General features: G+C 69.4%; 45 protein-coding genes, 1 tRNA gene and 3 pseudogenes. 34 read left to right on the top strand and 15 right to left on the bottom strand.

All coding sequences use genetic code 11. The annotated features are described in order from the left end of the window. Window positions 1-81: 81 nt before the first annotated feature. Genes ACIPAE_RS36065 through ACIPAE_RS36045 form a run of 5 tightly spaced genes read right to left on the bottom strand, consistent with a single transcriptional unit; the run spans window position 82 to window position 4,284 of the window. A complete protein-coding gene (locus ACIPAE_RS36065) occupies window positions 82-792 on the bottom strand; it encodes an AAA family ATPase (protein ID WP_402451156.1) in 711 nt (236 codons plus the stop codon). Window positions 793-804: 12 nt separating this feature from the next. Beyond that, window positions 805-1,848 (bottom strand): AvrD family protein, encoded by a 1,044-nt coding sequence (locus ACIPAE_RS36060; protein WP_402451154.1) that lies wholly within the window; start codon window positions 1,846-1,848, stop codon window positions 805-807. Continuing rightward, the gene (locus tag ACIPAE_RS36055) at window positions 1,845-2,177 is read right to left on the bottom strand and encodes a phosphopantetheine-binding protein (protein ID WP_402451152.1); all 333 of its coding nucleotides are present in this window, start codon (window positions 2,175-2,177) and stop codon (window positions 1,845-1,847) included. The genes ACIPAE_RS36060 and ACIPAE_RS36055 overlap by 4 nt, the downstream gene beginning before the upstream one ends. Continuing rightward, complete coding sequence (locus ACIPAE_RS36050; protein WP_402451149.1) at window positions 2,171-2,914, bottom strand: SDR family NAD(P)-dependent oxidoreductase; 744 nt, start codon at window positions 2,912-2,914, stop codon at window positions 2,171-2,173. The genes ACIPAE_RS36055 and ACIPAE_RS36050 overlap by 7 nt, the downstream gene beginning before the upstream one ends. After that, the gene (locus ACIPAE_RS36045) at window positions 2,911-4,284 is read right to left on the bottom strand and encodes a class I adenylate-forming enzyme family protein (RefSeq protein WP_402451147.1); all 1,374 of its coding nucleotides are present in this window, start codon (window positions 4,282-4,284) and stop codon (window positions 2,911-2,913) included. Before ACIPAE_RS36045 ends, ACIPAE_RS36050 begins: the two co-directional genes overlap by 4 nt. 203 nt (window positions 4,285-4,487) lie before the next feature. On the opposite strand from ACIPAE_RS36045, the gene ACIPAE_RS36040 reads away from it, so the two are divergent. The 3 genes and pseudogenes from ACIPAE_RS36040 to ACIPAE_RS36030 form a co-directional block, all read left to right on the top strand. Further along, window positions 4,488-4,937 (top strand): ester cyclase, encoded by a 450-nt coding sequence (locus tag ACIPAE_RS36040; protein ID WP_402451145.1) that lies wholly within the window; start codon window positions 4,488-4,490, stop codon window positions 4,935-4,937. A gap of 190 nt (window positions 4,938-5,127) precedes the next feature. After that, a complete protein-coding gene (locus ACIPAE_RS36035; RefSeq protein WP_402451144.1) occupies window positions 5,128-6,075 on the top strand; it encodes an NADP-dependent oxidoreductase in 948 nt (315 codons plus the stop codon). A 335-nt stretch (window positions 6,076-6,410) separates the two neighbouring features. Next, window positions 6,411-6,497: pseudogene (locus tag ACIPAE_RS36030) on the top strand (MarR family transcriptional regulator); the annotation flags it as partial. Between the two features lie 353 nt (window positions 6,498-6,850). On the opposite strand, the gene ACIPAE_RS36025 reads toward ACIPAE_RS36030, so the two are convergent. The 3 genes from ACIPAE_RS36025 to ACIPAE_RS36015 all read right to left on the bottom strand — a co-directional run bounded on the left by ACIPAE_RS36025 (window position 6,851) and on the right by ACIPAE_RS36015 (window position 10,783). Then, window positions 6,851-7,660, bottom strand: coding sequence for a class I SAM-dependent methyltransferase (locus ACIPAE_RS36025; protein WP_402451141.1), 810 nt, complete (start codon window positions 7,658-7,660; stop codon window positions 6,851-6,853). A gap of 153 nt (window positions 7,661-7,813) precedes the next feature. Continuing rightward, a complete protein-coding gene (locus ACIPAE_RS36020; protein ID WP_402451140.1) occupies window positions 7,814-9,271 on the bottom strand; it encodes a carboxylesterase/lipase family protein in 1,458 nt (485 codons plus the stop codon). 93 nt (window positions 9,272-9,364) lie between these two features. Further along, window positions 9,365-10,783 (bottom strand): MFS transporter, encoded by a 1,419-nt coding sequence (locus tag ACIPAE_RS36015; protein ID WP_402451139.1) that lies wholly within the window; start codon window positions 10,781-10,783, stop codon window positions 9,365-9,367. A gap of 190 nt (window positions 10,784-10,973) precedes the next feature. Here ACIPAE_RS36015 and ACIPAE_RS36010 point away from each other — a divergent pair, with 190 nt between their 5' ends. Continuing rightward, window positions 10,974-11,549, top strand: a complete 576-nt coding sequence (locus ACIPAE_RS36010) for a helix-turn-helix domain-containing protein (protein WP_366411662.1) — start codon at window positions 10,974-10,976, stop codon at window positions 11,547-11,549. Between the two features lie 266 nt (window positions 11,550-11,815). Here ACIPAE_RS36010 and ACIPAE_RS36005 read toward each other — a convergent pair whose 3' ends face one another. The 3 genes from ACIPAE_RS36005 to ACIPAE_RS35995 form a co-directional block, all read right to left on the bottom strand. After that, complete coding sequence (locus ACIPAE_RS36005; protein WP_402451136.1) at window positions 11,816-12,646, bottom strand: dioxygenase; 831 nt, start codon at window positions 12,644-12,646, stop codon at window positions 11,816-11,818. A gap of 183 nt (window positions 12,647-12,829) precedes the next feature. Beyond that, a complete protein-coding gene (locus ACIPAE_RS36000; protein WP_402451134.1) occupies window positions 12,830-13,534 on the bottom strand; it encodes a hypothetical protein in 705 nt (234 codons plus the stop codon). Window positions 13,535-13,540: 6 nt separating this feature from the next. Beyond that, on the bottom strand, window positions 13,541-14,104 hold the full coding sequence (locus ACIPAE_RS35995) for an NAD(P)H-dependent oxidoreductase (RefSeq protein ID WP_329364576.1): 564 nt from the start codon (window positions 14,102-14,104) through the stop codon (window positions 13,541-13,543). A 99-nt stretch (window positions 14,105-14,203) separates the two neighbouring features. On the opposite strand from ACIPAE_RS35995, the gene ACIPAE_RS35990 reads away from it, so the two are divergent. Then, window positions 14,204-14,689 carry a MarR family transcriptional regulator gene (locus ACIPAE_RS35990; protein ID WP_329364574.1) on the top strand — a complete coding sequence of 162 codons (486 nt, stop codon included), beginning with the start codon at window positions 14,204-14,206 and terminating at the stop codon, window positions 14,687-14,689. A 364-nt stretch (window positions 14,690-15,053) separates the two neighbouring features. Here the strand turns inward: ACIPAE_RS35990 and ACIPAE_RS35985 are convergent, their stop codons facing one another. Together ACIPAE_RS35985 and ACIPAE_RS35980 are read right to left on the bottom strand one after the other, a co-directional pair. Further along, window positions 15,054-15,749, bottom strand: a complete 696-nt coding sequence (locus tag ACIPAE_RS35985) for a hypothetical protein (RefSeq protein ID WP_402451132.1) — start codon at window positions 15,747-15,749, stop codon at window positions 15,054-15,056. 32 nt (window positions 15,750-15,781) lie between these two features. After that, window positions 15,782-16,288: a sigma-70 family RNA polymerase sigma factor gene (locus ACIPAE_RS35980; protein ID WP_329364571.1), complete on the bottom strand. Its 507-nt coding sequence runs from the start codon at window positions 16,286-16,288 to the stop codon at window positions 15,782-15,784. 784 nt (window positions 16,289-17,072) lie between these two features. Here ACIPAE_RS35980 and ACIPAE_RS35975 point away from each other — a divergent pair. From ACIPAE_RS35975 to ACIPAE_RS35955, 5 genes and pseudogenes are all read left to right on the top strand, one after another. Continuing rightward, window positions 17,073-17,207: a hypothetical protein gene (locus ACIPAE_RS35975; protein ID WP_402451129.1), complete on the top strand. Its 135-nt coding sequence runs from the start codon at window positions 17,073-17,075 to the stop codon at window positions 17,205-17,207. 153 nt (window positions 17,208-17,360) lie between these two features. Further along, on the top strand, window positions 17,361-21,017 hold the full coding sequence (locus ACIPAE_RS35970) for a LamG-like jellyroll fold domain-containing protein (protein WP_402451127.1): 3,657 nt from the start codon (window positions 17,361-17,363) through the stop codon (window positions 21,015-21,017). Between the two features lie 107 nt (window positions 21,018-21,124). Continuing rightward, on the top strand, window positions 21,125-27,838 hold the full coding sequence (locus ACIPAE_RS35965) for an RHS repeat domain-containing protein (RefSeq protein ID WP_402451125.1): 6,714 nt from the start codon (window positions 21,125-21,127) through the stop codon (window positions 27,836-27,838). Beyond that, window positions 27,835-28,497 (top strand): DUF4304 domain-containing protein, encoded by a 663-nt coding sequence (locus ACIPAE_RS35960; protein WP_402451124.1) that lies wholly within the window; start codon window positions 27,835-27,837, stop codon window positions 28,495-28,497. The genes ACIPAE_RS35965 and ACIPAE_RS35960 overlap by 4 nt, the downstream gene beginning before the upstream one ends. A gap of 131 nt (window positions 28,498-28,628) precedes the next feature. Beyond that, window positions 28,629-28,829: pseudogene (locus tag ACIPAE_RS35955) on the top strand (ISL3 family transposase); the annotation flags it as partial. Between the two features lie 124 nt (window positions 28,830-28,953). On the opposite strand, the pseudogene ACIPAE_RS35950 reads toward ACIPAE_RS35955, so the two are convergent. Then, window positions 28,954-30,227, bottom strand: a pseudogene (locus tag ACIPAE_RS35950) (IS256 family transposase). 74 nt (window positions 30,228-30,301) lie between these two features. Between ACIPAE_RS35950 and ACIPAE_RS35945 the strand changes: the two are divergent. Next, entirely contained in the window at window positions 30,302-30,841 is a 540-nt protein-coding gene (locus ACIPAE_RS35945) for a hypothetical protein (RefSeq protein ID WP_402451121.1), read from the top strand. An 835-nt stretch (window positions 30,842-31,676) separates the two neighbouring features. Here the strand turns inward: ACIPAE_RS35945 and ACIPAE_RS35940 are convergent. Further along, window positions 31,677-31,748, bottom strand: a tRNA-Arg gene (locus tag ACIPAE_RS35940). Between the two features lie 157 nt (window positions 31,749-31,905). On the opposite strand from ACIPAE_RS35940, the gene ACIPAE_RS35935 reads away from it, so the two are divergent. From ACIPAE_RS35935 to ACIPAE_RS35825, 23 genes are all read left to right on the top strand, one after another. Beyond that, entirely contained in the window at window positions 31,906-32,409 is a 504-nt protein-coding gene (locus ACIPAE_RS35935; protein ID WP_402451119.1) for a response regulator, read from the top strand. An 85-nt stretch (window positions 32,410-32,494) separates the two neighbouring features. Further along, window positions 32,495-33,658 carry an ArgS-related anticodon-binding protein NrtL gene (gene nrtL, locus ACIPAE_RS35930; RefSeq protein WP_402451118.1) on the top strand — a complete coding sequence of 388 codons (1,164 nt, stop codon included), beginning with the start codon at window positions 32,495-32,497 and terminating at the stop codon, window positions 33,656-33,658. Window positions 33,659-33,795: 137 nt separating this feature from the next. After that, on the top strand, window positions 33,796-35,187 hold the full coding sequence (lysA, locus tag ACIPAE_RS35925) for a diaminopimelate decarboxylase (RefSeq protein ID WP_402451116.1): 1,392 nt from the start codon (window positions 33,796-33,798) through the stop codon (window positions 35,185-35,187). A gap of 543 nt (window positions 35,188-35,730) precedes the next feature. After that, window positions 35,731-37,080, top strand: a complete 1,350-nt coding sequence (locus tag ACIPAE_RS35920; protein WP_328469595.1) for a homoserine dehydrogenase — start codon at window positions 35,731-35,733, stop codon at window positions 37,078-37,080. A gap of 34 nt (window positions 37,081-37,114) precedes the next feature. Beyond that, complete coding sequence (gene thrC / locus ACIPAE_RS35915; RefSeq protein ID WP_329373893.1) at window positions 37,115-38,179, top strand: threonine synthase; 1,065 nt, start codon at window positions 37,115-37,117, stop codon at window positions 38,177-38,179. A 626-nt stretch (window positions 38,180-38,805) separates the two neighbouring features. Then, window positions 38,806-39,729, top strand: a complete 924-nt coding sequence (gene thrB / locus ACIPAE_RS35910; protein ID WP_329364541.1) for a homoserine kinase — start codon at window positions 38,806-38,808, stop codon at window positions 39,727-39,729. A gap of 383 nt (window positions 39,730-40,112) precedes the next feature. Further along, the gene (gene rho, locus ACIPAE_RS35905) at window positions 40,113-42,140 is read left to right on the top strand and encodes a transcription termination factor Rho (protein ID WP_402451232.1); all 2,028 of its coding nucleotides are present in this window, start codon (window positions 40,113-40,115) and stop codon (window positions 42,138-42,140) included. Between the two features lie 266 nt (window positions 42,141-42,406). Then, a complete protein-coding gene (locus tag ACIPAE_RS35900; RefSeq protein WP_329364537.1) occupies window positions 42,407-43,579 on the top strand; it encodes an LCP family protein in 1,173 nt (390 codons plus the stop codon). A 211-nt stretch (window positions 43,580-43,790) separates the two neighbouring features. After that, entirely contained in the window at window positions 43,791-44,015 is a 225-nt protein-coding gene (gene rpmE / locus ACIPAE_RS35895; RefSeq protein ID WP_202236258.1) for a 50S ribosomal protein L31, read from the top strand. Window positions 44,016-44,154: 139 nt separating this feature from the next. Continuing rightward, complete coding sequence (gene prfA, locus ACIPAE_RS35890; protein ID WP_329373891.1) at window positions 44,155-45,234, top strand: peptide chain release factor 1; 1,080 nt, start codon at window positions 44,155-44,157, stop codon at window positions 45,232-45,234. A gap of 13 nt (window positions 45,235-45,247) precedes the next feature. Next, window positions 45,248-46,093 (top strand): peptide chain release factor N(5)-glutamine methyltransferase, encoded by an 846-nt coding sequence (gene prmC, locus ACIPAE_RS35885; RefSeq protein WP_329364534.1) that lies wholly within the window; start codon window positions 45,248-45,250, stop codon window positions 46,091-46,093. Window positions 46,094-46,177: 84 nt separating this feature from the next. Next, window positions 46,178-46,825, top strand: coding sequence for an L-threonylcarbamoyladenylate synthase (locus ACIPAE_RS35880; protein ID WP_328469610.1), 648 nt, complete (start codon window positions 46,178-46,180; stop codon window positions 46,823-46,825). After that, window positions 46,822-47,502 (top strand): protein-tyrosine-phosphatase, encoded by a 681-nt coding sequence (locus ACIPAE_RS35875; protein WP_402451109.1) that lies wholly within the window; start codon window positions 46,822-46,824, stop codon window positions 47,500-47,502. The genes ACIPAE_RS35880 and ACIPAE_RS35875 overlap by 4 nt, the downstream gene beginning before the upstream one ends. Window positions 47,503-48,031: 529 nt before the next feature. Continuing rightward, complete coding sequence (locus ACIPAE_RS35870) at window positions 48,032-49,363, top strand: MraY family glycosyltransferase (RefSeq protein ID WP_366411622.1); 1,332 nt, start codon at window positions 48,032-48,034, stop codon at window positions 49,361-49,363. A gap of 289 nt (window positions 49,364-49,652) precedes the next feature. Then, entirely contained in the window at window positions 49,653-50,114 is a 462-nt protein-coding gene (locus ACIPAE_RS35865; RefSeq protein ID WP_366411621.1) for a hypothetical protein, read from the top strand. A gap of 285 nt (window positions 50,115-50,399) precedes the next feature. Then, on the top strand, window positions 50,400-51,206 hold the full coding sequence (gene atpB, locus ACIPAE_RS35860) for a F0F1 ATP synthase subunit A (protein WP_402451106.1): 807 nt from the start codon (window positions 50,400-50,402) through the stop codon (window positions 51,204-51,206). Between the two features lie 75 nt (window positions 51,207-51,281). Further along, a complete protein-coding gene (atpE, locus tag ACIPAE_RS35855; RefSeq protein ID WP_402451104.1) occupies window positions 51,282-51,533 on the top strand; it encodes an ATP synthase F0 subunit C in 252 nt (83 codons plus the stop codon). Window positions 51,534-51,573: 40 nt separating this feature from the next. Further along, entirely contained in the window at window positions 51,574-52,125 is a 552-nt protein-coding gene (locus ACIPAE_RS35850) for a F0F1 ATP synthase subunit B (protein ID WP_402451101.1), read from the top strand. Continuing rightward, window positions 52,122-52,937: a F0F1 ATP synthase subunit delta gene (locus ACIPAE_RS35845; RefSeq protein WP_402451098.1), complete on the top strand. Its 816-nt coding sequence runs from the start codon at window positions 52,122-52,124 to the stop codon at window positions 52,935-52,937. The genes ACIPAE_RS35850 and ACIPAE_RS35845 overlap by 4 nt, the downstream gene beginning before the upstream one ends. A gap of 84 nt (window positions 52,938-53,021) precedes the next feature. After that, window positions 53,022-54,593 (top strand): F0F1 ATP synthase subunit alpha, encoded by a 1,572-nt coding sequence (atpA, locus tag ACIPAE_RS35840; RefSeq protein WP_329364524.1) that lies wholly within the window; start codon window positions 53,022-53,024, stop codon window positions 54,591-54,593. Window positions 54,594-54,597: 4 nt separating this feature from the next. Then, window positions 54,598-55,530, top strand: coding sequence for a F0F1 ATP synthase subunit gamma (locus tag ACIPAE_RS35835; protein ID WP_402451094.1), 933 nt, complete (start codon window positions 54,598-54,600; stop codon window positions 55,528-55,530). Window positions 55,531-55,535: 5 nt separating this feature from the next. Further along, the gene (atpD, locus tag ACIPAE_RS35830; protein ID WP_329364521.1) at window positions 55,536-56,990 is read left to right on the top strand and encodes a F0F1 ATP synthase subunit beta; all 1,455 of its coding nucleotides are present in this window, start codon (window positions 55,536-55,538) and stop codon (window positions 56,988-56,990) included. Window positions 56,991-57,143: 153 nt separating this feature from the next. Next, window positions 57,144-57,518 carry a F0F1 ATP synthase subunit epsilon gene (locus tag ACIPAE_RS35825; RefSeq protein WP_328469630.1) on the top strand — a complete coding sequence of 125 codons (375 nt, stop codon included), beginning with the start codon at window positions 57,144-57,146 and terminating at the stop codon, window positions 57,516-57,518. Window positions 57,519-57,671 lie beyond the last annotated feature (153 nt).

The following is a 57,671-nucleotide window of genomic DNA, read 5'->3' as shown; positions in this document are numbered from 1 at the left end:
CTTCTGGTGGTCATGTGCGGGTTGTCATGGGTTGATCGTGTTCCGGACGCGGGGTCGGTGGGCCGCGGGCGGCAGGTCGGGTCAGGCGGCGGCCGCGGCGCGGTCGGCCTCCATCCGCTTGTCGATCCGTGCGTACTCCCGCCGGCCGAGAGCGATGGCCTCGTCGACCGGCATGACCACCGGAAAGCCGAACAAGTCGACGATCCTGCCCAGCCGTTCGGAGAAGGAACCGCTGATCACGTGGTACGGGATACGCAACTCGTCGAGCGTGCCGAGCAGCATCGCGTCGCACTCGTCCCGGAAGGCGGAGTTCATCGGCCGGTGACCGTCGGCGCTCAGCGGGAGTTCGTTGGCGAGGTGGACGAAGGAGTCGAACGTCGCCTTCACGTGCTGCTTGAACGCGTGTCCGTACTGGGCGACCACCGCTTCGAAGAAGCGCATCTCCGGGGTCAGTTCCTCCCTCGGTATCCGCTCCAGGTGGCTGGTGGAGGAGGGGTCCATCCCGTACGCGAGACGGGTGGCCGCGTAGATCCACTCCTGCAGCGACGAGCCGTCGGAGAGGAACCCGTCGGGGAATTGGGACTCCGCCACCGCGCGCCCGACGTGCCGGCGCATCGCGAGCTGCAGGTATTCCGCCGGGGTGACCTGGGAGAGCGTCTTCCCGGGAACGGCGAGGGGCATGATCTCCCGGATCGTGGCGGCGAGCGTGCGCGGGATGCCGGTGTAGTGCGCCAGGGTCATGACGGTCAGGGTCTTGCCGGACGAGTAGGTACCGGAAACTGCCAGCTTCAAGGTCTCGGCTCCTTACGGCGTTCTGGCGGGGGCGTCGGTCGTTTCGGTCTTCTCGGGCAGAGCGTGGGCGAGCGAGCAGCGCAGACGGATGCCGGCCAGCTCGCCGGAGATCTCGGTGTTCCGCCAGGACCTGCCGCGCAGCGGCAGGAGATGGGACGCGGTCACCTCGGTCCGCACCGGATACCGCGATCCGGACTCCACCGGGACCCGCGGACGGGTGGTGTCCAGCGAAGTCCGCAGCATCCAGAGGGTGTTGCTGTCGCTGCGCCGGATGCCGTCCATCTCGTACATCAGCACCTGCGCGAGTTGCAGGCAGGAGACGAAGCAGTCGACCGGGGAGAACACCGGAGTCGTCGCGCCCTCGACGCCGTCCGGCATCGCCCCCGGCTGCTCCATGAGCACCGAGGCCCGCGCGGACAACTGCGCGGTGTCCACCGTGACATCGGCCAACCGCTGCCCACGCAGGGCGAACCCGGCGCCGTAGTACCGCGTCCCGGCCGGACCCAGCGCGTCCTCGAGCCGCGGGAACCCGGTCGGCCGGCCGGAGCCGGCCGGGGCCGCGTGGGCGATCTCGTACCGTGCCCGCATCACACCGATGCGGCACTCGTACACCGAGACGCGGGCGCCCGGCGCCTCCGGCAGCGGCCTGGTGCCGCGGAGCCGCGCGCTCGCCGGCAGGTCGGCGAGCTCCTCCTGCGGCGTCCCGCCGGCGATGAGCGTGATCCGGCGCAGCCGGGCGGCGCGCCGCTGCTCCGGGCCGAGCCGGTAGCCGTGCGCCAGGTGGGCCTCGGCCAGTTGGAGGCCCAGGACGAGAGTGTCGATGCTGCTGACGTGCGGCGGCACATCGATCTCGTCCTTCTTTCTGGACCAGTCGCCGGGATACCCGATGGTGACCCGCGCGGTGACGACCTGGTCCGCCCCGCCGTCCGGGAGGACGCGCACCTCACTGACGTGATGAGACGCGCGGCGGTAGCCGGTCCCGAAGAAGCGCCGCTCCGCCGGGCCGAGGTACTCGTCGATCGAGTCGAGACGCAGATGGGGGGCGGTCACCGTCATGCCGGCTGCTCCGAGCCGCTGCGCAGGGCGCGTTCGTAGACGGTGACCAGCTCGTCCACCGTGCGCGCGTCCGCCAGGGTGGCGCTCCCGTCGGAGAAGGGATCGCCGCCGAACTCCGCGGCGAGCTGGATGACCAGCCGCGCCAGCATCAGGGAGTTCAGGCCGATGTCGACGAGGTTGTCGGTGCCGAGGTAGGCAGCGGCGCCCGTGCCCGGGGCGCCGTCGAGGTCGTCGTGCTGGTCGAACTCGCCGAGGTCGTCGAGGTCGTCCAGGAGGATCATGCCGATCCTCTCGCGTATCACGCTCGTCAGCTCTTCACGGGTCAACATGAGATGCCTCCGTCGATGACAAGGGACTGTCCGGTGATGAACGCGGCGGCCGGAGAGGCCAGGAAGAGGACCGCGTCCACCACTTCCTCGGCCGTGCCGAGCCGGCCCAGCGGAGTCCGCCGCTGTATCCGCTCGCGGTTGCGGTCGGTGACGCCGGCGGTCATGTCCGAGTCGAAGTAGCCCGGAGTGACCGTGCAGACCCGGATGCCCATCGGGCCGAGCTCCCGGGCCAGGCTCCGGCTGAACCCCTCCATGCCCGCCTTGGCGGCGGCGTAGGCGGCGACCCCGCGGTAGCCGCGGACCGCGTTGATGGACGAGACGTTCACGACCACGCCCTCGCCGGTCCGGCTCATCGACCGCACGCAGGCCTGCGTGAGCTCGACCGGGGCCAGCAGGTTCGCCGTCAGCGACTCCCTGACCTGGGCCGGCGGCATGGTCAGCAGGAGTCCCTGGTGCAACACCCCCGCGTTGTTGACCAGCAGGCCGATCCGGCCGAACCGCGCGTCGACGGCGTCGGTGAACTCGCGCGTCGCACCGGGTTCCAGCACGTCGGTGGACTGCCAGAAGAACGTGTCGGGGTGCGCCGCCCGCTGCTCCTCGATGAAACCGTTCGCCTTCCGGCTGAAGGTCGCGACGCGCCAACCGTCGGCCAGCAGCCTCTCCACCAGCTTCTTGCCGAGCCCGCGGCTGCCGCCGCTCACCACCGCCGTGCGCGGTTGCGCGGCCGCGGCGCTCACGACAGCCCGCGCATCTTCTTGAAGCGGTCATTGTGCTGCGGGTCTCCCGACACCTCCACGACCGCCGGAACCTTGAAGGGTTCGAGCCGCTGCCGGCACGCCTTCCTCAGCCTGCGTTCCACGCTTTCACCCGACTCGTCGGCTATCAGCCGCACGACCGCTTTCACCGCCATTCCGGTCACCGGGCTGGGAATTCCGGACACCGTGGCATCCGCCACGTTTTCGAGATCCAGCAACACGCTTTCCACTTCGGCGGGGTAGACCTTCTCGCCGCCCACATTGATCATCTCGGAACGGCGGCCGAGTATCCGGATGTAGTCGCCTTCCACCTCGACGACATCCTGCGTGTCGAAATATCCCTCGTCGTCGAACCGTGTCGGCGCGTTGAGATAGCCGAGCATCGCCATCTCGGAACGCACCCAGAGGATATCGTTGATGATCTTGTATTCGAATCCCTCGCCGCCGAGCTTGAGCCAGACCGTGTCGTTGCTCTTGGAGCGAGTGGGCAGGATGCCCAGTTCGGACAGGCCGTACGTCTGCTTGAACCGGACCGTGGGCAATGCGTCCCCGAGGTGCCGCAGCGTCCGCTGGGGCATCGGCTCGGTGCCGTACGTGACGAGTTCCAGGGACGACGTGTCGTGGCGGGCCGCCGCGCCGGAGAGCAGCGCCATGCTGAGGAACGTCGGGGTGGTCGGCAGCACTTGGACGCGGTGCCCGGCGATCGCGGCGAAGACCGTGTCCGGCGTGCGCTCCGACACGGTGACCACCGTGCCGCCCTGGCTGAGCGTGTGCAGCAGGGTGTTGATCCCGCCGATGTGGTCGAGGCTGAGGAAGGAAAGGATGCGCAGGGGTTTGCGCAGGGTCCGGTAGCGCCCCAGCACCTTGTCGAAGTCCAGCACGGACGCCTTGCTGCGCCCGGTGGTGCCCGAGCTGAACAGCACCAGCCCGGGCAGGCCGGCCAGCCGTAGCCGGTCGTACAACTCGTGGTCGGCCGTACGCCCCGTGGACGCGCCGCGCCGTCCGCCGTCGGCGCCCACGTCGAGGGTGACCTCCACCTGGGCGGCGTCGAGGAACTCCGCGCGTCTGGCTTCCGGCAGCCTCCCCAGCGGGACGACGATCGCGCCGCGCCCGATCAGGGCGAGCAACGCGGCGCAGCTGCCGGGGGAGTAGCCGCCCTCCAGGCTGACCACGGACCCCGGACCCACCGCCTGCGAATCCAGGTACCGCTGCCAGTCCCGGACGGCCTCCAGCAATTCACCGTAACGGAAACGGCGATTGTCGGAGATCAGGGCTTCGTTCGCTTCGAAGGACCGCAGTCTCTCCAAGAACCGGTCAACATTCCCGACGTTGTTCAGGTGACCACCGGTCATTCGACGTCTCCCTGTTTCCTGTTTCCCGGGTGCGGCCTGGCTCCAGTGTCACTGTTGCACCGTGCGGTCGCAACGCCTCTTCGACATGTGCCGGCGAGTTGTCGGACTTGCCCAACTCGTATCTTCCGCATTGGCTGCTCTTGGCCGTGCGGGGTGGATTGTTCTATGACTGGGTACCACCGGCGACCGAGAGGAGTCACGTCATGGCGGTCCCTTCCGGGACATCCGCGGAAGCCCGAAAGCAGCGCATCGCGATGCTTTTCGAGAACATCATCACGCGCGGCGAACTACACCTTGCGGACGAACTGTTCGACGAGGATTTCCACTGGCCGCAGTTCGACCTGCGCGGCCCCGAGGGCGTCCGGATCTGGGTCCGCGCCTTCCGTACGGCGTTCCCGGACATCAAGGACCTGGTGCAGGAGCAGATCTCGGAAGGCGATGTCGTGGTGACCCGGGTCGTCTGCGAGGGCACCCAACTCGGCCCCTTCCGCGGGCTGCCGCCGAGCGGCCGCACGGCCACCTTCGCCGCCGTCGGGATCGACCGGTTCCGCGGCGAGAAGGTGATCGAGCGCTCGGCGTGGTTCGACATGGCCGACCTGATGCGCCAACTGGGCCACAGGACGTTGGAGATCGGGCCGGCGGCGAAGCCCTGACGGGTGGCCCGGGGGCGGTGCCGGTGGCGGGGCACCCGGGGTCGCCCGGGATCGGCGGGGGTGCCGGCGTCGCCCGGGGTCGCCGGGGGAGCGGCGGGGCCGCTCGACGCACGGCACGTGGCTGGAAACTCTCAATTGGTGACCGCCGGGCGGCTGTCGGGCCGGGCGGACGGAGCGGAAGGGTGGGCGTATGACGGAGGCGACGATGCGGGCGATCAGCCAGGACGAACTGGGCGGCCCCGACCTGCTGAGGGAAGTCCGGATCGACCGGCCCGTCCCCGGACCGTCCGAGGTCCTGGTGAGGGTCCATGCGGCGGGCATGAACTCAAGTGACTGGAAGCACCGGCAGTTTCCCGGTTTCATCGGACGGCTTCCCCTGGTCCTGGGCTGGGACGTGTCCGGTGTCGTCGAGGCCGTCGGTGCCGGCGTCTCCCTGCACAAGGCCGGTGACGAGGTCTTCGGCATGCTGCCCTACCCCCACGGCCACGGAGCCTTCGCCGAGTACGTCACCGCTCCCGCCCGCGCTCTGGTGCGGAAGCCCGCCGAACTCGACCACGTCCAGGCCGCCGCGCTCCCGCTCGCCGCGCTGACCGCCCGCCAGGCCCTGGTGGACACGGCCGATGTCCGGGCCGGCCAGCGCGTCCTGATCCACGCGGCTGCCGGCGGCGTGGGCCACATCGCGGTCCAGATCGCCAAGTCCCTGGGCGCCCACGTGGTCGGCACCGCCAGCGCGGCCAAGCACGACCTGCTCCGCGAGCTCGGCGCCGACGAGATCGTGGACTACCGCACCGAGGACTTCGAGAACGCCACCGAAAAGGTCGACGTGGTCATGGACCTCATCGGCAGCGACTACGCGGCCCGTTCCCTGCGGACGCTCCGCAAGGGCGGCGTCCTCGTCTCCCTGGTGCTCTCGAACACCCGCACCTTGACGGAGGAAGCCGCCGCACTCGGCGTACGTCACCAACTGATGCTGGTCGAGGCGGATCAGGCGGGGATGCTCGCGGTGGCGGAGCTGGTCAGGACCGGCGCCCTGCGTCCGGTCATCGAGGCGTCCTTCCCCCTGGAGCAGGCCGCGAAGGCCCATGCGCTCGGTGACACCGGCCGGATCACCGGCAAAGTGGTCATCACCGTTCGCTGATCCGACCCGACCCGTCTCCCGCATTACCTTCAGCAGCCCCGGTGCCGTGTCCGCAACGATGCTCCCGAGCTGATGAGTTGAGACGTCGAACACCTCACTCAGCGGCACGGGAGCTTCGTGCGTTGCGGGCACCGGCCTCGCCACCCCAGCAAGGGCTGGACTCAGCTCACCCACAACCCCTCACGGTTCCTCGGGGGGCGGTCGCGGAGCTCCTTCCGGGTGGCCAGCCGCCGGTGGACTTGGTCTGGGACTCCAGGACCGTGCCGTCAGCGGCGCGGACGGTGACGGTGAGGGCCCACGGCGGAGGCGGGAACGAGCACGGCGGCGGCCAGTGCCAGGGCATCAGCGACGAAGAGTACGTAGCCGCGCTCAAGGTGCTGCGCAGGATGGTCGCCAACGTCGAGGGCAGCAAAGCCCCCTGACGGGCTTCTTCCTCCGGTGGAGCCCGGTTGGAGCCTGACCGGCCACTCACGCCTCCCGCGGACCCGCGCGCTGCGGTGGGGCGAACCCGGGAAGTTCCCTGTCGCCGCCCCGCCGCCCCGCCGTGTCGGTCACGGGAGAGATCGGGGTGGTGCGGGTGCGGCCCTGGAGCCCGCCGCCGCATCGACCTGGTCCGCTACCGCTTCTTCGGCGCTGACCTGCCCGAAGGCGCAGTTGGCCGAGGGCGGGCATCCGGCCCCGGTCGGCAGTCGCCGGTCAGCGGTTGGACGTGCTGTCACGCGGTGCCCGCGGGTGCTGTGCCCGCGTCGAACGTGACAGGTCACGTACCGGCCCCTCAGACTCGCCCGCTCAGAAGTTGGCAGCCCATCGGGAACGCGTACGAGCCGTCCCGACGGCGGCAGGGGGCGGCGAGTTCGGCCATGGTGCGGCGTGCCCGGCTCAGAGCGTCCTGGTCAAGACGGCGGAAGGCGTCCTGCATGGGGCCGGGGATGCTGAGGACGAAGGACCACCAGCTCTCGAAATCGGCGCGTTCGAAGGTCCAGCGCAGGGTGTGCGACTCGACCGCGGTCAGACCTGCCTCGCGGAGGACACCGTCACGTACGCCGGCAGCGGCCAGCCGGTCGAAGGCGCTGAAGTCGGGTACCTCTTCCGCGGGCAGCACGGATTCCAGGCAGCGGAGGCCGAGCCGCATGGCGGCGTGCATGTCGAGCGTTCCCCATACTGCGACGGCGAGCCTGCCGCCGGGGGTGAGTACGCGCGCGGCCTCCCGGGCGGTGCGTGCGGGATCGCCCATCATCAGGGCCCCCATGCGGGACATGACCGCGTCGACCGAACCGGTGTCCAGCTCCAGGGCGTCCATGGACATGACCTCGAATCGCACACCGTCGATTCCGAGCTGCGTGGCGCGTGCTCGCGCGGCTGCTATCTGGGTCTCGGAGATGTCGATGCCTGTCAACCGCAGGTCGGGACGCTGCCGTGCCAGTGTCACTGCCGGCTCCCCCACTCCGCATGCGAGGTCGAGCACCCTGCCCGACTCGGGGACGGCCTTGAGCGCGGCGAGCAGGCCGTCGTCGGCCCCCTGGAGAAGGGGGAGGAACCGGTCGTAGTCGGTGTCGAGATCATCGAAATCGGGCTGGTCGGACATGCTGATGGACCTCATCGGATTCGGGGTGACGGTTGGTCGCCATGTCGTTCCTGCTGAGCGCGGCAGTGGAACGTCACCAAGTCGTCCGACCTGACAGTGCGCCAGGCGGGAACACTTCAAGAACAGGGATCTGACCAGCGTGAACGAGGAAGATCAGGTGAACTTCCTGAAGTTGTTGGGGGTCTTGGCGAGGCCGTCGGAGCATTCGTAGGAATCGTGGTCGAAGACCATGGTGCGGCGCTCGTCGACGGTGTAGGCGCTCCAGCCCGGATTGTCGCCGTGCGCGAAGCGGATGAGGGCTGTGTGCATGCGCTCGGCCATGTGCTGGGGAGCGTCTGGTCCCAGTAGCTCGGGGGCCTGGGGTGCGTCCAGGTGGTCGAAGACGAAGGGAAGGTCGGCGCAGTGGGCGGCGCCGAAGAGGGGAACGGGCCGGGCGGACTGGTAGGTGTAGGTGGGGATGCCGGCTTTGGCGGCGGTGTCGGCAATGCGGCGAGCGGGGCGCCGGAAAGTGCGGTCGCTCAACGCCTGGGCGAGTGCGTGGCCGGGATTCTTGCTGCCGAGCCGGTCGAGGTAGGTGTCGAGGTCGTCGGCGGTGAGGCCGAGGTTGGCCATGCCCTTCAGGCTGGCGTCGGTGCTGGGAGCGGTGGTGAGGTCGCCGAGGATGAAGTTCCATTCCTGTGTGGTGGTGCCGATCAGCAGGGCCTCAACCGCGCCGGGGTCGGAGAGTGCTTGTTCGGGTGTGGTGGTGACGACATCGCCGTCCAGGGTGGGCTGCCAGCGCAGTGCGTCCCGGCCGGCCTGGCGGGCGCGGTCGTCGACGCTCTCGGCAAGCGCCCGCACTTCTCCGGGCAGCCAGGCTTGTTCGAGTTCCATGCGGCGCGGGGTCGGCGTGGCGGAGATGGCCTGTCGGGTCTGCGGTATGCCGAGCTGGTCCGCGAAGTCGGCGGAGAGCTGCCGCATACGCTCCAGCGGCGTGAGCAGAGGAGTCCCGGCGCTCATGACGACCAGGCGACGGAACAGGCCGCGAGCCGCTGGGGCGCCGGTCAGGGCGAGGGCGGCCGTTGCGCCGGCGGACTGTCCAGCCAGGGTGACGTTGGCGGGGTCGCCGCCGAAGGCGGCGATGTTGTCGCGTACCCAGGCCAGGGCGGCGGTGATGTCGAGCAGTGCGCGGTTGGCGACCAGGTCGTCGAGGATCATGAACCCTTCAGCGGCGACACGGTAGTTGGGGACGACGAAGACGACGCCGTCGCGGGCGAAGGAGGCTCCGTCGTACCAGGGGCTGGCGTTGCTGCCGGTGAAGAAGCCGCCCCCGTAGAGCCACACGATCACCGGGAAGGGCCCGTCGCCGTGGGACGGGGCGTAGACGTTGAGGTTGAGGGCTTCATCGCCCGCGACGACGGGGTCGGGAAAGAGTTCCTGGCCGACGTGGGGGTGAGCGGGGCTGGGTCCGGGACGTGTCGCCTCGAAGCAGGTGGTGAACTTCTCGCGCGGCTGGGGGGTGTCGAAGGCGCGGCTGGGGTAGGGGGCGCGGGCGTAGGGGACACCGAGGTAGGCGGTGTGGGCCTCGCGCGTGATTCCCACGATGGGTCCGCAGGGGGCGTTGACAGGCACGGGTTGCTTCCTTCTGACTGGTGCGGGGATTGAGGCGGGGCCACGGGGTGGGGGCCGGGGTGAACGGGGTCTCCACCGTGGTGGCGGTATGGCTCAGTCGGCGGCCGCCGGGTTCGTCGCGGCCGCGGTGCCCGGGGCGGGCTTGAGCCGCAGGGCCAGGGCGGCGGTGGCGAGGCTGAGGGCGGCGAGCGCGTAGAAGGCGACGTGGTAGCCGTCCACGACGGCCGAGTTGCCGCTGCTGGTGCTGTGGCTGGTGACGGTGGCGGCGATGGTGACGAGGACAGCCAGGCCGAGGGCCGCGCCGAGTTGACGGCACATGTTGATCAGCCCGGAGGCGACGCCGGCGTTGCGGGGGTCGATGCCGCTGGTCGATGCGACGATCGCGGGCATCATCGTCAGGCTGGTGCCCGCACCGACGACCACGGTGGGCAGCAGAACGTGGGCGACGTAGTCGGAGTGGGCGGGAAGCTGCCCCACCCACACCAGGCCCGCAGCGGCGATGGTCCCGCCTGTCACCACCAGGCGGCGGGCTCCGACGAGGGGGATCAGCTTCTGGGACAGCAGTACTCCGACGCTGATGACCGCGACCATGGGGAGCAGGGACAGTCCGGCGCGCGCGGCGCCCTGTCCCAGAACCTGTTGCAGATACAGCGAGAGGAAAAACAGCGGTGCGGTGAGGACGGCGCCCATGCACAGCGTGAGGACGTTGCCCATGCGCACGTTGGCGATGGAGAAGATCCCCAACGGGACCAGCGGCTCACTGGTGCGTCGCTCGATGGACACGAACGCCGCGAGCAGGAGCGCACCGGCCACGAGCGCGACGATCACGCGGGCCGCTCCCCAGCCCGCGTCAGGTGCGGCCGAGACACCGTAGACGAGTGCCGCGGCCGACAGCGTCACGGTGATCGCGCCGGGAAGGTCGATCGGGGAGCGCCGTTGTCCGGTCGCGGTCGGTGCCAGGCACGTCAGGCTCGCGATCAGCAGGCCGACGCCGATGGGCACGTTGACCAGCATCACCCACCGCCAGCTCACCGACGCCAGCAGTCCGCCGACCACGATGCCGGCCGCCCCGGCGCTGGAGGCGGCAACGCCCCACCACGTCATGGCGCGGGTGCGCTGAGCGAGCTCGCTGTGGCTGGCGGTGATCAGGCTCAGGCTTGACGGTGCGAGCGCCGCCGCTCCCGAGCCCTGCACCACCCGGGCCGCCAGCAGCATCCAGCCGTCCTGCGCCAGGCCGCCGGCGAGGGACGCCACCGAGAAGACGACCAGACCGATCTGGAAGACACGGCGGCGTCCGAACAGGTCACTGGCCCGCGCGGCGAAGAGCAGCAGACCGCCGAAAGCGACCAGGTAGCCGTTGACCACCCACTGCTGGGCGGAGGGCGACAGGCCCAGGCCCGACTTCATGGCCGGCAGGGCCACGTTCACGATGGACGAGTCCAGCACCACCATGAACTGCGCCACGCACGCCACGGCCGCGACGGCCGCGAGCGCCACACCGCGCTTGGCCACCCCGTGTGAGGGACCCGCCTCTGACGGCGCGGATGCGCCGGCGTCTGGGAAGGGGTGTGATCGGCTGGGCATGGCTCTGCTCCTCGAAGTTTCCGGATAGCCTGTCCGCTAAGCGTAGGGCGATACCGGATAGGCTGTCCACTTGGGAGGTGCGGGCCCTGGCGGGCGTACCCGAACACGAAGAGCACGCGTGGAGGAGTTCATGGAGGCGGGCAACACGGCGTTCCCCAGGCGGCGGGCAGCCGCGGAACGCAATCGCGACAAGATCCTCGACGCGGCCCGGGAGGCGTTCGCCGATCCTGTCCCCGACATCTCCATGGCGGAGATCGCCCGTCGCGCCGGGGTGGGTATGGCCACCCTGTACCGCAACTTTCCCGGCCGGCAGGAACTCCTGGAAGCGCTCTACGCGGACGAGGTCGATCAGATCTGCGCCGCGGCAACGATCGAGCCTGGCCAGACGCCCGCGTCAGCTCTCATCGCCTGGCTTCGTCTGCAGATCGCGTTCATTCCGCACAAACGGCTGATCATTTCTGAACTGCTGGAGCACACCGACCGGGACGGCATCACCAGCCACCGTGGCCGAGCCATCGAAGTGGGTCGTCCCCTGCTGGCCGCGGCCCAGGAATCAGGACAGATCCGTGACGACCTCACGCTGGAGCAGGTCTTCGACCTGATCGTCGCCATCGCCAAGGTCAACGAATCGCCCGACTACCTGCAACCCCTCTTCGAGACCGCCCTCGACGGCTTGCACCGAACGACGGCATGACGAAGCCGTCCGGCGGAGCCCCCTTCGAAGGCTGCTGGTGAGGTGAGACGTGGCGCACCGTCGGATTCGGACCCGGGGGAGACGGCCGCGACCGTGCACGTGCGGACGAGTCGCGGTGCCCGTTCGCGCAGTGAAGTGAGCTCCCGCGCGTCTTCCCGGAGGGAGATGGCCTCGTCGGGGCCGAACCGAGTCGAGGGGACGAGGGCCGGGCCAAGGCCGCCGAAGAAGCCCTCGTGCCGCGCGGAGCGGCATAGCCGCACCTGGCATCAAGCGACTTGGAAGGATCGCTTGGACAGGCCGAACCGGTAGCCCTCGATCGTATTCCGTACGGGTGCTCCGGCGGCGGTCGCGGCTCCGAGGGTGACGAACATCGGCGTGTAGTGCTCGACGGTGGGGTGCGCGTAGTGCACCGCGGGGGCGAGGCTGCGGTAGTCGGCCAAGGTGTCGACGTCGCCACGGGTGAGGGCGTCGGCCGCCCAGGCGTCGAAGTCGGCGGACCAGGACGGAACGACGTTGTGCACGAACTGGTCCCGGGTGAGAAAGGGAACCCCGTGCGTCATGTAGCCCGACCCGACCACGAGCACGCCCTCCTCCCGCAGGCCCCGCAGCCGGCGGCCGATGGCCATCAGCCGGGCGGGGGAGTGGGTGGGCAGGGACATCTGCAGGACCGGGACGTCGCCGTAGGGGTACATGGTCTTCAACGGGACCCACGCACCGTGGTCCAGGCCGCGGATGGTGTGCTGGTGGACCGGTTCGCTGTCGGGCATCGAGGCCGCGACCCGGGCGGCCAGTTCGCCGGCGTCCGGTGTTGCGTAGGTCATCCGGAAGTACCGGTCGGCGAAGCCCCCGAAGTCGTAGACCAACGGTGTGGCCGGGCGCGTCGCCGACAGGCTGAGCGGCGCGGATTCCCAGTGCGCGCTGACGATCAGGATCGCGGTCGGCTTGGGCAGCGCCTGGGACCAGCCGAACAGCTCGCTCATCCAGACCGCGTCCTCGAACAGCGCCGGAGAGCCATGGCTGAGGTAGAGCGCGGGCATCGGACCCTCGGCCGGCGTCCAGGGACGCTGACCGCGACTGGCGGGAGCCTGCTCGACCATGAACCGGTCGTAGGCAACGGCAGGATCGGCAGCAGCATTCATACGTGTCCTCGCTGGGTGTTCCGGGGTGACTGACTCGTGTTCGGAGCCGGCGGGGTCGGCGCGGGCACTCGCCGCCCAGTGGCTCGCGCCGTCCTTCTCCGGGTGGGCGCAGGTCGCGCCCACGGTTCCTTTGAGGACGGTCTATTCCGTCCCGGGCAGGTGCCGGGCGAGCTGTCGCATGAGGGCCGACCCCCCGCGTTGGCGAGCAGCACGACCTCGCCCCGGTGCCCCAGGACGAGTTGCCGCCCGGGGAACTGGTCGAAGACGCCGGCGATGATCATCCGGAGCACGGTCGGCCCGGTGTCGTAGTGCCGGCCGAACGCGCAGGTGGCCGCCATGTCGTCCACCGGCGCGCCGAAAACCGCGGAAGTAGGCCTTGGTGACAGCCGGGAGCGGAACGTTGGGGTGCGCGTAGACGGGCTCGCGCAGATCCTCGGCAGCCTCGTGGACGTCCCAGAATTCCGGCGCGTCCAGAGCCCGGCCATCGGAGTTCGCGTTGACCAGCGTGCCGTTGAGCCCCGGTTCGGTGACCGCGCGCCGCGGTTCGGCGGCCGCGGCCGATGGAGCGGAGGCGGCGATCGCGTCGTTCGTGGGCGTCCGCACGGCAACCGCCTCCGCCGTGTCGAGGTTCTGCGGCCCCGGCGTCGTGAGGGACAGCACCGACACGTCGATCCCGGCGTCGTCGATCGCGGCGATGCGTTCGCTGTCGAGGTCCGGCAACGCCGACGTGATGTCACTGGCGACGGCCCACTTCATCATCGGTTCGGCGAGCCGGGGGTCGCGCCGCTTCCACGCCTCGACCACGTCGGTGGTGACGAAGTGCTCCTCAAGACCGCGGAGCCGCATCGGGGCTCAGCTTCGGACGGACGTGAGTGCGCGGGCCCAGGACTCCAACTGGTCGAACAGGACGGATGCGGCGTCGTCGTGTGTCGGGGAGGGCTTGAACACCGAGAAGTTCTCGAAGTCGGTGAGCAGCGAGAAGCTCAGCTGCTGGCGTACGTGGGCCAGTTGCAGTTCGCTCGCGATCGCCCGCAGGTGCTCGATCGCCCGCGCTCCGCCGAGCGAGCCGTACGACACGAAGGCGGCGGCCTTGTTGTTCCACTCGGCGTAGAGGTAGTCGATGGCGTTCTTCAGCACACCCGAGGTGGAGTGGTTGTACTCCGGGGTGACGAAGACGTACCCGTCGAACTCCTTGATCTTGGTGGACCAGGCCTTCGTGTGCTCGCCCGCGTATACGCCCCGGCTCGCGGGCACGGCCTCGTCCAGGTGCGGCAGCGGGTAGTCGAGCAGGTCGATCAGTTCGTAGTCGGCATGGGCGCGTTCCTTGGCCTTGGTCAGCACCCAGTTCGCCACCGCTTCGCCGTTACGGCCGGGGCGGGTGCTGCCGAGGATGACGGCGAGCTTCAAGTTGCTCATGGACGGTCCTTCCGATCCGGTCACGCTTGAATATTCAAGTGAAACCCTAGCCCGCCTTACATGAAGATTCAAGTCAGTGTCTCTCAGTAGACTGCGCACATGTCTGTTCCAGGGGAGCCAGAGGGCTCCGGGTCACGCTGGCTCACCGGTGACGAGCTGACGGCGTGGCGCGGGTTCGTGAAACTCCTCCAGCGACTGCCGGCGGCGCTGGAGTCGCAGCTCCAGCAGGACTCCAAGCTCAGCTTCATCGAGTACCACGTGCTGGCGCACCTGTCCGAGCAGCCCGAGCGCCGTACGAGAATGAGCGAGCTCGCGGACTTGGCCAACACGGAACTGTCCCGCCTGTCCCACATGGTCGGCCGGCTCGAGAAGCGCGGGTTCGTGCGCCGAGAGCCCGACCCGCACAACGGGCGGTACACGCAAGCGATCCTGACCCAAGCCGGCTACGCCTACTTGGCAGAGGCGGCACCCGGACACGTGGCCCGGGTGCTGGACCTGTTCATCGACGTCCTGGACCCGGACGAACTCCGCACACTGCACCGGATCTCCGACAAGGCCCTCGCCCGCATCGAGAGCGCAGGCTGAAACGGCGAGTCACCCCCCCGCCGGATCGCGGTCGCCCCGGTCTGGTGGACCCGGGCGGGCTTGCAGCCCATGCTGCGGATTCTGTGCGGTCGGCCAATGCGTGAGCCCGGGTCGCGGGCACCGACGGCACTGACGGCACTGACGGCACTGACGGCACCGATGACACGGGACGGCTGCGGCATGGGCCCTCACCGGCGCCGCCGAACGGGCCGTGTCGCCCGGTCGTCACGCGACCGGGCAACACGGCCCACCTGTCATTCACCTGGGGCTATCGACCCCACTCCCGGTCACTCCTGGGGAGCGGCGTCGTCCTGGTCTTCGGCGGACGCGTCGGCGTCCGGGCCCCTGGGGCACGGCAACGGCATCACCCCTTGCCCGCGGTCGCCTTGCCGGTGGCGGTGACACCGTCCGCGAAGGTGACGATCTGCTGCTTCGTCAGCCCGAGCCGGTCCGGGACCTGCACCTGGAGCCGGTGCCCGGCGGCGTCGGACCACATCAGCCACATGGCCTGCTTGTCCTGCGTGACGCCCAGCTTCCCGGCCCGACCGTCGATGTTCACCTTCTCGGGCCGCTCGTTCGCGGGGAACTGCGCATCTCCCGTCAGCGTCACGGCGATCCCGCGGTCGAAGGCCACCTGTGCGGTTGTCCCGCGGGCGACGATGGTGCTCGTGTCCGTCCCGGGCGGGACGGCCAGGAAGGCGTACGGCGTGGACGAGACCACCTTCCAGCCCTGCGGAACGGTGCGGACCTCGAAGCCCGCCGGCTGGGCGCCGTGGTACGAGGCCAGTTCCACCGTCACCGACGTCGGTCGCCCCGCCGCCGTGGACTGGGCCCTGGACTGCGTGCCGGAGCCCGACTCGCCTCCCATCGGCACAGCCACCGCCATGACGGCCGTGGCGGCCACTGCGATCACACCGGAACCCACGAGCCGGCGCCGCCGGCCGACCAGCGCCCGTCGCCCGCGAGCGACGTCCGCCTCGACGACGGCCGGGTCGACCGGCTCCGCCCCCGAAGCGTCGGCGACCCGCAGTTCGCTCAGCATCTCTGCCATGTCACGCATGACTTCTCTCCTCAATCCTTCGGTCTTCCTCGTCACACGAAGTCGTGGGCGTGCTTCGGGTACATCTCGCGCAGGCGTTCCAGGCCGCGGGCGGTCTGGCTCTTGACGTTGCCCTCGCTGCAGCCCATCGCCGCGGCGGCCTCGGCCGTGCTGAGCCCTTCGACGCAGCGCAGCACGATCGCCGCCCGCATCCGTTCGGGCAGCCTGGCCAGCAGCGCCATCAGCGGTGCCCCGTCGCGGTACTGGGCGTCGACTGCCGCGACCTCCGGCAGCTGGGCGGACACCCGTTCCCGGCGGCGGAACAGACTCCGCCGGTCGTCTATCGCCGCGTTCACTACGCAGCGCCGGGCGTAAGCCGCCACGCTGTCGGAACGCAGCCTCGGCCATCGCAGGTACACGCGCGTCAACGCGGTCTGCACCACGTCCTCCGCCTGGGCGTGGTCACCACCCAGCAGGAACGTCGCGACACGCACGAGCGAGGCGCGCTGCCTCACGACGAACTCGGTGAACTCACGATCTCGCTCGACAACACCCTTCACAGACACACACCTTTCGCTTCGGCTCCGGCCGGCCGGACACCCCTTGTACGAAGGCGCGTGGTCTCGGCGTTGCATGCTGACCAAGGTTTCTCGACTTGCCCGTCAAGCGGGGCGGGAGAGGGTCCGTGGGGCGGGCGTGTGCTCCGATCGGAACGTGGCGCCGTTGGCGCGCACGATCTGGCCGCACCGTCCGGGCCCCTCCGACAGCAGCCGGCCGACCGCCCGGGCGACGTCCTCGGGGCAGCCGAGGAGGATGCGTGGGTGTTGTGGTGGGTGTTTCCCACTGACCGCTGTCACCAAGGCGCTGGCGCCCAAGCAACCCAGCCGTCCGGCCGACGAGGCGTCGTTTCCGACTTCCGACGAAGGCGCGGTGATGTTCCACTCGCATCCGAAGGAGCTCAGCGTTTGGTGCCGTGCGGCGCCCGAGCGCCGCTGCGGGCCCGAGCTTCTCCGAGCGGCAGCGGCGACGCAATCGTTCGGTCAACTCATGCCGACATCGTCCGCCGGGTCGCGCAAGCCTGTCGATCCGCAAGAGGTTCCGGAATGCACTGCGCGGGCGACTCGCCGCACGCTGCTCAACCGTCGGACCGGGGAAGGCGCAAGGGGGCATCCCGTTGTCTCCCTCACCCACACAGCGCAGCGTATGGCGGCTGAGCGCTCCGCCGACAGGGTAGATCCGTCCCGCTCGACGCCCGTCGCAGTGCTCTACGTGCTAGGAGGCTGCACGGAAAGTGACTGTGGAGATCCTACAAACTGCGACCCACGTGAAGCCCATTCTCTAGGAGTGACGACCCTGGGCGAACGCGCCGCAGCAGCCCTCAAACAACGCTGGGCCACCCTGCGGCACATCACCCTGAGCACGACCCGCATCGGCGACATCACCAAAGCCGCCCTCGCCCTCACTACCGCATGGGGATGAACCGGTGAGAAAACCTCACTGTGGTCGTCTGGTGGGCATGTGCTGGTAGTTGCGTGGCGCACCCTTGACGTTCTGACTGCGTGCTGTCAAGATCCCTGACGCTCGGTGTGCGAGCTGTGTTCTGTCCGTGGGGGGATTGTGAACGTGCGTGGGGTGGGGCATGCCGTGCGGCGGTTCGCCGTGGTCGGTGTGTTGGGCGCTTTGGCATGGTCGGGGGTGTCGCCGCTGCCTGCGGCAGCGGACGATCCGTCGACTCCGACGTCCGAGGCGGAGCAAGCGCTGGCGGATGCTCAGGCGTCGGGGCAGCAGGTAGAGGTGGTCGGTCAGCGGACCGAGACCACGACGACCTATGCGAACCCGGACGGGCTGACCTTCACCCTGGACCAGGCGGTGCAGCCGGTGCGGGTGCGGACCGCGAACGGTTCTTGGACCGCACCGGACCCGACGTTGTACTTGACCTCGGGCGGGTCGGTCGCACCGAAGGCTGCGGCAGTGGACCTCACCTTCTCGGACGGTGGGAGCACCCAGCCGCTGGTGTCGATCGGGCGCGACGGCAGGTCGATGGCGCTGACCTGGCCGGGCGCGCTGCCCACGCCAGTTCTCGATGGTGACAGCGCGGTGTACGCCGAGGTCTTCCCTGGTGTCGACCTCCGGCTGACTGCCTCGGCGGAGGGCTACCACGAGGTGTTGGTGGTCAAGACGCCAGCGGCTGCGGCTGACCCGCGCGTGAAGCAGGTTCAGTTCGGTATGCACGCTGATGGCCTGCACGTGAGAGCCACCTCTGCCGGCGGCCTGAGCGCCACGGGGGCTGACGGGCAGGAGGTGTTCACCTCGCCTGCCGCGCAGGTCTGGAACTCCCTGAGCGACGATGGATCGGGACAGCAGACTGCTGGTGCAAGTCCGTCGGAAACTGCTGCCGTGCGCAAGGCAGATGGCCCACAGAGCGATAGTGGCAAGGCCGTTGCGACGTCCGCGGACTCGGCTGATGCCACTGACGGTCCCGCGCCTGGTGCGGGTCTGGGTACGGCGAAGCAGTCAGTTGCCGGGGCCGCGCTGACCGTGACGCCCGATGCCGATGTGCTGGGAACCACGGACCAGAACGCTTTTCCGATCTATGTCGATCCGGACGTGTCGCTGAGTTCCGGTGCACCGCAGCGGACGCTGCTGCGCAGCGACGGATACACCGACTACGGCTGGGGCAACGGCAGCGACAAGACCGGCGAGGGCGACGGGCACTGCGGTACGTGGGACGGCTACTACTGCGGGCCGGGCTACACACAGCGGCTCTACTTCCAGTTCACGCCGAGCGCGCTCAAGGGCAAGAAGGTGCTGGGAGCCACGTTCCGGGTGACGTCACCGTGGGCGTTCCAGTGCGATCCGCGCTGGACGGACCTGGAGCGCACCAACAACTTCTCCTCCTCCACCTCCTGGTCGTCCAAGCCGAAGGAACTGGATCTGATGGTGGACCGGAGCTTCTCGGCGGGCCGCGGCTCGTCGTGCGATCCGGACTCGCCTGCTGCGCCGATCGAGTTCGCCGACAACTCGGCCGAGACGAACGAGAACCTGACGCCGACGGTGGCGAGCTTCGCGGCGGGCAAGTTCAGCAAGCTGACGCTGGAACTGCGAGCTCACGACGAGTCGGACACCTCGGCGTGGAAGCGGTTCAAGAACGACGCAGTGCTGTCCGTGAACTACGTCGGTGTGCCGGCCCTGCCCACGAAGATCGGCATCATCACCAGTACCGGTACGGTCTGCTCGACCAACAATTCCGACCCGGCGATCATCTCCGACCCCACCCCGGCGTTGACCGCGACGGCGCAGACCGCTTCCGGCGGTGAGGCCGGTGCCCGGCTGCGGGTGGCCTTCAGCGTCGACAAGTACACCAACTCCACCTGGTCGAGCGCCTTCAGCGATCTGGTGCGCCCGACCAGCGGGTTCGTCGGCGACAACGCCAACTTGGGAAGCGTGCCGGCGCCTACGTTGTCTGACGGCACTCTGTACCGGTACAGGGCGTGGACCAGGTCGTACTACGACAACCAGTCCGACTACATCCCAGGGCCGTCGAATGCCTCGACCACAGGCTGGTGCTACTTCAAGATCGACTCCACTGCACCGAAGGCGCCTACGGTGACCTTCACGGGGACGTACACCGAGTGCCTGCCCGGCGCGTGTACGCCGCAGGGGGGACCGGGCGTTTCCGGCACCGTGAAGTTCGCTGCCGCTTCGGGCGACACCGACACCGGGTATGAGTATCAGCTGTCCTCCGATTCCGCCTGGAAGACGCTGGGTTCCGGGGTGACGACGGCCACGATCCAGCCGCAGATCTCGGGCACTCTACGGATCGACGTCCGTGCAAAGGACAGCTTGGGGCGGTGGGGCGCCGACACCGTGAAGGACTTTCTGGTCGCGGCCGGTGCCGGGCCGGTCGGACAGTGGCACTTCGACGAGGACTCGGACCAGGCGCTCGACTCGGCCAGCAGCGTCGTGGCGCAACAGCACAACGCCACACTGTCGTCGACGGGTGCGGTCCGCGATGGCTTCGGCCGACGCGGCGATCTTCCGGCGGCTGACGGTTCGGCTGCCACCACGCCTGACAAGGGCTTGCATCTGAACGGCGCTACGGGTTATGCGGCCACCTCGGGGCCGGTGCTGGAGACTCGATCGGCCTACACGGTGTCTGCGTGGGTGCGCCTGGAGGCCAACAACCACAATGGCATCGTCCTGTCGCAGGACGGCAGCCAGTACAGCCCATTCGTGCTGAGTTATGACCTGGGCCACGGGACGTGGCTGTTCGGAGTGAAGCAGCAGGACGCTGACACAGGCACGGCCTACTACGGACTGGTGGCAAACCAGCCCGCCCGCATCGGTGTGTGGACGCATCTCCTGGGGACCTACGACCCTGGTGTGCCGGGAGCGTCTGATCCGGTGAGCAAGCTCTACGTCAACGGCGTCCTGCAGGGCACGGCGCACCCCACTGGTACCTGGGCAGCCACCGGGCCGTTGCAGATTGGCCGCTACAAGTGGGCTGGCACGTATGAGTACAACTTCCCGGGCAGTATTGATGAGGTCAGGGTCTGGCAGCGCACGCTGACGGATGATGAGGCCGCCACCGAGGCACGCCAGTTGGATGCGGATGGCAAGGGTCAGGTGGAGCTGGTCGGGTCCTGGCAGCCCTCCGGCTCTGCGGGCACCTCCGTGGTTGATACGACGTCTGGTTATGGCCGCTCGTTGGGCTTGACCGGTGGTGCGTCCTTGACCGACGACGGGTTGGTGCTGGATGGAACGAGTGGTGCTGCCGCGGTGCCGGGGCCGGTGGTGGACGACACGGGATCGTTCACCGTCACCTCGACCGTCGCGCTGGACAGCCAGGCACTAGCCTCCGAGCCCGACGGGTACATCGCGCAGGTCGTGGGGGAGCGCACGGCCGGTGGTTCAGCGTGGGGGCTGTGGTTCGAGTTGAAGGCCCACGATGGCAGCATCCCCCTGGGCGTGTGGCACTTCGGGCGCCTGAACGCGGACGGCACGTTCACCGGCGTCACATCCGATGACGTGGCCGAACTCGATTCACCCGTCCAACTCACGGGTGTTTTCGATGCCCAGAGCGGTGTAGTGCGCCTGTATAGCGGAGTGATCCAGAACGGCACGGACACGCCCTTCACCCCCGCCGACGGGACCGGTGATCTCGCTGTTGGGGAGGGTCCGTCCGGTACGGGTTGGGGCCACTACCTGCCCGGTGTCGTCTCCGACGTGCGGATCTGGGCTGGTGCGATGTCCGACGGAGACCAGATCGCCGTCACGGTCGGGGACTGAGCCGTGCGCGTCTCGCCGTGTATCGCTGTCAGCACCACCGACCAGCGGCCGGGAACGGCCGCATCATCTAGCAGCCGTTCCACATCCGAGCGCATGGAGGCCCGTTCGTGACCGCCGGTGGCAAGAACCGATGGATGCGCACCACGTTGCTGAACGGTGTGCTGTTCCGACACGCGACAAGCTCGCCGACCCGGCTACGCGGACGGCGCCTGCCCATCGTAGTGGCGTTGTCGGTCGCGTTGGTCGTGCCTGCGGGTCTCGCGCAGACCGCGCAGGCCACAACTGCTGGACCTGGACGTCCTGATGCTCCGGGTTACCGCGCGGGGAAGTTGTCCACCGTCCACGAGACCGGCGGCAAGGCTGCCCGCGCTCAGGTGAAGTCCGCCCGGGATTCCGACGACGCTCAAGCGCGGCGCGCTGTGGCTGAGCAGAAGGCCACGTGGCCTTCTGCTGGTTCGGGCACCGCGGACCTGTCGAGTTCGACGGCCGTGCACCTGACGGCCGGAGGTCTGCCGGTCAGTGTGTCGCGTGCAGTCGCCAAGAACACCGCGGCCAGGAGCACGGCAGGCAAGACTGCGACGACCCACGGCGTCGTAGAGGCGGCGGGTCAGGTCCGGGTGCGATCGCTAGGACAGGGTGCCGCGGATGCGGCCGGTATCCACGGTGTGCTGTTCGCGGCCACCGCTGCCACGCCAGGTCTCGCACATGTGGACGTGAACTATTCGCAGTTCGCCTCTGCCTTGGGCGGCGGCTGGGGAAGTCGGCTCAGGCTGGTCCAGTTGCCGGGCTGCGTGCTGACGCGCCCGCATGACGCGGACTGCCGGAAGCCGGTGTCTCTGTCCTCGCGCAACGATCTGAAGTCGCAGACGCTCTCCGCGGATCTACAGCTGAGCGCGATATCCGAGGCCGAGGCCACGTCAGATTCAGCTGCGCCCGCCGTGTTCTCGGCGCAGGCATCCGGCAGCAGCAGCGAGTCCCCGTCGGGATCTGGCAACTACGCTGCTACGCCCATGTCGGCGGCCTCCACCTGGTCTGCGGGCAGTTCTTCCGGTGCTTTCACCTGGTCCTACCCGATGTCGATACCGCCGGCCGCAGCCGGGCCGGCGCCATCGGTGGGGTTGTCGTACGACTCCTCCAGCGTGGATGGCAAGACGGCCACAACGAACAACCAGGCCACCCAGCTCGGCGAGGGGTTCACCCTCAGCTCGGACGCGTACATCACACGCTCCTACGCCTCGTGCGACGACGACGGTGAAGACGGCAAATATGACGAGTGCTGGAAGTACGACAACGCCTCGTTGGTGCTGAACGGGCACTCCAGCGAGCTCGTCAAGGACGATGCGACCGGCGTATGGCGGTTGAAGAACGACGACGCCTCGATCGTCACGCACTCCACCGGCGCCGACAACGGCGACCAAGGTGACAGCACGATCGACGGTGCCGGCGAGTACTGGACAGTGACCACCGGCGACGGCACCAAGTACGTCTTCGGCCTGAACAAGCTGCCCGGAGCCGGAGACCAGCGCACCAACTCCGTATGGACCATCCCGGTCTTCGGCAACAGCTCAGGTGAGCCCGGCTATGCCGACGGCACCTCCTTCTCCGGGCGCTCACTGAACCAGGCGTGGCGCTGGAACCTCGACTACGTCGCCGACGTCCACGGCAACGCCGAGACGTACTGGTACACGGCGGAGACCAACTACTACGCCAAGAACGGCGCTACCACCGGCACTGGCTCCTACACGCGTGCCGGAACCCTCGACAAGATCCTCTACGGGCAGCGCACGGACACGCTGTTCACCGCGAAGGCGTCGGACGAGGTCGACTTCACCTACGACGAGCGCTGCTTCAACGACTGCACCACGCTGAACAAGGACACATCCGACCACTGGCCCGATGTCCCCTTCGACTCCGTGTGCGCCAAGGCCGCGGACTGCATCACGACCGGTCCAACGTTCTTTACCCGCAAGCGGCTCACAAAGGTCGAGACATTCGCGTGGCTGGCCACCACCAACAAGTACGACCCGGTCGACAAATGGGACTTCACGCAAGAATTCCTCGACCCCGGCGACATCGGCGACACTAGCGACCAATCACTCGTCCTCGACTCGATCGTCCAGACCGGCGAGGGCGGCAGCGATAGCGCCGTCGTGAAACCGCTGACTTTCACCTACCGGCCCCTCCACAACCGGGCGGACTCCAACAGCGACGACATCCTCCCGCTGAGCCGCTATCGCATCGACACGATCACCTCCGAGACCGGGGCGATCACCACCGTCACTCTGGACGCGGCCGACTGCATACGCGGATCGAGCATGCCGAAGGCCGAGGACGACGACGACAAGAACTGCTTCCCCCAGTACTGGCACATCAACGGTGCCACCGACGCCGCACTCGACTGGTTCCAGAAGTATCCAGTGCAGGCAGTCGTCACGACCGACCCGGCCGGACGCGGTGAAGCAGTTGAGACGGCCTACGACTACGCCAACCCCGGCTGGCGCCACAACGACGACCCCTTCACCCCCGAGAAAGAGCGGACCTGGTCGGACTTCGAAGGATACGGACAGGTCACCGAGACAGACGGCGCGAAAGGCACCACCCAGTCGAAGACCGTGTCCGTCTACATGCTGGGCCTGAACGGCGACAAACAGAAGGGCACCACCGCCACCCGCTCGGCCAAAGTCAGCGGCCTCCCGATCACGGGATTGAACGTCCCCGACCTCACCGACTCCACGCAGTATGCGGGCTTCGAACGCGAAGAGGTCACCTACAACGGCTCCACACCGGTCTCGGTGACCGTCAACGACCCGTGGTCCAAGAACACCGCGAGCCAGCACAAGTCGTATGCCGACATCGAGGCGTACTACATCAGGACCGTCAAGACCACGACCAATACTTACCTGACCGTGCCGCAGACCTGGCGCAGCCGCGCAGTCAGCACCACCTATGACGACTATGGCATGGCCGCCACCTCGGATGACACAGGTGACACCGCCAAGTCCGGGGACGAGAGCTGCACCCGCAACTGGTACGCCCGCAACCCTGACATCGGCATCAGCTCGCTGGTCTCCCGTGTCCGCACGGTGGCGCGCCCGTGCTCGGTGGCGGAGGCCGACCTGAACCTCCCGGCCGGCTCGGCCACGCGCGGTGACGTCCTGTCCGATACGGCCACCGTCTACGACAACACCTCCGCCACGGCGTGGACGGCAAACCAGAAACCGACCAAGGGCGAGGCCACCTGGACCGGACGTCCTACCGGCTACCCGGCCCTGGCGACCAACGACGAGCGCTACCCGGCCAGCTGGCAAACCGTCACCCAAACCACCTTCGACGACTCCAGCGACCCGGGCCTGGGTCGCCCCGTCCTCACCAAGGATGCCGAAGGCAACGCGACGAAGGTGGGCTATACACCGACGTCGGGCGGACCGACCACCGAGACCACGGCCACCAACCCCGCGGGCCAGGCTGCCGTTACCGACATCGACCCGGAGCGTGGCAACGTACTGAAGACCACTGCGGTCGACGGCAAGGTCACCGAGTCCGCCTATGACGCGCTCGGCCGGGTGACCGCCACCTGGTTGCCCAACCGCCGGCGCATCCTTGACCAAGCGGCCAACTACGTTTACGCCTATCACCCCAACAACGGGACAACACCGTCGTGGGAGTCCACCGGCACCCTGAGGGCCGACGGCGCCACTTACAACACCAGCTACGCGATCTTCGACTCGCTGCTACGGCCCCTGCAGACCCAGTCACCGACCCCCAACGGCGGACGACTACTGACCGACACCCGCTACGACAGCCGCGGCCTGGCCTACGAGACCTACGCGGACGTCTTCGACAAGGACGCCGCGCCGAGCGGCACATACGCCCCCGTGGAGTACGGCGGCGCACCGAAGCAGACCGAGACCGTCTACGACGGAGCTGGCCGCGCCACCACCAGCACGCTGCTGATCTTCGGCGTGCAGAAGTGGTCGACCACCACCACGTATACAGGCGACTCCACCGCGGTCACCGGCGTGAGCGGAGCCTCGGGCACCCGCACCATCACCGACGCACTCGGCCGCACCACCGAGCAGCGCCAGTACGCCGGCACCTCCACCGCCGACACCCAGTACGGCAGTGGCGTCGGCACCCCCTACACCCGAACCGCGTTCACCTCTACCGTCGACGGCAAGCCGTCCACCGTCACCGGTCCCGACGGCGCCCACTGGTCCTACACCTATGATCTGTACGGGCGGCAGACCACGGCAGTCGACCCTGACGCCGGCAGCAGCACCACCGGCTACACCGACCTCGACCAGGTCTCCTGGACCAAGGACGCCGTCGGCAACGCCATCATCTCCGCCTACGACGACCTCGGCCGGCCGACCGGCACCTGGAGCGCTCCAGCTGGCGCTGATCTGACCTCCACCACCGAGGAACAGGTCCCCGCCAACCAACTCACCGCCTACATCTACGACAGCCTCGTGCTGGGCCAGCCCACCTCCGCTACCCGATACGTCGGCGGAAGCGGGCCCACCGGAACCGCCTACACGAGCACGGTCACCGCCTACGACAGCATGGACCGGGCCACCGCCACCCAGTTGACCCTGCCGTCGGATGACCAGTTGGTCACCTCAGGAGCGGTCAGCTCCACCCTCTCCTTCTCCACCGCATACAACATCGACGGCACCCAGCAGTTCATCAAAACACCAGCCGCAGGCGGACTGCCCGCCGAACAGGTCAGCACCAAATACGACGACGTCGGACTGCCAACGACGATGTCCGGCACCTCCGGCTACGTCAACGGCACCACCTACTCGCCGATCGGCGAGGTCTCCCAACTGGACCTCGCCACCTCCTCCGCAGCAGGCATCAAGCATGCCTTCATCACCAACACCTTCGAGGACGGCACCGACCGCCTGACCAGGTCCCAGGTGACGAGCCAAACCGCCCCTTACGACCTGCAGGACCTGAACTACACCTACGACGACGCCGGCAACGTCACCTCGATCAGCGACCCCACCGACCTCGGCGGCACCGGCAGAGCCGACAACCAGTGCTTCGCGTACGACGGCTACCAGCGGATGACCGAAGCCTGGACACCCGCCACCGCCGACTGCTCCACCGACAAACGCACCGTAGCCAACCTCGGAGGCGCCAGCCCGTACTGGACCTCCTATACCTACACAGACGGCGGGCTGCGCTCCACGCAGACCGACCACACCACCACCGGCAGCACACTGCAGACCTACTGCTACAACGCCACCCAACCGCACGCCCTGACCGCAGTCATCCCTGCGGCCACCTGCACCAACGCGCCCACCCAGTACACCTACGACGACAACGGCGCCACGACTACCCGCCCCCAGGGCGGCAAGACCGAGACCCTCGGCTGGAACGCCCAAGGCCAGCTCGACAGCGTCAAGGTGCCTAACGGCTCCACGACCGACACCACGAACTACCTGTACGGCCCAGGCGGAAACCTCCTCATACGCAGCGACACCTCGGGCGAAACCGTCCTCTACCTTGACGGCATCACCGAGGTCCACCTGAAAAAGACTGGCACATCCACCTCCTACTGGGCACAGCGCTCCTACAGTTTCGGCGGCGCAAGCGTGGCGCTGCGCACCAATCAACCAGGCCAGCCCGCACTGTCCTGGACGGCCGGAGACCAGCACGGCACCAGTTCCCTCGCCGTCACCGCGACCGACCAGACCGTCATCAAGCGCTACACCACCCCCTTCGGCGCACCCCGCACCGGTGGCTCCGGTACCTGGCCAGACGACAAGGGCTTCCTCGGCAAACCCACCGACGACACCACCGGCCTCACCTACATCGGAGCCCGCGCCTACGACCCGACCACCGGCCGTTTCGTCTCCGTCGACCCCCAACTCGACACCAGCGACGGCCAATCTCTCAACGGCTACGCCTACGGCGACAATAACCCGGTTACCTTGGCTGACCCCAGCGGCCAGCAGGTGGAGGAATGCGCGAGGGGAGAAATTCAATGCGTTGCCGGCGTGCCGACTGCGCCTAGTAAATCCAGTCCAGGTTCGGGTTCGGGTTCGGGTTCGGGTTCGGGTTCGGGTTCGGGTTCGGGTTCGGGTTCGACTGGATCATATGGCGACAAAACTACTCGGCATGACCAGGCGCAGAATCGCGCTATTAAGGCGATCAAAGACCAGTTGCGGATCTTGGGCATCACGAACTACGAGATCACCACGAATACCCAAGTGGTCGGCGCTGCAAAGAAGTGCCTCTATGGCGGAAAAAATCCAGGAGATCCTGGGTGTAGCTACGGTAAGCCAGACATTCTCCTGCATGACGATGCGAGCGACGTATACTATGTATGGGAGGTAAAGTCGGCCGGGCAGTCCAACAAGGCCGTTAAGGAGGCGAATTGGTACGTTAAAGCCATTCGGAATAATGGTCAAAAAGCGGTCGTCGGTTGGACTATTGGCGGCCCCTACAATGTCAAGAACGGCGATAAAGTAATTGGCCCAGAACCCGGTTCGGTGATTTACGGCCACCCTGGCAGAAGCAAGAAATTTCGAAAAATTCTGACAGATAATCCGACTAATGTCTGGGCGCAGCAGCCTGTGAACATACCGGATCCGGAACCCGGTCCAGGGCCCGGTCCGTACTCGGGTACTGTCGATCAACCAGGCCTCGGTATCGTCCCTCTAGGGCCCGGTGGTGGCATGACGGACTTGATCGTTCCGTTTGTGATCATCGGAGCACCTCTGGTCGTTGCAGGTGCACCCGAAGAAGCTGCGGGGGGAGCTGCTGCCGGTACCGCGGTGCTGATCCGCAGCCTGTTCGGGCTGGCCGCTTGATCGCGGCCCAGATGGTCGATCCGATGTGGGAGGAACAGATGGCCAACCCTGTTGACACCGTGATTGGGAGGTATGTGACGCCGGTTATGAAGCCAGCGGGGTTCCGCAAGAAGGGGCGGAGCTATCGGCTCACCGGTGACAATGGTGACCTCATCATCGTGGAATTCGATGTTCGAAGCGAGCCCGGAGTCTTCGCGGTCGACTTCGTTATGGTTCCGCTATCACGTTGGGACTGGCTCAACCGCAACGACCTGGGACTCTCGGCGCCTGGCGCAGGTGCAGGGGTGGTCCGGTGCGACATCGTGCCGCCGCAGCACGTGGCTCATCGGTTCCGGGCTGGTCCGCCGTTCTCCTACCGCTGGGTAGTTGACCAGGCAGACGAGGGAACTCGTTGTGGCACTGCTCTGGCAGATGCTTTGAAGGATCGGTTGCCATTGATGCGGCAGCTACTGGATCGGGAGACGGTGTTGCGGGAGGCGAGTGACCCGGATTCAGGTATCCGTCGACTGATGTCCAAGGAGTTGCTGACGTTGTTCCTACGAATTGATGCGGTGGATGCGACGGGCCTTGAGGACCTTCTGGCTCGGCTGGAACCCGATCAGCCAAATCGAGAGTCCATCGTCGACTGGGCGCGCACCCGAGTGGCCGAGCGAACGTAGGCCCGGGCCATCTTCACTGGGCAGAAGAATGTGATGAGCGCTGTCGGTGGGGTGCGCCCGGACGCGAGATGGATCATTCCGGGATCCATCCAGCGAGGCTGGCGATAGGATTTGTCACGTGTGTGGGGATCCAAGTGCGGGCAGCCGACCTGCCCCACCTGCACGCCTTCACCCGAGGCCTGGACCGGGACATCGACGCAGTGATCGCCAGCCTCACGCTTCCGTCCAGCAACGGCCCCACCGGCGTCAACACCAAGACCAAGCGGTTCGTGCATCAGATGCACGAACGTGCAGGCTCCACCCTGCTTCGCCACCGCATCCTCCTCGGATAACAGCACCCTCCGTCACCACCGAAAGTGAGACAGGGCCGATCATTGAACACTCCCGCGGCGGCCAGAGGAGAATCGGGAGTCGCTGGGGTGTGTCAATTTAACGGCTGATCTTGATGGTTGAGGTTCAGTTGTTGGCTGGCGTGAGCCGGCCCTCGAAGGCGATCTGGAAGGCGTTCAGGGGCGCCTTCCAGCGCATGGTCCACCGCTTGCGACCCTTGCCGGTCGGGTCCAGGCTCATCAGCGCCAGGTAGACGCACTTCAGGGCGGCGGCCTCGGTGGGGAAGTGCCCGCGGGCCCGGACGGCCCTGCGTATCCGCGCGTTCACGGACTCGAAGGCGTTCGTGGAGCAGATGACCGTGCGAATTTCGACGTCGAAGGAGAGGAAGGGCACGAATTCGGCCCAGGCGTTCTCCCAGAGGTTGATGATTGCCGGGCACTTCTTCCCCAAGGTGTCCTGGAACCGCCGAAGCGTTCGGCTGCTGCGCTTTCGTTCGGCGCGGTGTAGACGGGCTTGAGCGCCTTGGCGATCTTGTCCCAGTCCGCGCGCGAGGCGTATCGGAAGCTGTTGCGCAGGAGGTGAACGATGCAGGTCTGGACAATTGTTCGGGGCCAGGCGGTCTCGACCGCGTCCGGCAGGCCCTTCAGTCCGTCGCAGACCAGCATCAGCATGTCATCCAGGCCGCGGTTCTTCAGCTCGGTGAACACCTGAAGCCAGTACTTCGCGCCCTCGTCGCCGTCGCCGGCCCAGATGCCGAGGATGTCCCGGTTGCCCTCGACGGTGACGGCCATGACGACGTAGACGGGCCGGTTCGCGACCTTCCCGTCCCTGATCTTCACGTTGATGGCATCGACAAACAAAACGGGATAGACGCGGTCGACGGCCGGTTCTGCCATTCAGTCATACCTTCCATCACCTGGTCGGTGATGGTGGAGATGGTCTGCTTGGAAACCTCGGCGCCGTAGATCTCGGCCAGGTGCGTGGAGATCTCCCCGTGGGTGAGGCCCTTCGCGGACAGCGACAGCACCATCTCGTCCGCGCCCGTCAGCCGACGCTGCCGCTTGCGGACGATCTGCGGCTCGAAGCTGCCGGCCACGTTCCTCGGCACCGTGACCTACACCGGCCCGACATCCGTCAGCACGGTCTTCGCCCGGGTGCCGTTGCGGCTGTTGCCGCTGTTCTTCCCCGCCGGATAGTGCTTGTCATAGCCGAGGTGGTCGGTGATCTCGCCCTCTAGGGAGGGGCTCCAGCACCCGCTTGGTCAACTGCTGCAACAGCCCGCCCGCACCGGTCAGCTGCATGCCCTCACTCCGGGCCCGTTCGACCAGCATCGTGATCAACTGCTCGTCCGACATGGCCGCACCGACCGGCTCAGCCGCGGACTCGTGCTCGATCGTCATCTCACTCACTTGGCGTCTCCATGATCAACAGATCCGCCGTTTATTAGACACTGGCGGCGGGATGGATAGGCGGCTTGGCGGGCCTGGGAGGTGCCGTCGTCGGTGCGGGGGGCGCTCTTCTCGGCGGATGGCTCCAGCATCGCCAGCAGGCACGCACGGCGAATCAGGAACGTCGCGAGCAGAGGGGTATCAGCGTCGGGGACGCCGCGCTCGGCGAGCTGCTGAGCCTCAGACGACACCTTGATTCGGTGATCATGGTTGCGTCGGCTCAGCTGCCGGAGAACTGGCGGGGACCCGTCTGGCAGCACCTGCGCGAGGCGGAGTTGGCGGTTCTCCTGATACCGAACTCAGGCCCCCTGAGGGCACGGATGGATGTGATCTTCAAGGTGCTCAGGAACTTCGATATGGGCGGAAACACCGTCACCAGGAAGTCGGCCGGAGCACTGGTGGTCTGCCAGGAGGCGATCCTCGTGCTGTCGGCATTCCTTCGAGGGGACGAGGTGCTTCCCGCGCCACGTCCGATCTTTCTCAGTTTCGCGGAAGCCCTCGAGCTGCGCGAGGAGCGGGCCCGGCTCCTCGCCGCGACCGAGGGGATGGTCGGCGAGGATGACTGATCTTGACCAGTGAGGCTGGAAGACGCAGGTGCCCACCGGGGCATGGCCGCCCGGATCACTGGGTGCCCGGATCTAGGCGACGGCAGTTCGGCGCGGAGCCGGCGGCCCCGAGGGCCGGTCCGGCGCCTGGCCGTCAGTGCCCGTTCTGGACACGGGAGTGATGGCGGTGACGCAGCCGCTGCGCGTAGCGGAGGTGGCGGCGGCGTCCAGGACGGTGCCCAGAGTTGTGATCGTGCCGGTCACGGCTACCGGGAGCAGACCTTGAGCGCGCCGGTGCCGTCGTCGATGACGCGGGCGAGCTTGCTGGTGGATCCGCTGATGAAGTCGGTGGTGGGGACCCAGCGTGGGGAGCCCCCTCGGCTGGGACACCGGCCGCGCACTTCATCGCTGGCCCTGCCGCCCTTACCGCCTTCCGCCGCGCCGCCCGGCGCGCCACTTCAGCGCACACATCCGCTTCAAACCGTTATAGGTCGGACACTCCTTGGTCGCCCGAATCGGCGGATAGCCTGCCCGCCCCGCCTGTGTGAACGAGTGAGAGCAAAGACATCCGGAGCCGTGTGCGTTTGCGTTCGTCATCGCAGGTCGCAGCGGTGCTCGCGCCGAGCTTGGCCGGAGGACGAATGTGGTCCGCAGAGCGTCCTGGCGACGGGTAAGTGCGGCCGTCACGCGATCGCTGGCCGCTTGACCTGCGGCGATGACAACGCCGAGTCTGTTCAACGGAGATTTGTAGGGTTCTCCTGCCGAAACGAGCAAAGGTCAGAAGACCGTGTGCGTTGTGGCAGTACAAGAAAGGCTCTGACCGGCATTTCTGCTGGTCAGAGCCTTGTTCCGGTTGTGCCCCCGGCAGGATTCGAACCTGCGCACACGGCTCCGGAGGCCGTTGCTCTATCCCCTGAGCTACGGGGGCGACGGGAAGAACATTAGCAGGTTGGGGAGGGTGGACGTGTACGGGGTTTCGGGGGTGCGGGGGGAGGGCCGGTGGGTGGGGGCCGGGTTCACCCGTCGCGGGGAAGAAATGGGCAAAACGCGGACGCATCGCGAGGGGGGCGCCTACGATTTCGGGTGTGGCGGGAGCGTCCGGCCGGGTGCTTGTTGTCGATGACAACAGGGTGATCCGGCAACTGATCAGGGTCAACCTGGAGCTGGAGGGCTTCGAGGTGGTGACCGCGGCTGACGGTGCCGAGTGCCTGGAGATCGTGCACTCGGTGCAGCCGGACGTGGTGACGCTCGACGTGGTGATGCCCCGGCTGGACGGAGCGCGGACCGCGATGCGGCTGCGGGCGGACCCGCGGACGCGGCAGGTGGGCATCGTGATGATCAGCGCGGGGAACCTGCCGGAGGCGGTCAGCGGGCCCGGCGGGGTCGACGCGTATCTGGCGAAGCCGTTCGAGCCCGCGCTGCTCGTGGAGACGGTGCGCCGGCTGGTCCGGCGCGGCCCCCGCCCGGCCGAGGCGCCGGAGGAACCCGGGCCGCCGTCCGGAGTGCCGGGGGAGCACCGCGCGGACCAGCCGCCGGACCAGCCCCAGGACCAGGCCGCCGCCACCCCCGGACCCGGCTCCGGCGCCTGAGCGCGCCTCCCACCGTGCCCCGGCCCACACGCCGGGCCGTAAACCCGCTCGCCTCCCCACCCCCTCCCTCGCCTACGCTTTTCCCGTGACCCCCGCCGAGCTGTCCCGCACCGTCCTGACCACGGTGCGCCGTGCCGTGGACGCGGCCGAGCTGGCCGTGGAGGTGCCCGAGAAGGTGGTGGTGCAGCGGCCGCCCCGCCCCGGCTGCGGGGACTACGCCACGAACGTGGCACTCCAGCTGGCCGGGCCGGCCGGACGCACCGCCCGGGAGGTCGCGGAGATCCTGCGCCGCCGGCTCGCCCGGGAGCCCGGCATCGCGGGCGTGCAGATCGCGGGCGCCGGCTTCCTGAACATCACGCTCAGCTCGCGCGCGTACGACGTGGTGGTGCGCAGGGTCCGCGAGGAGCGCGAGAGATACGGGTACGGCGACGGGCTCGCCGACGAGCGGGTGACCGTGGCCGCGACCGACGGCGCCGTACGCGGCACGCTCGTCGCGGAGGTGGCGAACGTCCTGCTGCGGGCCGCCGGCGCACTCCCGGCCGCCCCGGACACCCCGCCCGAGCCCCTCGAAGTCGCCGAACCGGCCACTCCCGCCGACCTCAGCGCCACCCCCGCCGAGCTCAGCACCGGCCGCACCGCCCCCCTCACCCTCGCCGCCCTCGAATCCGCCCTCGGCCGCGACGCCGCCCGCTGGGCCCTGCTCCGCCCGCCCGCCGAGGACGTCCCGCGCCTGGACGCCCCCGCCCGCGCCGCCCTGCTCGCCCAGCGCGAGGCCAACCCGCTGTTCCGGGTCCGCTACGCCCACGCCCGCACCCGCGCCCTGCTCCGCAACGCCCACGACCTGGGCATGCCGGCCGACGGCGAGGCGGACGCGGCGGACACGTGTACGGTCGAAGAGGCCGGCCCGCATCCCGCTCCGGTCGACGGCGGTGGCCCTTCGCCGGCGTCCCCGGGCGCACCGAGCCCTTCGCACCACCCCGCGGAGACCGAACTCCTCGGCCTGATCGCCGACTTCCCGCGCGTGGTGGAGAGCGCCGCCCGCCGGCGCGGCCCCGACCGGGTCGCCCGGCACCTGGAGCGGCTCGCCGACGCGTTCGCCCGGTTCCACGACGAGTGCGGCGTACTGCCGAAGGGTGACGAGAAACCCTCGGCCGTCCACGCGGCCCGGCTCCGCCTGACCGACGCGGCGGGGATCGTGCTCGCGGACGGCCTGCACCTGCTCGGCATCAGCGCCCCCGACCGGATCTGAACCCCCGACCGGGCCTGACCGGACCGAACCCCGGACCGGGCCTGACCGAACCCCGGACCGGGTCTGGCCTGACCCCGGCCGGACGTGGACCCCGACCGACCTGAACCCCCGCCCGCACGCCCCGAGGAAGTCCCGAAGTGAGCCGTTCCGCACACCCCGCCGGCCCCCGCCACGCCGATGTCCTGCCCGAAGGGCACTACGCCGGCCCGCCCGCCGACCTCAACTCCCTCGACCCGCGGATCTGGTCGCGCACCGTGACCCGTAACGCCGACGGCGCCGCGGAGGTCGCGGGGCTGGACGTACGCGACCTCGCCGCCGAGTACGGCACGCCCGCGTACTTCCTGGACGAGGCCGACTTCCGGGCCCGGTGCCGCGCCTGGCGGTCGGCCTTCGGGCACGAGGCCGACGTCTTCTACGCCGGCAAGGCGTTCCTCTCCCGCGCCGTGGTGAAGTGGCTGCACGAGGAGGGCATGAACCTCGACGTCTGCTCGGGCACCGAACTCGCGGTGGCGCTGGCGGCGGGGATGCCCGCCGAGCGGATCGCGCTGCACGGCAACAACAAGAGCGCCGCGGAGATCGAGCGGGCGGTGCGCGAGGGCGTCGGCCGGATCGTGCTGGACTCCTTCCAGGAGATCGCCCGGGTCGCCGCGGAGGCCACCCGGCAGGGTCGCCGGCAGCGGGTGCAGATCCGGGTGACCGTCGGGGTCGAGGCACACACCCACGAGTTCATCGCGACCGCGCACGAGGACCAGAAGTTCGGCATCGGCCTGGCCGACGGGCAGGCCGCCGAGGCGGTGCGCCGGGTGCTCCAGCTCGACAGCCTCGACCTGGTCGGCATCCACAGCCACATCGGCTCGCAGATCTTCGACATGGCCGGGTTCGAGGTGGCCGCCCGCCGGGTGGTGTCGCTGCTGGCCGAGGTCCGCGACGAGCACGGCGTGGAACTGCCGGAGATCGACCTCGGCGGCGGCCTGGGCATCGCCTACACCCCGGAGGACGACCCGCGCGAGCCGCAGGAGATCGCGAAGGCGCTCGGCGAGATCGTGGCGCGGGAGTGCGACGCGGCGCGGCTGACCCCGCCGCGGCTGTCGGTCGAGCCGGGCCGGGCGATCGTCGGGCCGACCGCGTTCACGCTCTACGAGGTCGGCACCATCAAGCCGCTCGACGGCCTGCGGACGTACGTCAGCGTCGACGGGGGCATGTCCGACAACATCCGCACCGCGCTCTACGACGCCGAGTACAGCGTCGCGCTGGTCTCGCGCACCAGCACCGCCGAGCCGATGCTGGCGCGGGTGGTCGGCAAGCACTGCGAGAGCGGGGACATCGTGGTCAAGGACGCGTTCCTGCCGGCCGACCTCGCGCCGGGGGACCTGATCGCGGTGCCCGCGACCGGGGCGTACTGCCGGGCGATGGCCAGCAACTACAACCACGCGCTGCGGCCGCCGGTGGTCGCGGTCGCGGACGGGCAGGCGCGGGTGATCGTCCGCCGCGAGACGGAGGAGGACCTGCTCCGCCTCGACGTCGGCTGACCCCTTGCGGGGGCGCTCTTGACCCGCCGGGGCAGGTGGTTCTGTCGGCTGAGGGACGACCACCTGTCGGTGGGCGGTTGTTCGCGCTGTTCTTCCCCCAGAGCTTCGCCTGGGTGGGGGTTGCCCCCGGTGCCCCCGGCGGAGCCAGGGGGAGTGCCCCCCACGCGCTCCTGAGCGTGTGCGGGTCCCTCCGCGGCAGGAGAGGCACCAGCAGGGGTGCGGCAACCGCGCGCCGGGACGAGGCCGGCGCGTCGGCGGTGGGCTACCAGGGCGCGCGGAGACGGAAGTTGCGGTGGGCGCCGCCGGTTGCCCACGCAATTCGTGGAAGATCGCCGGGCGGGCGGAAAATCTCAAGGTTCGCCCGGGCGGTCTCGCGATCCGGACAGGGCGTGGATTCTCCCGTCCGGTGCGTGAGACTGGACTTTTCAACGAGGTGCGGGCGCGCCCGCACCCGACCGCGCGAGAGCCTGCTCGCGCAGCCCGGCCCGGCGGGATCGGCCGGACGGTTCGACGAGTGAGACGTTTGACGAGAGACGAGGTCGGATGATGCGTACGCGTCCGCTGAAGGTGGCGCTCCTGGGGTGCGGTGTGGTCGGCTCCGAGGTCACGCGCATCATCACGACGCAGGCGGACGACCTCGCCGCGCGGATCGGTGCCCCGATCGAGCTGGCCGGGATCGCGGTCCGCCGTCCCAACAAGGTGCGCGACGGCGTTCCCGCCGAACTGCTCACCACCGACGCCACCGCGCTGGTCAAGCGCGGCGACATCGACGTCGTGGTCGAGGTGATCGGCGGTATCGAGCCGGTCCGCACCCTGATCACCACCGCGTTCGAGCACGGCGCCTCGGTGGTCTCGGCGAACAAGGCGCTGCTCGCCGCCGACGGCGCGAGCCTGCACGCCAAGGCCGTCGAGCACGGCGTCGACCTGTACTACGAGGCCGCGGTGGCCGGCGCGATCCCGCTGATCAGGCCGCTGCGCGAGTCGCTGGCCGGCGACCGGGTCAACCGGGTGCTGGGCATCGTCAACGGCACCACCAACTTCATCCTCGACAAGATGGACTCCACCGGCGCCGGCTACAGCGAGGCGCTGGACGAGGCCACCGCGCTCGGTTACGCCGAGGCCGACCCCACCGCCGACGTGGAGGGCTTCGACGCCGCCGCGAAGGCGGCGATCCTGGCCGGCATCGCCTTCCACACCCGCGTCACCATCGACGACGTGCACCGCGAGGGCCTGACCGAGGTGACCGCCGCCGACATCGCCTCCGCGCGCAAGATGGGCTGCACGGTCAAGATGCTCGCGATCTGCGAGCGCAGCACCGACGGCCGCTCGGTCACCGCCCGGGTGCACCCGGCGATGATCCCGCTCAGCCACCCCCTCGCCTCGGTCCGCGAGGCGTACAACGCCGTCTTCGTCGAGGCGGAGGCGGCCGGCCGGTTGATGTTCTACGGTCCCGGCGCCGGTGGCGCGCCCACCGCCTCCGCCGTTCTCGGCGACCTGGTGACGGCCTGCCGCAACAAACTCGCCGCTACCATCGGAGCAGGCGAGTCCGCGTACACGCGACTGCCGGTCAGCCCCATGGGGGATGTGGTCACCCGTTACCACATCAGCCTTGACGTGGCGGACAAACCGGGCGTCCTGGCTCAGGTCGCGACGGTGTTCGCCGAGCACGACGTGTCGATCGGCACGGTGCGCCAGCAGGGCAGGAACCAAGGCAGCGGCGACGACGCCGCCGTCGAGCAGAGCGGTGGCGGGCAGCGCGAGGGCGGCGAGGCATCGCTCGTCGTCGTCACCCACCGTGCGACGGACGCCGCCCTCTCGGCGACCGTCGCCAGTCTGCGCGAACTCGACACCGTACGCGGCGTGGCCAGCATCATGCGCGTGGAAGGGGAGTAGCACCGTTATGAACGTCAAGGTCGACCAGCTCCGAATGTCCGGCACCCACCAGTGGCGGGGCATCATCGAGGAGTACCGCGACCGCCTGCCGGTGGGCGTGGACACCCCGGTGGTCTCGCTGCTGGAGGGTGGCACTCCGCTCGTGCCGGCCCAGGTGCTCTCCGAGCGCACCGGGTGCGACGTCCTGCTCAAGGTCGAAGGGGCCAACCCCACCGGGTCCTTCAAGGACCGCGGCATGACCATGGCGATCTCCAAGGCGAAGGAGGCCGGCGCCCAGGCGGTCATCTGCGCGTCCACCGGCAACACCTCCGCCTCCGCCGCCGCGTACGCGGTACGGGCCGGGATGGTCTGCGCCGTGCTGGTGCCGCGGGGCAAGATCGCGCTCGGCAAGATGGGTCAGGCGCTGGTGCACGGCAGCCGCATCCTCCAGGTCGACGGCAACTTCGACGACTGCCTCGACCTCGCCCGCGGCCTCAGCGAGAAGTACCCGGTCGCGCTGGTCAACTCGGTGAACCCGGTGCGGATCGAGGGGCAGAAGACCGCCGCGTTCGAGATCGTGGACGCGCTCGGCGACGCGCCCGACATCCATGTGCTCCCGGTGGGCAACGCGGGCAACATCACCGCGTACTGGAAGGGCTACCGCGAATACGCCGCCGACGGCTTCGCCGGCCGCACGCCGCGGATGTGGGGCTTCCAGGCGGCCGGTTCGGCCCCGATCGTCAACGGCGCGCCGGTGCGCGAGCCGCAGACCATCGCCACCGCGATCAGGATCGGCAACCCCGCGTCCTGGCAGCTCGCCGAGCAGGCCCGCGACGAGTCGGGCGGCCTCATCGAAGCGGTGACGGACCGTCAGATCCTCGCGGCCTACCGGCTGCTGGCCGGCAAGGAGGGCGTCTTCGTAGAGCCCGCCTCCGCCGCGTCCGTGGCCGGCCTGCTCAAGGCCGTGGACGAGGGCCGCGTCGACCCCGGCCAGCGCATCGTCTGCACGGTCACCGGGAACGGGCTCAAGGACCCCGACTGGGCCGTCGCCGGCGCCCCCCAGCCCATCACGGTCCCCGTCAACGCGGACGCCGCCGCGACCCAACTGGGCCTCGCCTGAATCCGACGGACCAGGGTGCCCCCTCCCCGGGGCGGGGGTCCCTCGCGGAAGACGGCAACTCGCCAGGAGCGCGTGGGCGCCGTCGCGAATTCGGCGCCCACCCACGGGCGCGTGGGCGCCGTTGCGTGAGACGGCAACTCACCAGGGGGGCGTGGGCGCCGTCGCGGAAGACGGCAACCACCCAGGGGTGCGTGGGCGCCGTTGCGGAATTCGGCGCCCACCCACGGGTGCGTGGGCGCCGTTGCGTGAGACGGCAACTCACCAGGGGCGCGGGGAACTGCGCGACCAGCCACGGCGGTGGTGCGCCGGGCCCGCGAGCTTGGCCTCCGCGGCGAGTTCGCCGGACCACCGGCAGCGGGGGGCCGGCCCGCGCAGCTCCCCGCGCCCCCGGAGCACCGCCTTCCCCATGGGTCACTCCCGTAAGGGGCGCACGCCGCGAAGGCGACACGCATCACGCGCGGTCCGTGCGCCCTATGTCGCGGGGGAACCTTGTTTCGATAGGCTTACCCCAGCGGCGCAATCGCGCCGAGTTCCGGCTGATGCCGCCGCATCGCCATTTCCCGCCTCGCCGCCTGGCAACGGAGCCACGCCCGCAGGGCGTACGCACCAAGGAGATTCGTCGAACGATGGCCGGTCCAGCGTTTCGCGCCGCCGCAGTACGAGTGCGCGTCCCCGCGACCAGCGCGAACCTCGGCCCGGGCTTCGACGCGTTCGGCCTCGCGCTGGGGTTGTACGACGACGTGGTGGTGCGCGTCGCCGACTCCGGTCTGCACGTGGACATCGCCGGTGAGGGCGCCGACACGCTGGCGCGCGACGAGAAACACCTGGTGGTCCGTAGCCTGCGCACCGCTTTCGACCTGCTCGGCGGCCAGCCGCGCGGCCTGGAGGTGGTCTGTGCGAACCGCATTCCGCACGGCCGCGGTCTGGGGTCGTCGTCCGCCGCCATCTGCGCGGGCATCATGGCCGCCCGCGCGGTGACGATAGGCGGCCCGGCGGGGCTGGACGACACGGCCCTGCTGGAGCTGGCCACCGAGATCGAGGGGCACCCCGACAACGTCGCGGCGTGTCTGATGGGCGGCTTCACCGTGGCCTGGACCGAGGGCGGGGCCGCGCGGGCGGTCCGGATGGAGCCGGCCGGGTCGCTGGTTCCGGTGGTCTTCGTGCCGGGGGTGCCGGTGCTGACCGAGACCGCCCGCGGGCTGCTGCCCCGTACCGTTCCGCACGTCGACGCCGCGGTGAACGCGGGCCGGGCGGCGCTGCTGGTCGAGGCGTTGACCAGGCGCCCCGAGCTGCTGCTGCCCGCCACCGAGGACCGGTTGCACCAGGACTACCGGGCGCCGGCGATGCCGGAATCCCTCGCGCTGGTGAACCGTCTACGCGCGGAGGGCGTCCCTGCTGTCGTATCGGGTGCCGGGCCGACCGTGCTCGCGCTCACCGACGAGGGCGCCGCGGACAAGGTCTCCCGGCTCGCGGGTGACGGCTGGGCGGCCAACCGCCTGGCGTTGGACGCCGCCGGGGCGAGTGTCCTGCCGCTCGCAGGTGGGCAGTGACACGATTGCCGGTCGAAGAGAGGGGGAATATCTGTTGGACCGGGTAGTGTTAACCTCAAGCCAGCATTCGCCGCCCTTTGGGCGCGATGGGCTGTGTCCCCGCAGTGGGACCGCACTTTCTCCGGGAGCCTCCCACACCGTATAGGCAGCCAGTCCGGGTCGGCCGGACAGCCTGTCCGGGAAGTGTCGAGCACGCTCCGGATTCGGTACGAGTTCTCTCCCGTGCCGAGAGCATCTATGTATTTCTGCCGCCATCAGGCAGACCACCGCCCCGGGTCGAAGCAGCGGGAACGCCAGACCCGGTCAGCACGACCGGTCGCCGAGCCAGACAGGCCGACGCCCGCTCCAGGGAAGGACCCTTCGTGAGCGACACCACCGATCTGATGGGCGTGCGCGCAGACAACACTGTCGCCGCGTCCGAAGCCGCCGCGCCTGCCACCGGTGCTGCCACGGCCGCACGGCGCCGCCGGTCCGGGACCGGCCTGGAGGGCATGGTCCTGGCCGAACTCCAGCAGGTCGCCGCAGGTCTCGGTATCAAGGGCACCGCGCGGATGCGCAAGGGCCAGCTCATCGAGACGATCAAGGAGCGCCAGGCCGGCGGCGGTGCCGCCGCGGCCGAGAAGCCCGCCGCCGCCACCGGCGCGCCGGCCGAGAAGCCCAAGCGCCGCGCCACCTCGCGGGCCCGGCTGGAGCAGGCGGCGGAGTCCGCCGAGGCCCCCGCGGCCGCCGCACCGGCCGCGAAGGAGCCGAAGGAGGCGAAGCAGCAGCAGATCGAGATCCCCGGCCAGCCGGCCGGCGAGAAGGCGAAGGCTGCCGCTTCCGCGAGCGAGCGGGCGCAGGGCGAGCGCGGTGCCGACCGGGCCGCCGAGGCCGCCGCCGACAGCGCCGAGGGCCGTGAGGCCAAGGGCGCCGAGGCCAAGGGCGGCGACGCCAAGCAGCAGGGCGGCGGGGACGACCGCCAGGAGCGCCAGCGCGGCCAGCGCGGTGACCGCCGCGAGCGGCAGCGCGACCGCCAGCGCAACCGTGGCGAGGACGGCGGCGAGGGCCAGCAGAGCGGCGGCCAGAGTCGCCGGGACCGCCAGCAGCAGAGCGGCGGCCAGGGTGGCGGCCAGCAGCAGCACCAGGGCGGCCAGCACCAGCAGAGCGGCCCGCAGGACGACGACGAGTTCGGCGAGGGCCGCGGCCGCCGCCGGGGCCGTTACCGCGACCGCCGTGGCCGTGGCCGCGGGCGCGAGGAGTTCGGTGGCGGCGGCGAGCCGCAGGTCGCCGACGACGACGTGCTGATCCCCGTCGCGGGCATCCTCGACATCCTCGACAACTACGCGTTCATCCGCACCTCGGGCTACCTGCCGGGGCCGAACGACGTGTACGTCTCGCTCGCCCAGGTCCGTAAGAACGGCCTGCGCAAGGGCGACCACGTCACCGGCGCGGTGCGCCAGCCCAAGGACGGCGAGCGGCGCGAGAAGTTCAACGCGCTGGTCCGCCTCGACTCCGCGAACGGCATGGGCGCCGACTCCGGCCGCGGCCGTCCGGAGTTCAACAAGCTCACCCCGCTGTACCCGCAGGACCGGCTCCGGCTGGAGACCGACCCGGGCGTGCTGACCACGCGGATCATCGACCTGGTCTCGCCGATCGGCAAGGGCCAGCGCGGCCTGATCGTCGCCCCGCCGAAGACCGGCAAGACGATGATCATGCAGGCGGTCGCCAACGCGATCACCACCAACAACCCCGAGTGCCACCTGATGGTCGTCCTCGTCGACGAGCGGCCCGAAGAGGTCACCGACATGCAGCGCTCGGTGAAGGGCGAGGTCATCTCCTCGACCTTCGACCGGCCCGCCGAGGACCACACCACCGTCGCCGAACTCGCCATCGAGCGGGCCAAGCGGCTGGTGGAGCTGGGCCACGACGTGGTGGTGCTGCTCGACTCCATCACCCGGCTGGGCCGCGCCTACAACCTGGCGGCGCCCGCCTCCGGCCGCATCCTGTCCGGTGGTGTCGACTCGACCGCGCTCTACCCGCCGAAGCGCTTCTTCGGTGCCGCGCGGAACATCGAGGACGGCGGCTCGCTGACCATCCTGGCCACCGCGCTGGTCGAGACCGGCTCGCGGATGGACGAGGTGATCTTCGAGGAGTTCAAGGGCACCGGCAACATGGAGCTCAAGCTCGACCGGAAGCTCGCCGACAAGCGGATCTTCCCCGCGGTGGACGTCGACCCGTCCGGCACCCGCAAGGAGGAAATCCTCCTGGACCGCGAGGAGTTGGCGATCGTCTGGAAGCTGCGCCGGGTGCTCCACGCGCTCGACTCGCAGCAGGCGATCGAGCTGCTGCTGGACAAGATGAAGCAGACCAAGTCCAACGCCGAGTTCCTGATGCAGATCGCCAAGACCACCCCTGGCCAGAACAACGACTGACAGTAACCGCCAGGGTCGGTCCGACCGCCCGCGTACCCCAGCTGACCTGGGGATACGCGGGCGGTCGCGGTTTGCGGCCCCCGTCCGCCCCCGTCGGCCCCTCGTCGACGCACTGCCCGCTCGCCCCTCGAATGGCGGCACCCGCACCCCGGGCGCACGATGGAACGTCTGACGTTACGGACATTCCCGGCGTCGGGAGCCGCAGGGCCGCACACCGGACCCGCGGGACGCCTGACACCGGACGCTCAGGAAGCCGAGGTGCCGCCATGCCGGACGAGCAGCAGCCGCGGACCGGCTCCAGCCCCAGCGGGGCCGGAGCGGCCCGCCGACGCCGCCGGCGCACCCTGCACATCGTCGCCTGGACCGCGTCCGGAGTGGTGCTGCTCGGCGCGACCGGCGCCGGATACCTCTACCACCGGCTCAACGCCAACATCCACAGCGTCGACATCGACGGCGCCCTGGGCACCCACCGCCCGGCCCGGCTCGACAACGGCTCGATGGACATCCTGGTGCTCGGCTCGGACTCCCGCTCCGGCGCGAACCGCGCGTACGGCCACGACAGCGGCACCGCGCGCTCCGACACCGCGATGATCGTGCACCTGGACAAGGGCCGGAAGAAGGCCAGCGTGGTGAGCATCCCGCGCGACACCCTGGTGGACCGCCCGGCCTGCACCGGCGCCAAGGGCGCCGTCGAGCCGGCCGGGCAGCAGGTCATGTTCAACACCGCCTACGAGGTCGGCGGCCCGGCCTGTGCGGTCAAGACCGTCGAGCAGCTCACCGGGCTGCGGATGGACCACTACATCGAGGTCGACTTCACCGGCTTCAAGAACCTCGTCAACGACCTCGGCGGGGTGCCGCTGACCACCACCAAGGCGATCCACGACGACAAGAGCCACCTGAACCTGCCGGCCGGCACCCACACCCTCGACGGCTCCCAGGCGCTCGGCCTGGTCCGCACCCGGCACGGCGTCGCCGACGGCAGCGACCTGGGCCGTATCCAGCTCCAGCAGGCGTTCATCAAGGCGCTGATCGACCGGATCGGCGGCCTGGGGCTGTTCACCAGCCCGACGAAGCTGTTCTCGGTCGCCGACACCGCCACCAAGGCGGTCACCACCGACACCGGCCTCGGCTCGGTGAACAAGCTGACCGGGCTCGCCGAGAGCGTGCAGCACCTGCACTCCGGCGACGTGCACATGGTGACCCTGCCGGTGCGCTACGACCCCGCGAACCCCAACCGGGTCGAGCCGATCCGGGCGCAGGCCGACATCGTGTGGGCCGCGCTGCGCGCCGACAAGCCGATCCCGGCCGACGCCACGAAGGGCTCGGTCGCCGACCACGTGGACGCCGGCAAGGTGGTCGGCGGCAAGGCCACGGCGCCGGCCACTCCGAAGCCGTCGGGGCCGGCCGGCTCGAAGCCGTCGGGTTCGGCCTCGCCGTAGGCGTCCGCCGCGCGCGCCGCGTCAGCCCCGTCCTCCCGGCGTCACCCTCGCGCGCACCGCGCTGACCTGCGAGGACGTCGCGGGAATTATCCGGGCCCCGACCTGGTTTTGGTAGCTGCGGCCAGTGCTGGCAGACTGGTCCGCTGGCCCCGGTTCACGCCCACGCAACCCGCATGAGCGACCCGGCGCCCTCCCGAACCTAGGAGCACCCTTGAAGCGCGAGATCCACCCCGAGTACGTAGAGACCCAGGTCACCTGCACCTGCGGCGCCTCGTTCACCACCCGCAGCACCGAGACCAGCGGCCAGATCCGCGCGGACGTGTGCTCCGAGTGCCACCCGTTCTACACGGGCAAGCAGAAGATCCTCGACACCGGCGGCCGCGTGGCCCGCTTCGAGGCCCGCTTCGGCAAGAACGCCGGGTCCGCCAAGAAGTAGCGACCCGACCAGCGCCGGTCTCCGGTCGCCCAGCCCAGGGTGACCGGACCGGCGCTTTGTCGTCCTCGCGTCCCAGCCGGCGGCGCCCGTCCCACGGCGGCCCGGTCCCAGGCAGCACCTACTCCTCCAGGAATACATGATGTTCGAGGCGGTCGAGGAACTGATCGGCGAACATGCCGACCTCGAAAAGCAGCTTGCCGACCCCGCGGTCCACACCGACCAGGCCAACGCCCGCCGGCTCAACAAGCGGTACGCGGAGCTCACCCCCATCATCGCCGCCTACCGCTCCTGGCGGCAGACCGGCGAGGACGCCGAGACCGCGCGTGAACTGGCCGCCGATGACCCGGAGTTCGCCGCCGAGGTCAAGGAGCTGGAGAAGCACCGCGAGGAGCTGACCGACCGGCTGCGGCTGCTGCTGGTGCCGCGGGACCCCAGCGACGACAAGGACGTCATCCTGGAGGTCAAGGCCGGCGAGGGCGGCGAGGAGTCCGCGCTGTTCGCCGGCGACCTGCTGCGGATGTACCTGCGGTACGCCGAGCGGGTCGGCTGGAAGACCGAGATCCTCGACGCCAACGCCTCCGACCTCGGCGGCTACAAGGACGTCCAGGTCGCCGTCAAGGCCAAGGCGAGCCACGAGCCCGGCCAGGGCGTGTGGGCCCGGCTGAAGTACGAAGGCGGCGTGCACCGGGTGCAGCGGGTGCCGGCCACCGAGTCGCAGGGCCGTATCCACACCTCCGCCGCCGGCGTGCTGGTCACCCCGGAGGCCGAGGAGGTCGAGGTCGAGATCAACCCCAACGAGCTGCGGATCGACGTCTACCGCTCGTCGGGCCCCGGCGGGCAGTCGGTCAACACCACCGACTCCGCGGTCCGGATCACCCACCTTCCCTCCGGCCTGGTGGTCTCCTGCCAGAACGAGAAGAGCCAGCTGCAGAACAAGGAGTCGGCGATGCGCATCCTGCGCTCCCGGCTGCTGGCCGCCGCCCAGGAGGAGGCCGAGCGCGAGGCGTCCGACGCCCGCCGCAGCCAGGTCCGCACCGTGGACCGCTCCGAGCGCATCCGCACCTACAACTTCCCGGAGAACCGCATCTCCGACCACCGGGTCGGCTTCAAGGCGTACAACCTGGACCAGGTGCTCGACGGGGACCTCGACGCGATGATCCAGGCGTGTGTGGACGCCGACTCCGCCGCGAAGCTGGCCGCGGCCGGCGACGGCAGCTGAGAAGGGGGCGGACGTGAACCTGCTGCTCGCCGAGGTGGCCCAGGCCGCCCAGCGACTCGCCGACGCGGGCGTGCCCTCGCCCCGCTTCGACGCCGAGGAACTGGCCGCGTACGTGCACGGGGTCAAGCGCGGCGAGCTGCACACCGTGGCCGACGCGGACTTCGACGCGCGCTACTGGGAGGCCGTCGCCCGCCGCGAGGCCCGCGAACCCCTCCAGCACATCACCGGCCGGGCCTTCTTCCGCTACCTGGAACTCCAGGTCGGGCCAGGGGTGTTCGTGCCCCGCCCGGAGACGGAGTCGGTGGTCGGCTGGGCCATAGACGCCGTCCGGGCCATGGACGTCGCCGAGCCGCTGATCGTCGACCTGTGCACCGGCTCCGGCGCGATCGCGCTCGCGCTCGCCCAGGAGGTGCCCCGGTCCCGGGTGCACGCCGTGGAGCTGTCCGAGCAGGCGCTGGAGTGGGCCCGCAAGAACGTCGCCGGCAGCAAGGTGGACCTGCGGCACGGCGATGCGCTGGCCGCCTTCCCCGAACTCAACGGCCAGGTCGACCTGGTGGTCTCCAACCCGCCGTACATCCCGCTCACCGAGTGGGAGTACGTCGCACCCGAGGCCCGCGACCACGACCCCGAACTCGCCCTGTTCTCCGGCGAGGACGGCCTGGACACCATCCGCGGCATCGAGCGCACCGCGCACCGCCTGCTGCGGCCCGGCGGCGTCGTCGTCATCGAGCACGCCGACTCCCAGGGCGGCCAGGTGCCGTGGATCTTCAAGGAGGACGCCGGCTGGGCGGACGCGGCCGACCACCCCGACCTCAACAAACGGCCGCGATTCACCACTGCCCGCAAGGCGACACCGTGAGAGCGCGGACCTCCGCCCGCAAAGCGGCACCGTGAACACAGCATCCCCCGCAACGGCGGCAGAAGAGCTAATGGAGGACTTCCCATGGCACGGCGATACGACTGCGCGGACGCGACCGACCGGGTCACCGGGCTGCGCGAGGCCACCTCGGCGGTCAAGCGCGGCGAACTCGTGGTGCTGCCGACCGACACGGTCTACGGCATCGGCGCGGACGCCTTCGACAAGGACGCGGTCGGCGACCTGCTGGAGGCCAAGGGCCGCGGCCGCTCCATGCCGTCACCGGTGCTGGTGGGCTCCCCGAACACGCTGCACGGCATCGTCACCGACTTCTCCGAGCAGGCGTGGGAGCTCGTCGACGCCTTCTGGCCGGGCGCGCTGACCCTGGTCACCAAGCACCAGCCGTCGCTGCGCTGGGACCTCGGCGACACCCGCGGCACCGTGGCGGTCCGGATGCCGCTGCACCCGGTCGCCATCGAGCTGCTCACCGAGACCGGCCCGATGGCCGTCTCCAGCGCCAACCTCACCGGCATGCCGTCCCCGCAGGACTGCGACGCCGCCCAGGGCATGCTCGGCGACTCCGTGGCGATCTACCTCGACGCCGGACCCACGCCCGCCGCCGTGCCGTCCTCGATCGTCGACGTGACCGGGAAGGTGCCGGTGCTGCTGCGGGCCGGTGCGATCAGCGCCGAGGAGCTGCGCAAGGTGGTACCCGACTTGGAGGAGCGCCGTTGACCACGCCCGACGGGCGTGCCATACGGGGGTTCACCACTGCGCCGACCGGACTCGGGGGAGGCGGCCACCCCGCTCACGCCCCACTCGACGTGCTGCGCGTCCTGCACGTGTGCACCGGCAACGTCTGCCGCTCGCCGATCGCCGAGCGGCTGATGCGGCACGGCCTCGCCCAGCGGCTGGGTGCCGGCGCGGACGCCATCCTCGTGGAGTCGGCGGGCACGTGGGGCCACGAAGGGGCCCCGATGGAGGTGCACGCAGCGGCGGTGCTCGCCGAGCACGGCGCGGACCCGGCCCACTTCACCGGTCGGGAGCTGCTCGACGACCACGTCATCGACGCCGACCTGGTGCTCACCGCCACCCGCGACCACAGGGCCCAGGTCATCTCGATGGGGCACGCGGCGGGACTGCGCACCTTCACGCTCAAGGAGTTCACCCGGCTGGTGCGGGCGATAGACCCGGCCACGCTGCCCGACGGCAGCGTCACCGAGCGGGCCCGCGCGCTGGTCCGGGCCGCGGCCGCGCTGCGCGGCTGGCTGCTGGCCCCCAGCCCGGACGCCGACGAGGTGCACGATCCCTACGGCGCCCCGATCTCGTACTTCCGCAGCATCGGCGAGGAGATCCACGACGCCCTGGACCCGGTGGTGACCGCGCTCACCGGGATTCCGGCGACCGTCTGACCGGAGGACCGCGCTCACCGGGATTCCGGCGACCGGCCGCCGACCGCCTCACCGCCGCACTGCAACCGTCCCACCGCCGCATCGCACGGCCCCACCGCACTGCAACCGCCCACCGCCCCATCGGGACGGCCCCACCGCACTGCAACCGCCCACCGCCCCATCGGGACGGGCCCACGGCCGCCCACGGGCCGATCGTTCGGCCGCCCGGCCCGCTCCGGCGGTCCGTGATCCGACTGCCGTCGGGCTGCGGCCGGACCGTGATCTTGGTCGCTCTCCGGGCGCCGCGCGAATCCTCCCGCGGCCGGGGCCGACCGCCGCCTCGCCGCCGACCTGCGGTTTCTGCGGCCACCGCGGCCGGGCCGATCTCTTTACCTGCCCACAACGGGCCATCTGCAACCGTCCGGGCCGCCTGTGAGTCTCGATAGGTGTTCGCCGTCCCGGCCCGGCCACCACTAGGGTGTGACGCTGTGAAGATCCCCCGGACGTGTGCGCGTGCCCGCCGCACCCCCGAATACGTCGGAGGCTGCCTGTGCGCGAGTATCTGCTGACCCTGTGCGTCTCCGCCGCCGTCACCTATCTGCTGACCGGCCCGGTGCGGAAGTTCGCGATCGCGGCCGGCGCGATGCCCCCGATCCGCGACCGCGACGTGCACAAGGAGCCGACCCCCCGGCTGGGCGGCATGGCGATGTTCGGCGGGCTGTGCGCGGGGCTGCTGGTCGCCGCGCACCTCAGCAACCTCTCCGGGGTCTTCAAGCTCTCCAGCGAGCCGCGGGCGCTGCTCTCCGGGGCCGGGCTGATCTGGCTGCTGGGCGTGCTGGACGACAAGTGGGGCGTGGACGCGCTGATCAAGCTCGGCGTGCAGATGATCGCCGCCGGCGTCATGGTCTTCCAGGGGCTGGCCATCCTGTGGCTGCCGGTGCCGGGCTTCGGCACGATCATCTTCACCCCGGTGCAGTCCACGCTGCTCACCGTCGCGCTGGTGGTGATCACCATCAACGCGGTCAACTTCGTGGACGGCCTGGACGGCCTCGCGGCCGGCATGGTGTGCATCGCGTCCATCGCGTTCTTCATGTACGCCTACCGCATGTGGTACGGCTACGGCATCGAGCAGGCCGCGCCCGCGACGCTCTTCTCGGCGATCCTGATCGGCATGTGCGTCGGCTTCCTGCCGCACAACATCCACCCGGCGCGGATCTTCATGGGCGACTCCGGCTCGATGCTGATCGGCCTGGTGCTGGCGTCCGGCGCGATCTCGATCACCGGGCAGGTCGACCCGGACGCCATCACCGACTTCACCGGGTCCACCCGGCAGACCGTGCACTTCATGGTGCCGGTCTACATGCCGCTGCTGCTGCCGCTGACGATGATCGCGATCCCGGCCGCGGACCTGGTGCTCGCGGTGGTCCGCAGGACCTGGCGCGGCCAGTCGCCGTTCGCCGCCGACCGCGGCCATCTGCACCACCGGCTGCTGGAGTTGGGGCACACGCACAGCCGCGCGGTGCTGATCATGTACTTCTGGGCGGCGCTGTTCGCCTTCTCCGCGGTGGCGTTCTCGGTGAGTTCCTCCAGCCTGTGGATCGTGCTGGTGATCGTGGCGCTGAGCGCGATCGGCCTGGTGGTCCTGCTGCTGCCGGCCTTCCGGCCGCACGCGCCGCGTTGGGCGGAGTCGGTGGTGCCGCCGCGCTACCGGCGCAGGCGCCGCCGGCTGGCGGCCGCCGCGGCCGCGGCCGAGCGGGAGATGCGCGGCCCGGACCGGCCGGCGCTCAACGGCTCGACGGCGGTGGGGGATCGGCCCCGGCTGCCGGAGCGGTCCGCGACCACCACCACCCACCCCGCGCCCACCGCCAACAGCGGTCGGTGAACGGTAGCCGATCAACAACGCGCCGTGATCGGTCGTTTCCCGAACGAGGGACAACTCAGGTAAAAGGGACGGCGTGTTGCTACCTCCTGTGTGTGACAGGCAGCACATCTTCATGGTAAAGACCGCATCAAATACTTTGTGATACCGTTCACGAAAGCAGGGAACGCGCCGAAAGACCTTGAGAGAGACGGTCTTCCGGCGAGAGGCACACCCTCACCACCGTCCCGCCTCGCCCCGCTCGTCTCCGACGACACCCGCTCGCCCCAACTCCCGCCGGAGGAGCCGCCCCATGCAGCCCAACGACGCCCGGATTCTCCGGGGCTCCGCCCTCGTGGCCGGGCCCGTCGGAGTCATCTCCACCGTGGTCAGTGCCCTCGTCGCAGGCGAGAAGGGACTGCTCGGCGGGGTGGTGGCAGTTGCAGTGGTCGCTGTCTTCTTCGCGGCCGGCTCCTGGGCGCTGATGCGGATCACCGAGGACCGGCCCCAGCTGGCGATGTCCGCCGGGATGCTGGTCTACGCCGTGCAGATCCTGCTGATCGGCGTCTTCATCGTCGTCTTCAAGAACACCAGCGCTTTCAACGGCCGCGCGTTCGGCCTGACCCTGCTGGTCACCGCGCTCGCCTGGGTGGGCGGGCAGATCAAGCAGTCGCTGACCAGCCGGATGCTCTACGTCGATCCCGAACCCTCGGTCCCCGCTGCCCGGAAGCAGGAGGCGGACGCGGTCGGGACGGGGTCGCGCGATGCTACGTAAGGGGAGGGTAAGGGGCCTTCATCCAGGTCTGCTATCGTCCGAAGTCGCATCCGGACGTGAGGGCCCCTCGCACATGCAGAGGGTCAAGCCCCCGCGCCCTGCGGTGTATTCGGAACCGGAACCGCACTGGCGGCACGGAAGACGGATGCCCGCGACGCGATGCGGGCTCTCAGCGGACCGAGCGAGCTTCGCCACGCCCTACCCGCAGTGCCGAACAGCGGCCCCACCAGCCGCGCTGACACACAAGGTTGCCGTTACTTATGCGTCACGACGAAGGAGTCACGGGTGAGTGCCCACACGCTGCTCGCTGAAGCTGGATGCCACATCCAGCACGACTGCGCATTCCCCGCTCCGGGTCTCAACTCGTTCGACTTCAAGCCGATCTTCAGCATCGGCAGCTTCGACTTCACCAAGCCGATGCTGCTCGCGATCATCTGCATGCTGCTGGTGGTGGGCTTCTTCTGGGCGGCCTTCAGCAAGCCCAAGCTGGTGCCGGGAAAGCTGCAGCTGGTCGGTGAGATCGGCTACACGTTCGTGGCTCGTAGCATCGCCCGCGAGGTGATCGGCAAGAAGGGCGACAAGTACGTCCCCTTCCTCACGTCGATCTTCTTCTTCGTGTGGATCATGAACGTGATGTCCATCATCCCGCTGGCGCAGTTCCCGGCGACCTCGCGCTTTGCGTTCCCGGTCGCGCTGGCCGCGCTGGTGTTCATCACGTACATGTACCTGACCTTCAAGACGCACGGCTTCCGCGGTGGCGTCAAGAACCTGGTCTGGATTCCCGGCCTGCCCAAGTTCCTGGTCCCCCTGATCGTGCTGCTGGAGTTCATCCAGAACGTGATCACCCGGCCGTTCACCCTCGCGGTGCGGCTGTGGGCCAACATGTTCGCCGGCCACATGCTGATCGTGATGTTCAGCGTCGCAAGCTGGTACCTGCTGACCCCTTCGTTCCTGTCGGCGGTCGCCGGCGGTTCGTTCGTCCTGGCAGCCGGTATGACCGCCTTCGAGGTGCTGATCCAGTTCCTCCAGGCGTACATCTTCACGCTGCTCGCCTCGATTTACATCAGCGGAGCGCTTGAAGAGGGTCACTGACCCCCACTCGCCCCAATCGGACCCTCCACTGGGAAGCACCCCAGCGGACCGCAACACTCAAGGAAGACAGGGAAGATGTCTGCCGAGCTTGTCAACCTCGCCGCGAACACCATCCAGATCAAGGGCAACCTGGGCGCCGTCGCCTACGGTCTCGCCGCCATCGGCCCCGGTGTCGGCATCGGTCTGGTCTTCGGCCACTCGATCGAGGCCATGGCCCGCCAGCCCGAAGCCATGCCGGTCATCCGTACCAACATGTTCCTCGGCTTCGCCCTGTGCGAGGTGCTCGCGCTCCTCGGCCTGGTCGTGCCCTTCATCTTCTCGGCCTGACCCGGACCGTCAGTAGCCGTACCCGACGAAAGGCTCGGACATGATGAACTTCCTGGCGGAGGGGGGGTCCCAGAACCCGCTCATCCCCGACACCGCTGAACTGATCGTCGGCCTGCTCTGCTTCTTCATCGTCTTCGGCATCCTCGGGAAGAAGCTCCTGCCGAACATCCAGAAGACCCTCGCAGAGCGGCACGACGCGATCGAGGGTGGCCTGGAGCGGGCGGAGAAGGCTCAGGCCGACGCCAATCGCACGCTTGAGGAGTACAGGGCCCAGCTCGCCGAGGCCCGCCACGAGGCGGCCCGGATCACCGAGCAGGCCCGCGAGCAGGGCGCGCAGATCATCGCGGAGATGCGCGAGGAGGGTTCGCGGCAGCGCGACTCCATCATCGCGGCGGGCCATGCCCAGATCGAAGCGGATCGCCGCCAGGTGACGGTCAGCCTCCGGCAGGAGGTCGGCAAGATCGCCACCGACCTGGCCGGTCGCGTGGTCGGCGAGTCCCTGGAGGACTCCGCCCGGCAGTCCCGCGTGGTCGACCGCTTCCTGGACGGCCTGGAGCAGAGCGCCGCATCTTCCGCTGAGGCGGCACGATGAACGGTGCGAGCCGCGAGGCACTGGCGGCCGCCCGCGAGCGGCTGGACGCGCTGACCGACAGTACGTCGGTGGACGCGGCCGGGCTCGCCGGTGAGCTGTCCTCGGTCACCACGCTGCTGGACCGCGAGAGCGGACTGCGGCGCGCGCTGACCGACCCGGCGCAGACCGGTGAGGCCAAGGCGCAGCTCGTCCGCAGGCTGCTCGGCAGCCAGATCGGCGGCGAAGCGGCCGACCTGGTGGCCGGCATGGTCCGGTCCCGCTGGTCGCGCTCGCGCGACCTGGTGGACGCCCTGGAGGAACTGGCCGACACCGCCGACCTGATCGCCGCCCAGCGCGGTGGCGACCTGGACGACGTCGAGGACGAGCTCTTCCGCTTCGGCCGGATCGCCGCGGGCAGCAGCGAGCTGCGCGCCGCGCTGGCCGACCGGGCCGCGACCGCGGACGCCAAGGCTGCCCTGCTGGGCACGCTGCTCGGCGGCCGTGCCAATCCGGTCACGGAACGGCTGGTCGTACGACTGGTCACCGCGCCGCGAGGACGTAGCCTGGAGGGCGGGATCGAATCCCTGTCCAAGCTGGCAGCGGCCCGCCGGGGCCGGACGGTGGCGGAAGTGGTCTCGGCCATTCCGCTCAGTGACCGGCAGAAGCAGCGGCTCGCAGACGCGCTGTCCCGCATCTACGGCCGCCCGGTGCACCTGAACCTTGACGTGGACCCCGAGGTCCTCGGCGGGGTGCGGGTACGCGTCGGCGACGAGGTCATCAACGGCTCCATCGCGGACCGGCTCGACGAAGCCGCCCGCCGTATGGCCGGCTGACAGCCACCAACGCAACAAGCATGAAGGCGGCCCTAGTTGGGCCGTGAGGAATACAGGGCCCAACAAGGAGAGCAGGGAACCCAGATGGCGGAGCTCACGATCCGGCCGGAGGAGATCCGGGACGCGCTGGATACTTTCGTCCAGTCGTACCAGCCGGACGCCGCCTCGCGCGAGGAGGTCGGCACGGTCAGCGTTGCCGGTGACGGCATCGCGAAGGTCGAGGGTCTGCCCTCGGCCATGGCGAACGAGTTGCTGAAGTTCGAGGACGGCACCCTCGGCCTCGCCCTCAACCTCGAGGAGCGCGAGATCGGTGCGATCATCCTCGGCGAGTTCGACGGCGTGGAGGAGGGCCAGCCGGTGCAGCGCACCGGTGAGGTGCTCTCCGTCGCGGTCGGCGAGGGCTACCTCGGCCGGGTCATCGACCCGCTGGGCAACCCGATCGACGGCCTCGGCGAGATCGAGACCGAGGGCCGGCGTGCCCTCGAACTCCAGGCGCCCACCGTCATGCAGCGCAAGTCGGTGCACGAGCCGATGCAGACCGGCCTGAAGGCCGTCGACGCGATGACCCCGATCGGCCGCGGCCAGCGCCAGCTGATCATCGGTGACCGGCAGACCGGCAAGACCGCGCTGACCATCGACACGATCATCAACCAGCGCGACAACTGGCGCTCCGGCGACCCGAAGAAGCAGGTCCGCTGCATCTACGTCGCCATCGGCCAGAAGGGCTCCACCATCGCGGGCGTGCGCGCCTCGCTGGAGGAGGCCGGCGCGCTGGAGTACACCACGATCGTCGCCGCCCCGGCGTCCGACCCGGCCGGCTTCAAGTACCTCGCCCCGTACACCGGCTCGGCCATCGGCCAGCACTGGATGTACCAGGGCAAGCACGTCCTGATCATCTTCGACGACCTGTCGAAGCAGGCCGACGCCTACCGCGCCGTCTCCCTGCTGCTGCGCCGCCCGCCGGGCCGCGAGGCGTACCCGGGTGACGTCTTCTACCTGCACTCGCGCCTGCTGGAGCGCTGCGCGAAGCTCTCCGACGACCTCGGCGCCGGCTCCATGACCGGTCTGCCGATCGTGGAGACGAAGGCCAACGACGTGTCGGCGTTCATCCCGACCAACGTCATCTCCATCACCGACGGCCAGTGCTTCCTGGAGTCCGACCTGTTCAACGCCGGCCAGCGGCCCGCGCTGAACGTCGGTATCTCGGTCTCCCGGGTCGGCGGCTCCGCGCAGATCAAGGCGATGCGCAAGGTGGCCGGCCGGCTCAAGCTGGACCTGGCCCAGTTCCGCGAGCTGGAGGCGTTCGCCGCCTTCGGTTCCGACCTCGACGCGGCCTCCAAGGCGCAGCTCGGCCGTGGTCAGCGGATGATGGAACTGGTCAAGCAGGGCCAGTACGCGCCGTTCCCGATCGAGGACCAGGTCGTGTCGATCTGGGCAGGCACCACCGGCAAGCTCGACGACGTACCGGTCGAGGACATCCGCCGGTTCGAGCGCGAGCTGCTGGACTACCTGCACCGCGAGCACAAGTCGATGCTGACCGCGATCGTCGAGACCGGCCAGTTGCCGGACGAGACCGTGGACGCGCTGACCGACGCGGTGGCCGCCTTCAAGAAGCAGTTCGAGACGTCCTCGGGCGCGCTGCTGGTCGAGGGCTGATCGCATGGGCGCACAGATTCGGGTCTACAAGCGCCGGATCAGGTCCGTCACCGCCACCAAGAAGATCACCAAGGCGATGGAGATGATCGCGGCCTCGCGGATCATCAAGGCCCAGCGCCAGGTGGCGGCCTCGTCCCCGTACGCGGACGAGCTGACCCGCGCGGTGACCGCGGTCGCGACCGGCTCCAACACCAAGCACCCGCTGACCACCGAGGCGGAGCACCCCACCCGGGCCGCGGTACTGGTCGTCACCAGCGACCGCGGTCTGGCCGGCGGGTACTCGTCCAACGCGATCAAGGCGGCCGAGCGGCTCACCGAGCGGCTGCGCGCGGAGGGCAAGGAGGTCGACTCCTACCTGATCGGCCGCAAGGCGGTGGCGTACTACGCGTTCCGTGAGCGCAAGGTCGCCGGCACCTGGACCGGTTTCTCGGACAGCCCGAGCTACGCCGACGCCAAGACCGCGGCGGCACCGATGATCGAGTCGGTGCTGGCGGACACGGCCGACGGCGGCGTGGACGAACTGCACATCGTCTTCACGCAGTTCGTGTCGATGATGACCCAGAACCCGGTGGACCGGCGGCTGCTGCCGCTGTCGGTCAAGGACCAGGACGGCGGGGCCGGCGACGGCGACGCCGCACCGGCGAAGAGCGAGGCTCTGCCGCTGTTCGAGTTCGAGCCGTCCGCGGAAGGCGTGCTCGACGCGCTGCTGCCGCGGTACGTCGAGAGCCGGATCTACAACGCCCTGCTCCAGGCCGCCGCTTCCGAGCACGCGGCCCGCCGCCGGGCGATGAAGTCCGCCACGGACAACGCGGAAGACCTCATCAAGTCGCTCACGCGGCTTGCCAACGCGGCCCGACAGGCCGACATCACCCAGGAAATCAGCGAGATCGTCGGTGGCGCCAGCGCCCTCGCCGACGCGAGCGCGGGGAGTGACTGACCACTATGACCACCACTGCTGAAACGGCACCCACGGCCGGCGTGGCCGCCGGCCGCGTAGCCCGGGTCATCGGCCCGGTCGTCGACGTGGAGTTCCCCGTCGACGCCATGCCGGAGATCTACAACGCCCTCCACGTCGAGGTCGACGACTACGCCGAGGCGGGCGCCACCAAGACGCTGACCCTCGAAGTAGCGCAGCACCTCGGCGACGGCCTGGTCCGCGCGATCTCCATGCAGCCCACCGACGGCCTGGTCCGCCAGGCCCCGGTGACCGACACCGGCGACGGCATCACCGTGCCGGTCGGCGACGTCACCAAGGGCCGCGTCTTCAACACCCTCGGCCAGATCCTCAACGAGCCGGCGGCCGAGTCCGAGGTCACCGAGCGCTGGGCGATCCACCGCAAGGCGCCGAAGTTCGACGACCTCGAGTCGAAGACCGAGATGTTCGAGACCGGCCTGAAGGTCGTCGACCTGCTCACCCCGTACGTCAAGGGCGGCAAGATCGGCCTGTTCGGCGGCGCGGGCGTCGGCAAGACCGTGCTCATCCAGGAAATGATCATGCGTGTGGCGAAGCTGCACGAGGGCGTTTCCGTGTTCGCCGGCGTCGGCGAGCGCACCCGTGAGGGCAACGACCTGATCGCGGAGATGGAAGAGTCCGGCGTGCTGCCGCAGACCGCGCTGGTCTTCGGTCAGATGGACGAGCCGCCGGGCACCCGGCTGCGGGTCGCGCTGGCCGGTCTGACCATGGCGGAGTACTTCCGCGATGTGCAGGGCCAGGACGTGCTGTTCTTCATCGACAACATCTTCCGGTTCACCCAGGCCGGCTCCGAGGTCTCCACGCTGCTCGGCCGGATGCCCTCCGCGGTGGGTTACCAGCCGAACCTGGCGGACGAGATGGGCCAGCTCCAGGAGCGGATCACCTCGACCCGTGGTCACTCGATCACCTCGATGCAGGCGATCTACGTCCCCGCGGACGACCTGACCGACCCGGCCCCGGCCACCACCTTCGCCCACCTCGACGCGACGACCGTGCTTTCGCGGCCGATCTCGGAGAAGGGCATCTACCCCGCGGTGGACCCGCTGGACTCCACCTCGCGCATCCTGGACCCGCGGTACATCACGCAGGAGCACTACGACTGCGCCTCGCGCGTCAAGGGAATCCTGCAGAAGTACAAGGACCTCCAGGACATCATCTCCATCCTCGGCATCGACGAGCTCGGCGAGGAGGACAAGCTCACCGTCTTCCGTGCCCGCCGGATCGAGCGCTTCCTGTCGCAGAACACCCACGCGGCGAAGCAGTTCACCGGTGTGGACGGCTCGGACGTGTCGCTGGACGAGTCCATCACGGCGTTCAACGCGATCGCCGATGGTGAGTTCGACCACTTCCCGGAGCAGGCGTTCTTCATGTGCGGTGGCCTGGAGGACCTCAAGGCCAACGCCAAGAAGCTGGGCGTGAGCTGACGCCTCGCACCACCCGGGCCGCCAGGCCCACGCGACCGGGGGGCGATCCGGTGGACTCCGCAGGGGGTCCTCGGACCAGCCTTCCGGTCGCACCCCTTATTCTGTGTCCTATGCATCCTCCGCAGGCGGTGGGTGCCAACCCGAGGAGCCGTCTTGGCCGATCTTCACGTCGAGCTGGTCGCCGCGGACCGCAACGTCTGGTCCGGCGAGGCCAACCTGGTCGTCGCCCGTACCAAGTCGGGTGACATCGGCATCATGGCCAACCACGAGCCGCTGCTCGGGGTGCTCCAGTCCGGTCCGATCACCATCAGGACCAGCGACGGCGGCACCGTCATCGCCGCCGTGCACGGCGGGTTCATCTCCTTCGCGGACAACAAGCTCTCCGTCCTCGCGGAGATCGCCGAACTCGCCGACGAGATCGACGTCGACCGGGCGGAGCGGGCACTTCAGCGCTCCAAGTCCGAGGACGACGCCGGTGCCGAGCGCCGGGCGGAGGTGCGGCTCGCCGCCGCGGCGGGCGCACGCTGAAGGACGTTTGACCGCAGGACGTAGTACCAGCAGGACCACGGTGCCGCGGGGCCCCCCCCAGGCCGCCGGCAGCCCCCCCCCCACCCACCCCGGCACCACAAAAAAGGCGGCGGTGTTGACGTGCTGCGTCAACAAGTAGAGAGAGCGGGGCGC

The sequence above is a fragment of the Streptomyces sp. NPDC087270 genome (assembly GCF_044744625.1).
In the GTDB taxonomy this organism is placed as follows: domain Bacteria; phylum Actinomycetota; class Actinomycetes; order Streptomycetales; family Streptomycetaceae; genus Actinacidiphila.
Note: the sequence above shows the minus strand (reverse complement) of the source record. Positions and strands in the feature narration are given on the sequence as shown.

What these genes read in the sequence shown, in the direction of transcription:
- ACIPAE_RS36005 (WP_402451136.1), bottom strand. Translation starts at nt 12,646, where the DNA reads ATGGTCGAGCAGGCTCCCGCCAGTCGCGGTCAGCGTCCCTGGACGCCG.
- ACIPAE_RS35880 (WP_328469610.1), top strand. Translation starts at nt 46,178, where the DNA reads ATGGCACGGCGATACGACTGCGCGGACGCGACCGACCGGGTCACCGGG.
- ACIPAE_RS35900 (WP_329364537.1), top strand. Translation starts at nt 42,407, where the DNA reads ATGCCGGACGAGCAGCAGCCGCGGACCGGCTCCAGCCCCAGCGGGGCC.
- atpD (WP_329364521.1), top strand. Translation starts at nt 55,536, where the DNA reads ATGACCACCACTGCTGAAACGGCACCCACGGCCGGCGTGGCCGCCGGC.
- ACIPAE_RS36045 (WP_402451147.1), bottom strand. Translation starts at nt 4,284, where the DNA reads ATGACCGGTGGTCACCTGAACAACGTCGGGAATGTTGACCGGTTCTTG.
- rho (WP_402451232.1), top strand. Translation starts at nt 40,113, where the DNA reads ATGGGCGTGCGCGCAGACAACACTGTCGCCGCGTCCGAAGCCGCCGCG.
- thrB (WP_329364541.1), top strand. Translation starts at nt 38,806, where the DNA reads ATGGCCGGTCCAGCGTTTCGCGCCGCCGCAGTACGAGTGCGCGTCCCC.
- atpE (WP_402451104.1), top strand. Translation starts at nt 51,282, where the DNA reads ATGTCTGCCGAGCTTGTCAACCTCGCCGCGAACACCATCCAGATCAAG.
- ACIPAE_RS35865 (WP_366411621.1), top strand. Translation starts at nt 49,653, where the DNA reads ATGCAGCCCAACGACGCCCGGATTCTCCGGGGCTCCGCCCTCGTGGCC.
- ACIPAE_RS35990 (WP_329364574.1), top strand. Translation starts at nt 14,204, where the DNA reads ATGTCTGTTCCAGGGGAGCCAGAGGGCTCCGGGTCACGCTGGCTCACC.
- ACIPAE_RS35920 (WP_328469595.1), top strand. Translation starts at nt 35,731, where the DNA reads ATGATGCGTACGCGTCCGCTGAAGGTGGCGCTCCTGGGGTGCGGTGTG.
- ACIPAE_RS35985 (WP_402451132.1), bottom strand. Translation starts at nt 15,749, where the DNA reads ATGCGTGACATGGCAGAGATGCTGAGCGAACTGCGGGTCGCCGACGCT.
- thrC (WP_329373893.1), top strand. Translation starts at nt 37,115, where the DNA reads ATGTCCGGCACCCACCAGTGGCGGGGCATCATCGAGGAGTACCGCGAC.
- ACIPAE_RS35995 (WP_329364576.1), bottom strand. Translation starts at nt 14,104, where the DNA reads ATGAGCAACTTGAAGCTCGCCGTCATCCTCGGCAGCACCCGCCCCGGC.
- atpA (WP_329364524.1), top strand. Translation starts at nt 53,022, where the DNA reads ATGGCGGAGCTCACGATCCGGCCGGAGGAGATCCGGGACGCGCTGGAT.
- ACIPAE_RS36055 (WP_402451152.1), bottom strand. Translation starts at nt 2,177, where the DNA reads ATGTTGACCCGTGAAGAGCTGACGAGCGTGATACGCGAGAGGATCGGC.
- ACIPAE_RS36060 (WP_402451154.1), bottom strand. Translation starts at nt 1,848, where the DNA reads ATGACGGTGACCGCCCCCCATCTGCGTCTCGACTCGATCGACGAGTAC.
- ACIPAE_RS35835 (WP_402451094.1), top strand. Translation starts at nt 54,598, where the DNA reads ATGGGCGCACAGATTCGGGTCTACAAGCGCCGGATCAGGTCCGTCACC.
- ACIPAE_RS36035 (WP_402451144.1), top strand. Translation starts at nt 5,128, where the DNA reads ATGACGGAGGCGACGATGCGGGCGATCAGCCAGGACGAACTGGGCGGC.
- ACIPAE_RS36025 (WP_402451141.1), bottom strand. Translation starts at nt 7,660, where the DNA reads ATGTCCGACCAGCCCGATTTCGATGATCTCGACACCGACTACGACCGG.
- ACIPAE_RS36040 (WP_402451145.1), top strand. Translation starts at nt 4,488, where the DNA reads ATGGCGGTCCCTTCCGGGACATCCGCGGAAGCCCGAAAGCAGCGCATC.
- ACIPAE_RS36000 (WP_402451134.1), bottom strand. Translation starts at nt 13,534, where the DNA reads ATGCGGCTCCGCGGTCTTGAGGAGCACTTCGTCACCACCGACGTGGTC.
- prfA (WP_329373891.1), top strand. Translation starts at nt 44,155, where the DNA reads ATGTTCGAGGCGGTCGAGGAACTGATCGGCGAACATGCCGACCTCGAA.
- ACIPAE_RS35845 (WP_402451098.1), top strand. Translation starts at nt 52,122, where the DNA reads ATGAACGGTGCGAGCCGCGAGGCACTGGCGGCCGCCCGCGAGCGGCTG.
- ACIPAE_RS35850 (WP_402451101.1), top strand. Translation starts at nt 51,574, where the DNA reads ATGATGAACTTCCTGGCGGAGGGGGGGTCCCAGAACCCGCTCATCCCC.